Here is a 56,148-nt window from a genome sequence, read left to right as displayed (position 1 = left end):
GCTGCAACCAAAGCTGTGGTTTGCCCTTCATAATCCAGGATATAACCACAGCGGTCTAACGTCGGTCTCAGGAGCTTCCGTGTTGCATCAGGCGTGTACAACCTCACATTACCACCCCCGAGCTAATCATTAAAGGAGGAGTGTTTTTAATGAAGAGAAAGTCCCTAGCTATCACCATCCTTGTTCTGGTTTTGGTGTTTGCAAGTAGCCTAGCATACGCCGGGAGGGGCATCACCATTCTAGTCAATGGTGTGCCCCTCCAAAGCTCGGTACCACCTCAAGAAATTAACGGAACCGTCTTGGTGCCACTGCGTGCGGTCAGTGAAGCTTTGGGTTGTCAGGTCAATTGGAATGCTGTCACAAACACGGTGACAATCACCAAATCAATTATCCAAACCCCCCAACCACAACAAATACCCGCGTTTGCACAAGGGGCAGTCAACCGATGGAGCGAAAACATAAAAGAGCCATTGATAAACGGCCCCAAAGATTTTGTGGGGGTAATACAGCAGGCATTAACATTATTAGCAAAGAACGACTATCACACCTTTCTCAACGTCGAAGCTTTTGTTCCAACTATCATCATGGCAGACTTAAACAATGGTTCGGCTGCTTCTAGCGGTTTGGCCGGTGTCCAATTTGATCGAAAAACCTTCTATGAAGTGTGTAAGGGCTACACATCACAGGAAGTAACGGCACTCTATGCGGCATTGTTAGCACACGAAGCAGCACATATACAATTGCATAGCATAGGGCTTCATGACGTTGTTTCCGAAAACGACCGAGAGGCTATTTGTTACTTGGTGGAGCTACGAATTGCACGTAAGGTAGGAGCACCAAGGCAGCAAATAACGTTTATGCAACAACAAGTGAAGAAGTACATCAATCCATGAAGTAAAGGAAAGGAGGAGAAACCGTGCAAGTTTTCTTTACCATCTTGGCGGTGGTGGTCATAGGCTGGTTTTCTATTGGCTTTCTCACCAATCCTGAAGGATTGGAGGGACTTTCGGAAGACCAAAAGACCTCGGAAATGATGGTAAGACTGTTGCTTCTCGTCTGCACAGGGCTACTCATAGCTTTGCTTTTTCACATGAATAACTAACGTTGTCCTTGTGCCTTCTTTAGCTCGTTCCAATCAGGCACGGGCAGTCCCCGTGCCTTTTGCAGTTCTATCCACTGCCGTAGCAAATCACGGTACTCAAACGTCCTACCTTGCTGCATCCCTTGTGGGTTTACAGTGGTGATTAGGCTGCCCAAACCTGGGATTCGCTTGGTGGTTAGCGGTTTCTCTGGAGTTTCTTTTGCATACCGCCGTGCAGCCATAATTTCACGTGCTGGGCCAATTTGGCTAAGAGCAAAATTGATTGAATCCTTCAGCCGTTCCATTGGTACAGCCTCATAGCGGCTGATTGGTCCTCCGTAAAACATACTGCGGTTTGTAGCCAACTGTGGGATCATCGTAAGCACCGGGTTAATTAGGCCGCCAAGCTCACGCATTCCAGACCCAGGATCGCCAAAGTCAGGAATACGTGCAAGATCGGTGATTGGTAATGATGGGTTGAAGAAAATGTAGTTGCCCCTAGCGTCTTTGCCAATAGGCACAGCCATCAAGTCACGCAGCCACGTCGGCACGTCTTCGTCTTTAATCCCCTGCGCTTCTTTAGCGGTTTCCACGGTGTGTCGTGCTGCCATGTAGATGCCGGGCCGAGTAGCTAAGAGCTTCAACATAGCCGGGGTGTTGAACCGTACCCATGCGTAGAATGGGATGAGGTAGTGACTGAGCTTTTGTTCAAATGGGGTGAGTGCACCGTAATCATAGTGAATAGCCTTAACATGAGCGGCGGCGGCGTCTGGAGAAAGGCCCCGCTTCAACTGAGCTAGGAAGTTGGTGAAGCGCATGTAGGTATCGGTGGCTTCACCTACGGCACGGGGAACACCAGTAAAACGCTGCCACGCAGTAGGTGCCCCTTCCGCAGAGAGGCCAATCTTTGCAGCGGTTTGCGTAGCCTCCTCCAACAAAGAGCGGGTTGTAGCGGCCTGCCGGAAAGCTCCCTGCCCCGCCAAACCGTGACGGTTGAAGAGGTCAAGGAGGGTTTGACGGGAGATACGCTTACCTTGAATGACAGCTTCTTTGGCCGTTCCTTGAAACAGGCGGCGGGCTTCGTCGTAGGTTTTTGGAGGAACGCCGTCAATGAAGTTAAAAAATGCGCCACCGATGCCGTTGACAATGTGAAAACGCGGATTCCAAGCAGTCATTAGGGCTTTGAGGTTCCGCATTGCACGGGAATAGGCGTCCTCAAATGCTTTGGAAGTCACATCGGGGGTACGCACCACATTGTATAACCTTTGCAGGCTGGTAGCCACTTCCGGGTGGACGGCCATGTCTTTGAGGCTAGGCACAGTAGTGTCACGAATAACAAACCAGCCGGGAGGGGCTGCTTTAGCTGGACGGATTACATCCGGGCCGAGAGCGCGTAGCTCCCGACCCATTTTGTTTATGGTCAGAAGCTGGTCTGTAAGCGCCCGGTGAATTGCCGTCTGCACCGCCACATCTTTGACGGGATGCAGGCCAAGAGCTTCCAAGTCCTCAATAGTCAGGTTTTTGAAAGCGCGGTGTTTGAGGAAGAATGGGTGGGCAGCGCTAATACCCTTAGATGCGGCGTACTTTTCTAGCACCGCCTTAACCTTCTCCGGCGGGTCTTTGAAGATGTGTGAGGTATAGAACTGCACCACGTTGATAGGCACGTGCTCTTGTTGCAACAGCTCTAGATCGCGGCGGTAAAGCTGGTTGGCAATTCGCGATGCTGTCTTTGTATCCTTAGTAATTCCCAGTGCCCCGAAAAGCCGTTCGCGCTGGGCAGTTAACTCTGCTTGAGCGTTCTGAAGAGTTGTCCGCAGCTTATCTATCTGCTTCCATTTCTTAGCAAATTCTTTTTGTGGAATTACATCCTGCTGAGCAAGATGAACTATTTCATCCATCGTTCGGTTGATTTTGTCCTGTGTCACACGCAGCAGGCGCGCCGGCTTGGTCATGCCCTCCTCCAAAACGTAGGAGGCACTTTCGCGGGCTGTCTGAGGAAGGCCCTTACGCTGCCAATCGGCGAGTGTACGTTGCAAAGTCACACCTGCTGCGGCCGGAGCCTCTGTTTCAGCCTTGGCAATAGCTTTTTTGGCCTGAACAATTCCCGCACGTTCCACGCCTTTGAACGCCTGTGGAGTGTAGTCACGTATGAATGCTCGGCCAAGGAAGTCTGCCACCGCCTCCCCAGGTTTACCTGCAACACGTGCTGCCCCGCTGCGTAACGAATTAACCAAGCGGGTAATATCCACAGAAGCTACAGGTTTGGTGAAGCCCATAATGGAGCCAAACTCTGCGGTGTAGCGCGGCACCTCGCCGACCACCTTGTAGGCACTGCGCTCGGCACCTTCCTTGGTTAAGCGTTCAAGAATTCCTCGGGCGATGTCGGGAAGTTGTCCTTTCGCAATGCGGCTTTCAAGCGCACGGACGGCGGCCTTAGCGGACGGGTAAGTAATCCCAGTAAGAGCACCAGCCTCTCGTAGAGCCAGGGCCTGTTCCAAAGGACGCAGGCCAGCAGGAAGGGCCGTCTTTTCCACCGCGAAGCCGAGCGCCCGTTGGACGGCTGCACCCAGCTTACCGATAGGAATTTGCCCCTTGAGGGCGTTTTCAGCTAGAAGTTTGGCGCTGCTTTCACTAATAGTCTTGCCGGTTTCCTTAGCTATTTCAGGAATAATCCGCTTAGCGATTTGCTCTGCCGATTCCTGTCCGGCCTTCTTCGCCAAAGTCGTCGCACCAAGAGTGAGGTAAGTTGTTGGGTCTAGCACAATCTCTGTTGCTAAGGAAGTAAGCCAATTTAAGACCTTATTCTTAGGCTCAATACCGGCCTCCTTTAATACGTCTGCGCCGCTTACCTTGGCCTGCCCGGTAAGGCCCTTCCAAGCCTCTCCCAAAACAGACTCACTTTCTGGCGATAATATAGCCTTTACTGCCCCTCGCACAGCCGCACCAGGGCGGTCAAGAATGTCGAACACACGGGTTAGGAAGTTGGGGTGAGTAGGGGGATTAGGCACAGGGGCACCGACAGCCTGCAACCGAGCAATGTTGTGTCCAATCTCCGTTTGAGCAGCTTCGTAGGGAGTTTTCTTTGGTGCAGCTACTTTAGTCCTTCCTGCCATTTCCTGCGCCAGCTTGAAATAGTCAACCCCGCCTGAAGCCTGAGTCAAGTCCTGTGCCAGCTTGAAATAGTCAACCACAACAACTCACCCCTTAAGGAGCTTGACGGATTACTTGCCCTGGAATCAAACTAGACACCAACGGCCAAGGATACCATTTGTCTGCTTCCTGTATTACTTTGTTCCAATCAACAGAAGCTTTTGCAGGGTCTTTCATGTCGGCTTCAATTTGCCGACGTACTGCGACAGCGTTGTCTTTTAAGGCAGACAAATTAAGGATGTATCCTGCTGTGGTTAGGTCAGTCCCCGCCCGGGCGGCGGTGCTCTTCAAGGTCTTTTCCGCCTCTGCCTTAGCTTGCTGTTCTGCTTGCTTTTGTGCAATCTGGTACATCTGATAAGCGGTCAACCCACCGCCCCCACCGACAGGGCGGCGTTCCATAGCAATGTTATGCCGCTGGGTTTCCTGTAACTGCGCTTGCTGTAAGGCTAAGTTAGCCAAGAACTTCTGCTGCTCCCATTCCTGCTGTGCCCGTTGTGCTTCAAGCTCCGCTTGCGCCCTCTGAGCAGCAGCTTCCTGTTCAGCCAACCACTGCCGCAAACCAACAGCGGTGTTAAGACCTACCTGTGCTAGATTGCTTTCCATCGCCTGCTGCTGAGAAAGCAGGCCAGACCGCATTTGCCATTGCTGCTCTCCCAAAGCACTCTGTCTGTTTAGTAATTCCTGAGCCAAGCCCATACCCATTTCTATAGGCTTGGCCGTCACCTGCCCGTACAGGTTGGCGTAGTTTTGGGCAAAGTCGGCCTGCGCCGCCGCATATCGGAGCGTGGCGTCAGTCATTTGTTTGTGTTGTTGGTCAATCCACTGCGCCAAAATCTGCTGCTGGTCAGTCGTGAGATCACTGTACAATTCTCGCCGTTTGTCCATAGCATAGGAGGATTGGTACCTACCCCGGCGGTTCATCTCCTCATCGAGAAGTCGGGCGTTCTCTTCTGTGCGCTTTTCCAGCATATCAAGAGCTACTTTAACCGTTTCCGGTACAGTGGGGTCGGGCTGCATCAACTGCTTGAGGGTGGCCAGGGACTGCCCATACTGCTCCTGGTACTGCTTTAGCATTTGAATTCCAGCATCACTATACTGTTGAATAAGCTGGTTCATTTGCCCCATGTAATCACTGATCCGTTGTTGCTGCTCCGCATAATACCGGTTCCAGACATCTTCTTGCTGCTGTCGGAAGCGTTCAAAATTGGCCCTTTCCTGCTCTTGATACTTTTGCACATCACTTTGGATTTGTCCCGGCACTTGCTTGTATAGCGGCTCAGTAGGGGCAGTTTGTGTTGGCGAAGCGGTCTCCTTGGCCGAAAACCTGCCTAAAACGTCAGGAGAAACGAAAGCTGTCCCGCTGCGAACTTGATATTCCGATGGCGCGATCTCAAACGTCTGGCTTCCTTTGCTTACTTTGATCGGTTTGCCTTTCCCTTGCCAGTAGACGCTGTATCCCTGGCTTTCCAACGTCTGGCGTAAAGGCTTTTCATTAGCCACCAAGACCACCTCCTAACTCACGTAAATCAACCTAGCCGCCCACAGGGAGGCCGTGTAGCTTGAACTGCTGCTCTTGAGTGTCACAGTCAAAGCCGTTTGAGATTGTGGCATGGTCAGCGCCGCACTACGCAACACCGTCCACGTAGTATTGGTTGTCGACACCGAACCGACCACAGTAACGCCTGCCTTCAAGTCAATGGTCGCCGTACCGCCAGAAGTAACCTGCATGGCTGCTTCTAAGTACCAAGTGCCACCGGGAAACTTGGCGGGATCGTAAAGGAAAAACCCGCCACAATCGAGGCTGCTGGTCGTTGTGGCGGGTTGCACAGGGATAACCAAGGGAATCGGCCACTCCTGCCAGGCCAACTTTTTAAGTGGGGTAGAGTAGTTTATCAGCAGGTTGCTCCCTGTGGCGCTGTTTGCTTTGAGTACAGCGTCGGCATTTACTTTGTTGGGAAAGTTGGTCTCATCCAGGAAGTTAACGGCAAATTGAAGCTGCTGGATGATTTGTATCATCTCGGGAGACTTGAGCAGGAATAGGGGTGTGTCTGCGTAAGCCATTAAATCACCCTCTGCGGACGTGCTGTCCTTGGGAAGTACACAAAGGTCATGCCCTCAAGCTCAGCAGGCCCTGTCCACGCGATGTCCATGCCGACGGTGCGCCCAAACGCCTGTGGGTAGAACCGGAACGGCAGACTACCAGGGTTGGAAGATAGGGGTACCTTAAACGTGCGTGTGGGGCCAGTAGCGCCATCCACCAGCGAGCTTGCAGTTACGTCTGAGTCACTTGTTGAGGAGGTTTGGAAGTAGACATCCACCCACTTTAGGCGGGTTGTCACTTCTTCAGACACCAACGGGAAGTGTTTTGTGACAATTCGACCTTGAATAGGTGTACCGGCATCAGTTTCATAAGAACCGAACTCAAACACGTTGCCTGATTTAGAAGAACCAAACAGCGTCACCCATTGCCCAAACTCCCAAAAGACACTGAAGCAGCCGGGAGTAAGCCCAGTCCACACAGCCCAGGCTTTATGGGACAGGTCGTAAACAAGGAGCGTGTCGTTGTAGTTGCTAATGCCGTTGGGAACAGCCACCAGGAGCTTATTACGGTAGAAGTAGAGCGCCGCTTTATCAAGCTGGCGCTGGTTTAGGCCATCCCACACCTTTTGAATTTTCTCTGTAAGCAGTATCTGTTTACGGAAGTCTGTGGCCCAAACCCCGTCACGGTCAAGGCGAAAGATGCCGTATGGCGTCCAGATCACTCCCCATGGAGATATCGTACCACCCTCGCCGGCAGGGGTAATTTGGAAGGTCTCGGGCGAATAGCCTTGCAGGTAATAGGCGCTGTGCTGTTTTACAATAAGAAGCGTCATGGAGGTCGGCAGGAGCGCCATTATCTCATCGCCGTCATTAGGATTAACCTCTTCGTATCCAGGCCACTGGGTAAGGTCCAAAATCCCCGAGTACCACAGGCGGGATGGGTTCGTGGCGTCCTTAGCTAAGAAAACCCTGTTTTTGAACGTGCAGGCCACTGCTGCTTTCGGCGCAGCAGCTATTTCATCGGCTGTAGTACCACCATCAAACTTCCTCGGGAAATTGACACCGTTGCAGACTATCAAACTATCCTGTAACTGTGCGAAGGAGTAATGACTTGCCGTGCCGAGACCGCCCACCAGAAGCGTAGCCGTCGGAGCACCTTCATAACTGGCCGTCACTTTGTGCAAACTGGGGGACTTAGCGTAATCCAACAGCTGTAAAATAAACCGCACCTGCGAATAAGCTCCGGCGGGGGCTGCTGAAAGTGCCCCGTTCACTTGGTCGTACCACGCAGACCAGCTCACACCATCCGAAGAAGTCCTAACTTGACAAGCTACAGCCGTGTTGGGAAGAACTGTATCCTGCCAAGTTATAGTTAAAGAAGACTTATCCTGTGCCGTCGTGGCGTTTTGCACCGGCGAAGTCCAAACCCCTAGACGGTCAGGAGGGAGCCGCAAATCACCGTCGAAGTCGAGCAGGTAGGTTGTATCGGCGTCCCAAGATAGGGGTAGTCCACTGCTGTACGCCGCGCTGATCTCCGCGTCCGTCCGGGCGCGGGAGGAGATGCGGAGGTCGTCGATGAGACCGTCAAGTTGGAATTGACCATAAGCATTACACCCAATATATGCCTTGGCTGGCAGAACCCAGTTAGGAGGTGTAGTGCTGGATGCTTCTACAGTACCATTCACTAGCAAAGCCGTACCCGAGGCGCTCCAGCGAAAAGCCACGAAATACCAGGTTCCCTTTGTCAGCACCGTTGCGCCAACTAATTCGTAGTAAGAACTGCCAGTACCCACGCGAAAGTGAACCTTACCATCTTCGTGAATAAACATGTGTGGCCCGGTATAATCTGGGACGCTTGCTGCTGTATCCCTAGCATCAAAAATAGCATGTACGAGCTTGCCTATATCATCATCAAACCTGATCCAGCACTCCAAAGTGCCTTGGGTCGCCGACAGCACCCCCGCCGTGGGGATGGTCAGGGTCTCGAGGGAGCGGGTGCCGTCGATGAAGGAGGTGGCGTAGGGCTTTTGTTCGAGTTGGATAGCGTCATATAAAGCATAGGTTCCCGGATTCGTTCCACTGCGCCATGAGAAATACAACGTCATCTTCGCCGCATTGGTAGGAAGTACAATCTGTGCGCTGTCCCTTAGCCAGTAATTTTGTAAGGTTATTATCTTGTAATATCCAAAACCGGAATCGTAAGTCCACCCACTGATAGGCGTGGTAATCTCAACGCCAGAGGAATTGTACAGCCTAAAGTGCACAAATCCATTACCAGCAGGACTTCCTGGTGTATCAGACTTTCCATACCAACTAAGTGTATGCGTAGTTCCTCCGGTCACGGCAATATTGGTCTGTTGAATGTCTTCGCTTAAGTTACTTGTGCTTTTAGCGCAGTAGCCTCCGTGCCAATGGTCAGTGCTGATCCTGCTGCCGCCGGCGCCAAAAGTCCAACCCGTACCAGTTTCAAAAGAGGGATCGGCGACAACGTTCGTCGTCCCCTCCTCACCCCACCATGCCTGCGCGAACTTGCCCGTCTCGTACCGGGGCACATTGGCGGCGACCTGCGCGCCGTCCTGCTTGTAGGCGACGGAGGAGCGGGAAAGCACCGCCGCTATCGGGTTTATCTCCACATCATCAATCCACATCGTGCCTGCTGTAGCCCCGGCATTCTGCACTTGGAGCTTTGCTACTTGACTTTGGGCACTGTTAGCAGAATCTTTCAACGATAGACCACTAGGAGTTAAGCTCTGCCCGTCAATACTCACCCAAAACGTACCGCCACGCGTCCATACCTCTACCACATACCATGTGTCTACAGCATACGTTTTGTCTGTTGGGAAATTTGCCAGTGCTGTACCGTTCCAGTACTTGAAGTGACCGTCAGCACCGGCTACCACAGCCTGAATTTCAGTATTAGTAGGGGAAATGAGCTTGACCGGGTAGTGTTCCACAGTCGCCTCAGCAAATCGGCAGGCCAGTTTGACATAAACCGCATCTCTATTACCGCCAAAGGTGCGAACAAGTTTCTGGTTCGTTCCAGTCCCCTTGGCGGAACGTGTACCGGTTTTGAAAACGGCGGTGTCAATTGTCCATCCGGTGTCGCGTGAAGTCCACCAGTCAAATGTGCCATCCTCGAAGCCGTCAAGGACTATCTCCGTCATCCTCACGTCGCCGGGGGAGCTATCCATATCGAGGTTGGTATAAACCCCGCTCTGCTTGAAGTCGGTCTGGCTGTCGTAGTCAAAGGCTACATGAGGATTGTCTACATAAAGGGACGTTCCCGACGCCATCACCAAGCGAGTAGTGCCATCAGCCTTGTAATACGGTGCTATACCGATAACCGGGTTGGACGCGAAGTCCGCACTGAACCGTTTCTTCACACCACCACGTACCTTGACGCGCCCTTCGGTGGTGTATTCAATGTTGGTGGCTTTAGCTAAATCAGTATCAGCTATAGTTACTGGATTAGAAGTATTCAACCCACCAGCAAAGCTAGAGAGTTTCTTAGCCATGTAACCTTGAGGACTGCGCGCCATCTCTTACCACCACCAATTGCGCTCAATTCTATCCGGCATGGGGTGCTTCTGAGCGTCGAGAATAGCCCATTCCAACTTTCTCTGCCGATACCAGGATTCTTTAGTGGACGCTATTGGATCACCGTCAGACAAAAAACACATCCAAGCCGCATAGGTAATAAGCAAACTGTCAGCGTCCTGAATACTGGGCACATCTGTATTAAGTGCCATTGGAGTGGGTCGCATAGTGCCGGAAATGTAAAGCGTTCCCGGTTGTTGCACTACCGGGTAAAAGTACATATAATCGCCGACCAAATGCACTGCTTCCGGGTCGCCCTGCACCACTTGGTTTTCGGGTGGAAGGCCGTACTTCATTTCCAAGGGATACCGCCAAGTACCGATCTCAAACCAGAACGCCTTAGGAATCAGCAGGTCGGGCGGCCTCGGAGCATACACCGCACCGGCCTGAACCTGAGTAGTCCACGAAGTAAGCTGCTTGGACACCTGTGCCAAGTCCAGCTGGGCGTCATTCAAATAGCGAATTATGGTAGCATCGCTCCACCGCTGCGCCGCCTGATCTTGCACCTCGTCCCGAACCGCCTGGATAAGTTCAGAAAGCTGCACCCTGAATCACCGGCCTTCCCATAAATCTCAAATCATCCTGAAGGCCATACTCAATCTCTCGTAGCTTTTGGTAACGAGCCTGCTCCGCACGGTAGTCAATGTCTGCCTGCTTTTGGAGCAGATGTTTGTAAGGCCACCCTGTGTTCCGCGCCACCCAATAACCATAGCGCACAGCCGTCAAAGCCCGCTGGTCAAGCTCCTTGAAAGCAACCAACATATAAGGGCCGTACAGATCACGGCCCCAAACCTCGTACTGCTGTCTGTCCGTGTTGAACAACACACGCAGTTGCGGGTCAACCTCCTTCAAGCGTTCCGGTATGTCAAAAACATGAGAAGACACCTCTAGAAGCATCCAGATACCACCTTTCTCGAAATATGTAAGAGAGGCCAGCTTGTGCTGGCCTCTTGTGGTTACGCCTCGGTAATGTTCGTAATGCCCGCCAGACGGTTCCGGTGAATCGTAATCAAGTTGCCATCCCAGTAGTACACTGCCTCAAACGCGAACGAGCGCGGAATGTAGTGGAGGATACCGCCCTCAGTACCGCCCGTATCCAGCCAACCGGGTTCGCCGATCTGACCGATCTGAAGCGCGTCGTAATCAATAAGGTAGAGCGTGCCCGCCGGGCAGTCCTGATCCTTGTACACCTCCACACCGTTCCAAGTCATACCGCTCATACCGCCGGCCAGCTTCACCGTGCCGTCCACCGGAATGCGCTTGGCGCTTTCCATAAAGTTAGCCATCGCCCGGTAAACGCCGTAAGAAGCTACTGCCAAATCCACCTTGCCGCCGTTGAGTTCAATGGCGTCAAAGCCCTTCTGAATAAGAGGCATCCCGACGGCACCGCCGGTAGTATCGAGGTAAGCAGCCCAGTTCTGGTACCCCGCCGTGGCCGGGTCAATGCCGCCGACAGCGCCGGTAGGAGCGACAATCTTCGCCAGACCGTCCCATTCCTTGTTGTAAGAACCAGAACGCACTACACCGTGATTCGCAGTAGTAGTAACAGCCGCACCGTCAATGGTCATAGTCGGAGAAGCGCCGCGGTTGACTGCGACCACTTTGCGGTTGGTCGCCAGGGCAGCACCGTTGGTGGTGTCAATAATATCCACGTACATGTTCTCAAAGATGTACTTCGGAGTCGTGATAGGGACGACGTTAACACTAGTGGCTGCACCACACTTGGTCAAAATACCGACACTGTCGCCGTAAAGTTGCCGGTTGGTGTTTTGGCGAATGTTCTCAATGATGTTGGCAAACTCGAAGTTTTTCAGGTTTTCCCAAGCTGCGTCAGCGTTAACCGATGCTTCGAGCGCCCGTTTGGACAGGCTGCACACACCCCACTGGATAAAGCTGTAGTACTTAGCACCGGCGGTCACGGTCTGCGTCGGAGCCGTAATGGTGTCGAGTTCGCCCGCAGTACCAACGCCCTGGTTCGCCAATAGGGCGACCGGAACGTAGAAGTACCGCCCACCGATCTCGGCGTGCTCCGCAGACTTCTCCAACTTCTCCAGGAGAGGCTTGTTCTTGATGAATTCTTTAGAAATCGCAGGGGCATAGACTTCCTTCAAGATGCTTTCATAAACCGCGACATTGGTTGCCATTTAATCCACCTCCAATTTTGGTTTGTCCAAACTACTTACCAGGGGTAGAACTAAACATGGCCCGGAGACGGTCTTTTGCCATCGCCTGGGCCTGCTTTAAGCTGGTCGCCTGTGGAGCTTCACCGCTGGGGATTGTACCACCCTTGCCTTCCACCGGTGGGAGACCGCGAGCTTTGGACTTGCTCATCACCGCCGCCGCGATTCGGTCTGCGATGGGACCCTCACCGGACTTCATCTTCTGCATCGCCCAAATGTACAACGCCTCTTTGAGGGGCAGTCCGTCACGTTCCAATGCAATTTGCAGAAGCTCCTGGTCGTTCAAATCAGGAAGAATGGGCAACTGTTCTTTGAGGGTAGCGTACTCTTGCTTGGCTTCCCCCAGCTCGCGCTCAAGCATCATGTCAGCCTGAGCAGATTCCACTCTGCCCAACCGGTCAATCAGTTCCGGTGGAATCGCAGCACCGGCACTTGGGGCTATCCCCTGTGCCGCCTGCGCCGCCGGTGGTGTTGGCGTTGCCGGGGGATTAGCAGGAGCCATCGGGGAGGCCGGGGGCATTCCGGGTGCACCATTATCAAACATGGAACCACCTCCATAATGTTGTTCAATCACATCGGCAATCTTCAAAGCTAACTCGGGGTCGTTTTGAAGCAGAACAGCCAGCATCGCAACCGGGTTATCCTCCGGTGCTGCTGGCTCTTCGGCTGCCGGAACCATATCCGCAGGGGTTTCTGGTTCCTTAGGTTTTTCCGGTTCTTTAGGCTGCGAAGCCTGCGAGGCCGCCTGCTCCCCCAAGGATGCCTCCTCCGGGGCCGCCGGGGCCGCCGCTGGCTTGTCCTTCTTGTCCTGCGCCATTCAATGCACCTCCTCCTTGTTGTGCCTCAGCCAAGAATTGCTTGTGTTTGTCTACATGTTGCTTAAATAGTTCCCTCCTCTCTGGTGCTAAACGCTCAAAATCAACTGTCTTGCGGAAGCGGTTATGCTCCGCAATATGCACAGCGTGGTTGTGAAAGTCCTCAACTTCGGCGTAAACCCCAGCCGCCATGCGGTCATTCTCGCGCAGCGCCTGAGAAGAATCCAATTCTATTTCGTTGAAGACCTCTTCAGTTGAACCATACTGAGTAAGCCGCAGCACCAATCTAGGATCATTGATGATTCGACGATCCCACAGGTCCAACAGAAATTGTTGCTGCTGTACCATTGACTTAGGCAAAGTGGAACCGGCCTCAACACGGACGTCAGCATCGGGCGGGATGTCCTCAGCCTTAAACAACGCAACCTCCCGCTGATTGTTAGTGCCTAAAATACGAATGACACGGGGTATATCATAAAACTCCCGTGCCATCCGAAGCACCATCCCCATAGCATCACCGATCATAGCCTCATAGTTACGCGCCGTAACCGCCAAACGGGTTTCATCCTGCTCCAGTAAGTAGGACAACCCCTCACCAGACCGGATGCCACGAGGAACAATCCCACGAGACACATCGTTAATGCCGGAAATGTCATCTCGTTCCTGTAGTAGTCGCATCAAAGTATTGACGACCTGTGGTGGGTAGGGGTCAAACTTTGCCTGATCTATCTTCCCTGGTACGGTAGGGTTAAAGTAAATAACCTCACCAGGGCTGAACTCAGGCGGCTTAAGCAACGCACCGACCGGGGCAAACATTGGCGGGTTAGAAAGCTTTGAAGTGTTCTCTATGATGTCACTTTTCAACTTGTTGTAGATCGTGTTGACCTGTCGAAGTGACGTTATGACAGATTCACCAAAGAGCCTACCAGGAACCGGGATATGCACCATCATGGCAAATGGAATGGGAGCGATGTCTATATACGGATTTGGGCCTTCGTAGAGAAGCTTGTTGCTCGCCATAACTACGTAACGGCCTTGAGGCACCAAAGGAGAAGGCCGCTCCCAGTACTCTTTAACTATCGTGGCCGGGATTGTACCTTCTGTAGTCATGCGCTGACTTTCACCGGTAAGACCAATGACGGCCAAGCTCTCTACCTGCTCCGGCGGAACTTTGACACCGTATTTAGCCGCCACATACTCTGTCGAGCGCACCCGGGCGTGAATAACCCAAGAAGCTTCATCCAAAGTGCGGGCAAAGGGATCGACGAACATTTCAAGGGGCGAACAGTAGTCAAGTACAACATCCCCCAAGGCTTCCCCATTAAGGGTAGGACCAGCACCAGGGTCGAAATACACCTTCACAAAGCTGGTGCCAGACACCAACGCCCATAGCAACGCCCGTTTGAAAGTATTCGCATATCGATCAGTTTCCCACTTGTAGTCAAGGAACTGCTTACACGCCTTCGCCTTAGACACGTCGTCGAGGTCGGCGGTGGTTGAAGTAACCTTAAAGCTCGGATCGTTGCGGGTCAACTTTGCGTATTCAATACGCACAACAGGCATAATCAAGTTGGTGGTTGCCCGGGGTTTGCCCTTAGCAGCCATCCAAGGCACAACCCGACCGGAAGTTGCATCATAAGTCGTCCACTGGTCGCCCTGGAAAAAAGCAATGTTGAGCTTGATGTTTTTGTCAACAAGTCTTCGAGCGGTCTTCGCCGCTTGGTAACGTCGGTTTATCAGCTCCTCCAACTGAGGCATTTACTGCTCACCTGCCAACCGCCTACGAATGGCCTCCTGTCTTGACCGCTTCAACGTGTCTGCGCTGCCTGTCAGGTCGTAGCCAAGCCGGGTAAGGTACAAGCGCCACACCGGGTCATTCCGCATCCACAGAGGGATGGCACCGCCCAGCACCCCCTGGAACTGTTGTGAACCGAGGTACTGTTTGACGGCTTCGCTTTCCTGCCCGGTCACGTCCTTGTACAAGTTGTACAGCTCTTCCACACTAGGCACATTGGCAAGGGGCGTAATTCGCTCCACAAACCCCCCGGGGCCTTTGCTCAGGCGGTCTTTTTCCTCAACCGGCGGGGGAGCCTGGGTTTCGGGGGTTGTGCCGGCAGGCACCTCCACTTGTGGAGGCTGAGTAATGACAGCAGGCGGAACGGAAGGCAATTCAGGAAGCTTAGGCAGCTCAATAGTAATAGGAGGAGGCGAAGAAGGTTGTTCCACTGTGCGTGTTGGCGAAGGTGCTGCTTGTGCACTGCCAGGTCCGGGGGCATAAATATTAGCACTACCTAAATTACCAAAACCCGCAACACCACCAGCAACGCCTGTACCAACAAGTTGGCCGGTATCAATACCTGGGTAATCACGCTCGAACTCTGTCACTGCTTCCGGGTCGTCAAAGGGCAGCCCAGCAGCGCGCTTTCGTTTGATCTCAGCACCAAATGCCTCTGCGCTGCCATAAGCCTTAATGTACTTGTCATAAGCCTTCCCAGTAGTAGGCGTGCCTGCTGCAACTTCGGATTTGACGGTGCCTACCGTGGCTGGTTGTGCAGTCGTGCGGGCACCACTTGTAGTACCGGAACCACCACTGCTTGAACTACGGCCGCTGCCGGAGTAACTTTGATTTATCCTCGCCCAATCGCTGGCACTAGGTGTGGCGGTGCCATACACCTGCTGGTTGGCTGCGGCCTCATCTGCACCCTGGCTGCGATAGACGTCAGCAGCGCGCTTGGCGGTCTCCATCGTCGCGGTGTCGCCCCGTGCCAGTGCTTCATGGTAGGTACGTTTAGCCTGCGCCAGGGCGTCAGTCAAAGCCTTAGTGCTGCTGCCACTACTAGAAGACTTTTCACTACGGCTACTGGAAGAAGACTTGCTGGTAGAAGTGACTTTCCGCTCAATGGCGGATTTGCGCGCCACGCGGTCGCCGCCACCGCCGGTCGAACGGTCACTGCCACCACCCCAGTTACTGCCGTAGGTTTCACGCATGAAAGCTTTGTAACCGGGATCATCCCAATAAGCCACGTCCGACACCTCCCCTAATTACCAACCTCACTGAAGTCATAAGTATCTTCCGGCATCTCCGGTAACTGCACAGGAATTCTCTCAGCGAATTCCGCTTGTTTGTACTGCGTGAAGTCTCGTGCCATTAAACGATCAAGGAGCGTTTGCCGCTCCTTGAAGTACCTGTCTTCCAGTTTTTCAAGCTCTTTGGAATGGTACCATTCACGGTAACACAAGAACGCAACCAAAGCCATCACCGCTACAACCAAGCCCATTACACCGCACCTCGCTTATGCGCCCGACAGTGCGCTAGGAATTTGCCCCTGCTGGTAAACGTTTCACCGCACTCGGAGCAGGTGAAAACATGCTCCGCCTCTTCGGCTTCCTTTGAATCATCGTCTTTCGACGCTTCCGGCTTAGGCAAGGCATCCGCGATGCTGTTGGCGCAGTCTAGGCACACCACATTGAATTGGTCAACGGCAATGCCTGTCCCAACCCATTTGCGGCACACAATACAACTAGCGTACACACCCGTTACCAACGAAGCCATTAACTCTTCCTCCCCAATTTGCGTAGTATTGACGCCCGTCGTTTGGGGTCTTTGATCTTCTTGGCCGCCTCCCGTGCCTTAGAAAACGCAATGGCGACCGCCTGTTTTTGATCCCGACCGGCTTTCACTTCACGACGGATGTTTTCAGAGATTGCTTTCTTAGAATATCCTGAAATAAGCGGCATTCATAGCGCCCCCTAAACGTATTGGATGTACACATCGCCACCTGTGGCGCTGCTCAATACAATAGACGTGGAACATCTCAGTGGGGCAGATGAGAAGTCACCTGCGCCCGCCCAAATATCTGTAGAGCCGTCCTTGACAATAAGGTCGGTTAAAGCTGTTCCAATTCTGTAAACACTTCCTGGGGACGCCTTTACTGTAACTGGCGTGGAGGCAGCAAGGGTGTACTTTACGGCGGCAATGCTAGGAGCATCCACCACAACATTTTCAGCAAAGCCAACAGCATACACCGTCCCTGTGCGATAATTTGCTACTACGGGCCGCAGGTAAGCAATGCCTTCAACATCAAACCGCACATAACTTGGACTGGACACCATACCGGTGTCTAAAGAACCGTTGGCTTTTCCCATAAAAGGAAACCAATTAGAACCATCCAAACTGGCCTCAAACTTGACATCCGCAGTAAAAGAACTGCCAAGCAGCACAGTTGCCTTGTGATACCCTCGACAGTCTAAAGACGTTCCAGGGCCGTTGGCCTGAACATTATCGAGGAGCACTGTGAAAGCCATCTAAGCATACCTCCCCAAAATCGGATGCTCCTGTCGTTGAGCGTACTGTTGCCGTATCAGCGCCGCTAAGGGTATCGGCTGTCCAACCTCTTCCGGCGTGTTTTGTAGTGCCTGTTGCTGCTGTTGCTGCTGCTGTGCTTGTGCAGCAGCCACTGCTGATACTTCACGCCGTATCTGGTTGGCGATAGCCAAGCTCATGACTCGGTCATCTTTTGCCCCACTAACAGCACCGATCTCGTCACTTTTATCTGACAGGCGAACGAACGTGGACATTTCCTGCAAGGTTTCCTTGTTGTTAATAATCACCAAGGAGTTGTAAAAATCGGACCGCAGGTTGTCTACAATAAACTTCTTGGTCTTTTTCGTGGTTGACCAACCCAACTTACCTACCCACTGGTTGGTGAGTTTGTCGTACACACGGCGCTGGTAAAGCGAATAATAACCATTGTCGCGAAGCCAGTTAACTGCCGATAGGCCGTGCCCATCAGTGACCTCGACGGCAATCATGGCATTGTTGTACCAAGTACCAAGCAAAAACAAATCTTGCGCGTATGAGGTAGGCTCCGCAAGCATGTGTAGGTGTGCTACCTGCTCCCCTGTGACTGCATCCAGCACATCTGCGCTGGAAAAGTCTCCTACACGGTTTACCACCACCCCTGAACCAGTATCGGCCCCAATGACGTACATACGACCCGCTTCCGGCGGCTTGAACACCCTAAACCGTTCACCACTTTGTGGTACAAACTCAATAGGAGAATCCATCGTTTTACGGGTTAGGAAACCATCCTGATAAGGGATGTTCTCAACCTCTTGCAAACGTTTAAGAACCGCTTCCGGTCTGAAGAGGTTGGAATCCTTACGCAAAAAGGCTTCCTCTACGGTCGCCGGATATTCCAGTTTGAAGGCGTCGTCATCGCCCTCAAACTCATTCTCAATTACCCACTGCCGCCAGTACAGCCGTTCTTTAGACAGGTGCAGGTGCTCCAACTCCGGCGGGCACTCAACAACCACACCGTCAGGAACTGGCATCTGGTACTCATCGTGGACATACCAGGGGTAAAACAAAGCCTTGTAAGCCAGCTCCCTTCCGGCCTGTTGAGCCTTCCAAGAGCGTGTGAACATGTTATAAAAAAGGCCCGCCGGGCCGTTGCCGGTGGACTCGATAAAAATAACCGTGTTCGGCGTCTTCGGTATGGCAGCGAACAACGCACGAGAAATCTTTTCAGCATCCTCATAGAACGCACACTCCGATAAGTGCGCCACGTGGATCGTCCGGGAACGTCCAGGCTCTTTTCCTTCTGATGATGTGACGGTCAACGACGACCCAATACCGGCCAAGCTGATCTCGTACTTAGTGAAATATTCTTCCTTGACCTGCTTTACCGCCCGAAACCACCCCGGCAGGTTGCGAATGGCGAAGCGGTTGATGTCCAAGATAGCACGGGCGGCCTCTTTTTCGTGGGCCAACTCCACCGCGTTGACGTTATTGCCTCTGAGCATACGCCACAGGATATATGCTTGAATTACGGTAGACACACCCATCTGCCGAGCTTTGAGGATGATGATACGAACCGGCTTACCAGCCCGTTCCTGTGCTGCAACTTCCTTAATGATGCTGCGCTGGACGTTGTTCAATTTCAGCGGAACCACTTCGCCCAGTTTGTTTCGGATAAAAACACAACGCTCTGCAAAATACTCAAAGTCTTGCAAAGCGCGCTGGGTTGCAGCGATGTATAAATCAGTCTTGTTCTTCACCCTCGACATTTATAAAATCACGCTCCAACTGAGCCTGTTCCTGTGCGGTGATGTTAACCTGAATGGCGTTGTTCTGTACGTTCTTGCCGCCTTTTCCAGTCACACCAGCCACATCCAAAAGAAGTCTGGCCGCCTGCACGTCTCCCTGAAGGGCCATCTTATTCAAAGTCTCTACAACATCCTGAAGGTGTAGCGTAGCCTGCACCGCCAGACGATCATGGTACAGCCGCAAGAACTCTTCTCCAGTCATGGCAGCGAGAAAGCAGTCACGAACACTTACTCCGTTAACTGTGCATTTAGAAAATAGGCCATCAACGAACTTAACGATGTCTTTATTGATCTCGGTCTCTTCCTGCGCTGGCTTTTCTGGAAGCATTATCAGGCACACCACCTCTCCAAGCCAAAAGCAAATGCACGTTTTTGGCTGTGACCTCATTTGTCGCCAGTAACTTAGCAAACCCAGCTACTACAGCGGCGTCCCGCTCTGAAAGGGCAGGCAGCCAGTAGCTCAACTCACCAAAAACGCTTTCACGGCTTAACCGACGATAAGGGGTAAACAAATAAGCCATCGGCATTTCTGCCAGACGGCACATCTTCTCAATAACCCAAAACCGCACATCACGAATCGAATAAAGACGCCCTCTCAAAAGCTCAAACAAACTCGATTTCCCCGGAGCAAAGGCGTGGTCGGCCACCAAGTAGTTATAAAAGTCCTCCACATTGCTCCACTTACGCCCTATTTGGAATGTCAACCTGTATGGTGCCATTTGGCACCGGCTAAAATAAAACTCCTCGTCCACCAAGATTTCCGGTAGAACACCGTGCTCATCGGCGGCGTTAAGCAAAGTCCGATACCAAATATAAATACCGTCGTGACGCACAAAACCGTCCAGGGGAATTTTTAGTATCTTGCACATAGTTTGGTCAACGCGGTAGTGTATGCGATCTATATTTGGTGGCTTGCGTATACGTTTAGTCCTACCCATACTTAGACCACCGTATCTGCCTTATTTTTCGCCCTATCCGGCGGTAAGCATCATGCTGCATACAGTCCAATATTTCCTGCTTTGTCGGAACGTAGGGAGTCTTTTTGCTGGTTTTCATGCCGTTTGGTTCCTCCCCGCCGGGAGTCTTCATGGTACTAGTATACACCCGTTTAGAACACTTGTTGGCGTCTCCAATAACAATTACCACTAACCATTAGCAGCTGCTTGATTCATGGCATCCTTACACGCCTCCAAAAGGCCAAGGCGTTCCAAATAAGATAAATCATCGGTCCAAAGGCACTCAAAGTTGCCGTCCTTCGTCTTGCACAAAAGTATCAAACCAGCCAACTTAGAAGTGTTGTAAAGATTGAAAACATGCCCCAACATCTCTGGTATGGGGTGCATGAACACAACCTCACCCATTAAATAGCCCCCTTTTCGCTGCTTCCCGTGCGGTGTATTCTACGATCCGCTGCCACCACTTCTGGAATGTGTGCCTGTCCTCAATCCAAACATCTTCTACTGCTTTGCCTTCTAACTGTGCAACGGCCTCGGCGTATTTATGCTGGACGGGGGCAACCCATCCGTAGCGCCCCCGCCTGTATCGGTACTCCCGGCGCAGTCTAAGAAAAATCCGCATCTTTGGAGACAACCGACGCTCGATTTCTTCTACAAGATGCAACCATTTCTCAGTGCGATCTAACCGCTCCAGAAAAGTGACTTTTCTACCTGTAGGGTCGGATATACCATGTTCACCGCTTGTGGCTCGTACAGGACCGGTCAGGCCCAAGAGAAGAATGTTGTTGTGGGACTGTATAAACTCCCGCTTCCGTTCCTCGTAGAAGAGCAACCAGTCCGAGGTCTCTTTGTTCTCATCTTTAACTTGTTGCTCAATAGTAGTCTCCTGAAGGGCTGTAGAAGCACAATCCATAGCATCACCACCCATCATCCGGTGCTTCCCGATTCCGGCTTCGCTCAACGTCGAAGCCTTCAGGGTAACGCCTTTTTAGCTTCTCGATGTTGAATGCCATTGTCCCCTCCAGGTCAATATCGAATTCCCGGAGGATGCCTGTAAGGTACCACAGTACATCACCGGCTTCCTCACGGATTTTCTCTTTATTCACCGGATGGTCGTGGTAAAGAACCTTTTTGATAATGTCCACAAGCTCACCAGTTTCTCCAATCAACCCCAAAGCATAATTCTTAAGCCGCTCGGCCATACAATCCTTCGGCGCTGTCCGTGCCGTCAACTGTTGGTATTCATTTGGCGTCAATTTAGGCAACCCTCCTATTCACACCGAACGTACCGTGTCACGATAAACGTACTGATTAGGAGTATTAGAACATCATGCAGGTAAACGGTAATCTCTTTGAATGTAGGAAAGAGGTTGACTATCTCTTCTTGAACCAAGCAAAGCACAACGAAAACAAAAGTGTATCCAACAGCCTTCCGGAGTGCCTTGATGATTGTAGGTCTACTGGTTTCTGTTTTTTCTTGGCTAAGTTCGTCAAATATTTCTTCTGCCCTTTGCATAAGTCGTTTTCTTTCTTCACAACCGTCCTTGTACTTCATAATAGCCTCCTCAATGTACTCAGCGGGCGAAATTTCTCCTCGAAAGAACCGATCACGCAGTTCGTCAAGGCTACGTTCAGTATCTGGATTCATTACTAACAGCTTCACCCCCTCATACTATGTACCGCTCCAGGTGGGGTCGCTTGCCCCACCTGGAGCGTTAAAGCAAAAACGGTTGACCGGCGACTAATGCCGGGCCGCTTCTGCCAGATACTGCATGGCTGCCTCTACCGTAATCTTGGTATCTCTTCTTAGGGCAGTAAAGGCTTCGCGTGACCTTCTTCCTCGTTCAGAAGGAGATAGTGAGAAGTACCCTTTTTCTTCTAGGCGAATACGTAGTTCGGAAGGAAAACGGTCTTCTTGTGCCATTTGCTCCACTCCTTGAAGTCACGGGTGACACCGAAATTCTTAACTTAATCAGCAAGCCGATTGCTAGCCAAGCGTTACACTTCGGGGAATCTCAACTTCAGAAGTCCAGTCCTGCAAGATGTCGCGCACCATCCCAGCAGCATCCCGACCAAGGGTGTCAAATATATACCCAACTACCCTTTTAGCACCCTGAAGACGTGGCCCTGGCTCAAGCAAAGCTTCTAACACACTGAAAACCTGTGACTTTCCTTGGTCACGAACAAGGCTTCCAACCTGCTCCCCTAGCCAGGAAGCATCAATATTGGTCTTAACCGTAATCTCTTTGTCCATTTTGTCTTTCCTCCTTTTTGTTTTACACTACACCCACCGTCAATCTTCCGATATGACTTCCCCCCTTACTTTGTAAGTCATAAAGTTAAAGTCAAACAGAGCATCTTTAAGAAACTCAAGGTCCTCTTCAAGCATCTTCTTTGGATCATCACGAATGTCTTCAGAGTAAGCTTCTGGTTGAGGCTCGTACTCAGCAATTAAATTCAACCTAAATCTCACCTTTCACACCCCTTTAGGAAGGTATGTATGGGCGGTGAATCCTCAGCCCAATGGGCCTACCCAACCAAATCGGTCAGCGTTACGGATTGACCGCCCAGTTGTACTGCCTACACGCAGGCCGTCTTCTTTCCTGTTGCACCTGCCCTCACCGCACCTCAGCCTCGGCAGTACAGGGAGGAGCACCGGGGCCTTATAGGCCAGCGGAACACAAGGGTGTCCAACCGGTGTCTGTAAGGTATCTGTCAGGGCGTCCCGGATTTGAACCGGGTTTGCCTTTGGTTAGGCGCATTCCCTGGAGGTAAGTCCAGGGCCGCTACAGAGAATTACTCCCATGCTGGGCATATCCCGCGTATTCTGGCAGCGCCCGCGGAAGGCGCATCTCATACCAAGCTATTGCGCACGTCCCCACCGTGCTGCCGCCCTGATATATGTCTGCCCCGCCGTTCATCACGACCGCATAAGTGCGATCCCCAACAGAGGCGTCCTACCATCGCTACTCCGTAGCCAAGGCGCGCCGCTACGTTTCGATCCAGGTAAGCTGGTCCGCATGTTAGCTAGCAGCCACCAATCGCGGACGGGGCAGGTTAGCCTAGTTAGGCTTTAAACTCGTCCAAACCTAGGCAATGGCTAAGGTCGTCTGTTAAATTAGAGACTAATTCCGCCACAGTCATATTAGGACCGCCTTCGTTCACTTGACGTTCCAAAATATCCAGTGCTTCTCTAGGACTCTGAACAAGTGCCAATCCCCTTACAACCTTTTTGAACTGTGTTCCCAACTTCATCATTAAACCCCTCCTTTGGTTAATCACTGTCCTCCCCGCCGTGCATACCGGCGCGCAAAGTCCACTCGCGAACGGGGCAGGACATAACTAAACTAAATCAAGAAGGAAACGATGTAATCTCCTGCATATCTCAATCAATTCCTCTAGTTTCTCGTCGTTCTTTTCGTCTGTTAAATTCGCGCACAATTTATGCCCACCGATATCCATTTCGCGGTACACTTCGTCCAGCAAAGCCAAGGCCACTTTCAATTTTTCAAGATTCGTTGCAAACGGAGCTAACATTCTAGCCGCTTCCTTATGCAACAACCTCAACCTCCTTATTGGTTATGTACAGGGCCACGCTAAAGCGCCTTTTGCTAGCTGGTTAGGCTAGCCCGGATTGGCGCACCACCGCCGGGGTCGTGGCCCTATGTACCACCCAGCCCAACCTTAACCCAAGTTCCGCCGAATGCTTTCCTCGGGTAACTAGTAGTTCCGCTGAACGCTTTCCTACCGTCTTCAGTGGGCCGGGTTTCGCTATGGGGGCAAGGACTCGAACCCTGCACGTGTGGTATATTCAAGTTCCCACACAGCCGCCCGGGTAGCTTGCGTCTCACCCTTCCGCCACCCCATAGCCGCTATGGGATGCTATCGTCGCTACGCATGGCTTACGGCATGCATACCGCCACAGTTTGACCCCCATAGCATCACGCCAAAGTCAATATGACGCTTCGTATGCTGCAATTGCCTCACGCAATTGACGCATTTGCTCAGCAGTGGTTATCTTTGCGGGACATTCGCCGGCATCATTCAACCATGCCCCTGGCTTAGTGAATACATTGCATTCCTTCCTACCTCGCTTCTGCAGGCACCCCATACATATTTTTTCTAAACCATTCATGTTCCCGATGAGCACTCTCCTTCGCCTCTTTACACATAGCCAACGCGATCAGGTTATACACCACCCTATCCTCCAAACGGTCTTCAACTTCAGGGTCTGCTAGGCCGTTCTTACATAAAGACACTGTGTGCTTGTCTTCCAGTGTTAACAATACTCGGAACATAGCCTCAGAGCCTTCCGACGAGTAAATACGTCGCGCCGTTTCCCGGAAGTTGTGAAACACGTCATCCCTCACACCGTAAGAATCATTCTTACGATTGAACTTATCTCTAATTTCCTGGAGCTTGGCATCTAAAAACGTGAGGAATTCGTCTCTAGTCATGCTCCAAACACCCCTTAAACCTTAGAATTAAGTTCAGCTAATAAGGTGTCGAGCAGATTAATACTACCCTCAATGAAATTAACATAATCTTCCACCGATGGCTCTGAACTGCCCACCATACCACCCAACGGCATCGACGGGGATTCAGAAAGCAGTTTGCTTCGCAGCTCGCAAAACCGATCATAAAGCGTAAATAACAAAGTCGCGCTGGAAGCCAGTTTCTCTCGCAAATTACGCTCCTGTGCTAACATGCACCCGCCATTACCAGCTCTATTTTGCATCCTCAACAACCTCCTCAAGCACTAAGGTCCCTTTCTTTGCCTCTCCAATCAGATGTTGTACAACCAAACGGTTGGCAATGTACGTTGCCTCCAACAAATCACAATCTTTCTGACTAAAAGACCGGTAAAAATACGCAAACGCAGCCACAAACGCCGTGAGGAACTTCGTCGCGTCGAACGTCTTCAAGTCAAGATGCTGAGAAGTACCTTCTTTTTGCTCCTCCTCGGGAAGAAACAACTCCCTAACTTGGTCAATGATCGCATCCGCATAATCAAACACCTTGTCTTCCACCACACAACCTCCTTGTTGTTTCCTATCTGCGGCAATTATATCACTCACAACACCGTTAGTCAACAAGAAGTTTCAAAAACAGTGTTGACTATCCCGTGTTAAGGCCATATAATGGTTACGACAGCACAGTTGAGAAAGGATGTTGGCTGACATGAAGTACGAACGTAAGTTCATGCCCGTATCAGAATTTGCAGGCATAACCGGGATATCGCGTTGCTATGCCTACAAACTAATCAAAGAAGGGAGAATACCGCACAAGAAGATAGGGAACAAAATACTAATCCCTAAGAGCTACCTCGATTACCTGCTGACAGAAACAGACAAGTAAGGGCGTGGCAACATGGGAAAGGAGAAACCAAAGCGAGCGGCGCTCCACTATGGAAAATTAGGGTGGAGCGTCCTACCGCTTTGCTGGCCGGATAAAGCCGGAAAATGCGCCTGCGGCTGGAACCATCCAGATAAAAGTGTCGGCAAAGCCCCCCGCGTAAAGGGGGGCGTAACCGCCGCCACCAATGACAAGGAGCAAATCGCCTCCTGGTGGAAGCAAATGCCGGAGGCCAACATCGGCATTGCCGTCGCGCCGTCCAACCTGCTTGTCCTCGATGCCGACGGCGAAGAAGCCATAAAAGAAATAGAAGCCGCCGGTGTTCCTGAAGGAACGCCGGTAGCTTCTTCATCTCGGGGCAGGCACTACTACTTCACGCGGCCACAGGACGTACCGCTTATCCCCCGAACCCATTTAGGACTTTCGGGCGGCATCGACATTCCCCAATACGTTATCGCTCCGCCCAGCCGCCATCACAGCGGGCACGAATATCAATGGCTCACCGCGCCAACAGGTACGCCTCCACCAGCGCCGGACTGGGTCATAGCCTTAATGCAAAGCGCCGCCGACTCCACCAACACAGAAGAGAACCTACCGCCGGAACCATCCCAAGACGCTGCCACAGCCGTTGCCAAAGCCCTCTTTTTTCTTCTCCCCACCAACGCCCGGCAACTGTGGCGTGGCAACATCACCTCTAACGACCGCAGTGGCCTTTCCTACGCCCTGGCCTGCGCCGCTGTAGACGCCAAAATCACCGACCCCTGGGCCATAGCTTGCCTCGTGTTTTCCTCCGCGCCGCACAGGAATAAGTTCGATTCCCGTAAGGACGGTTGGCTGGACGCCTACCGCCTAACCGAACGCGCGTTGGCCGAAAAAGGCCAAGCCCCCCAAAACCAAGATTCCTGGGAACTTGTGTCACTGGAAGACATACCCGAAGAGGACGTAACCTTCCTCATCACACCGTATTTACCGCGCGGTGAAATAACCATGCTGGAGGGCGACCCCGGCGAAGGGAAAAGTTTTGTTTGGATGGCCTGGGCCGCAGGTCTCACCGGCTCCAAGCTGTGCCCCATTCCTTACGACACTACCGCCCCCACAAATTGCAGAGTGGTCATTATCACCACAGAGGACTCCATCGGCAAGACCGTCAAAAAGCGCCTGCGGGAGCTGGGGGCCGTTTTGAAAAACATCTTCATCTTCCGTTCCAAAGGCGGCGATGAGGGCCAAGTCACCGCTGCCGATTTCGCCGAAGTTCAAGAGCAGGTAATCTCACTAGCCCCCGATCTAATCGTCGTAGACCCCATCACCCTCTACGCCACAGGTGATTCCAAGTTCGACATGGACAAAAACACCCACGTCCGCAACCTCTTGAAGCCCCTCCTCGCCACCGCCCGCCAGCTGAACGCCGCCTGCCTCGTCGTCCGTCACTACCGCAAGGGCGCTGGCAAGGCCATTTACCGCGGCCTGGGCAGCATTGACGTAACCGCCACCGCCCGCTCCCAGCTCTCCATCGGCAAGGACAAGACCGGCCAACGTTACGCCGCCCACGCCAAGTCAAACCTAGCTCCTAAAGGCCCGACGCTGAAGTTCTCCCTGGGCGGTGGGGTACCCCCCTTCAAATGGGAGGGCATCGTCGAAGACATCACAGCCGACGACCTCACCGACGAGACCAACGCCGCCAACCGTGAGGGCAAATCCGCCGTCAACGACGCCGAAGATTGGCTCTTCAACTTCCTTTCAGAAGGTCCTTGCGAGGGAAAAACCTGCATCGCCGAAGCCAAAAAGAACGGCATCTCCCTACGTACTCTAGAACGCGCCAAATCCTCCCTCAACGTCGAAGTAAAATGGCAGGGCCGCAAAACACTGTGGAGCCTGCCTGAAAACAAACAGGAGGCCGGCTAAATGGAAAGCCTAAAAGTAAAATTCAGCGATACCTGCATGTGTCCGCCCCTACTTTTTGACAGCCGGTGCGCCGACTGCCCCTTCAACGAACCGTGCCAATGCACAAAGAAGGGCAAAGCGCCCCGTCGCAAACGCTAAAAATCGCCGTTTTTAGCCCCGCCATGCAGCGAAAACCACCCCGGCAAGGTTCTTATACCTGTCGGGGTGCTTTCGTTTAACCACGGGCTTCCTATGGCCAAACAGGCCATATTGCCATGTGCAACCGCTGCTGGTATAATGAAATCGCACCCACGACCTGGGGGCACATTGGTTTTGGACTATCCCGCTCACGTAGTACGCGTGCAGCGGGAATTTTTTGTTCCAGGGCAGGGAAAACCACCCGAAAAACGCTTATTAGGAGTTATTTTTGTTATGCCCTGAACACCTTGGCGCTACTGGCTTAGAACGATTGTACCATACGCGCTGTATACAAGGCGAAATTGCCGTTTTCCTCGATAACCAATTGGTTGTCGGCCTATTTTTGAAAGCCGATGAAGCCATGTGGCTGCTGGGCTTGGCAAGAAACAACGATCGTTGCGTTGCATACGCCGTGTTACCTTCCGCCAATCATAAGTACTTTGGCGGAATTGGCGGAAGTTCCTCAAACCCTTGATACTACTGGGCTGGAGCAACTTCCGCCATTGGCGGAAGTTCCCTTTTAGGAGGTTAAGTTGGCGGAAGTTAACTTCCGCCAGAACTTCCGCCAAAATGCCACTTCCGCCAGTAAATATAAGGGTTTGGCGGAAGTCTGAAACCCTTGGGGCTGTAAGGCTAGAGGGGTACTTCCGCCAAAAATATAATACCGCCATATATTTGCTTATAGGTAGTTAAGAGTAACAACTCATATAGTACGAATACGTTCCAGCCCTAGAGGCTACTGGGGTTGGGACTATTTTTTAACCTGCATTATGCACTCAGTTGCATAATTACACAGAGGCTGAAAAAGTGGGCCGCGTATGGGCGGGAGAGGTATGTGTTTGGGGGCTCCGGGCCTGTCTCGCCGCCGACCGGGGTACCCACACGATATTGGTAATCGTTACTACAAGAGGCACCGGCGTGTAGCCGGCTGGGCGGCAGGAAGTGTGTGGCCGTAATAATAACGAATATCACCACGCCCACATGGCCACATTGGCCAACCAGGCCGATATGGCCGCGAACCCCTACCTGTGCCCACACATGCAAGCTCAGTAAAAACCTTAAAAAACCGTGAAAAACCTTGAAAAACTATGGAACGGCTAGCTTTGGGGAGCTAAGCGACCATAATCGCCTTAAATGCGGTATAAACGCTGTTGCACAACATAACGCGTGGCCGTATAATGGAACCAGAAACAGGGCGATAACAACACCGACAACAACGCAAACAGCCGCCCAAGCCCTTAGGCTCGTTGCCGAGCCGCGATCCTTGAAAAGTCGAATACAGACCGAGGCCGATGCCGGAAACGGCGGCATTTCAAACGGTGAAAGGTATTTCACCATATGAAATGTGCGTGACAGTCGGCGAAATGGGAAGTATCTCCGTCCAGTTATGCGGGACGCCGAATGCCCAAGCTGGAAGGAGATTCCAGCGCCCCGAGCTAGTACGTGCGACCGTCCTAGCCCCGAGAGGGCGGGCACGCGCGACGCACGGGAAGCAGTCTGGCAGGGATGCTGGTTAACTGGTAACAGTTTCCAGCTACGCCGAGAGGTTTGCCTCCTGCGAACCCCGGCCATATCACCGAAACAATCGTACCCATACATACCCTTCCACAGCGGAAGGGAAATTTTGCAGGGAGGGTTTTGGGCATGGCAAAGAAAGTGTACCAAGAATTGGCGTTGTGTTTCGGCGCATGGAAGCGCGCCAAAGAATGTGAAGACGAGGATTGGAAGGACCGCTGGGCGCAGAGAATCAATGAGATTGTGCGCCAGAACCTTCCATCCGGCGGCGGGTTTGATATCCCGATTAGGTTTGACTTTGAGACGTCCAGCGAAGATAGGCTCATTCTTCACGGCTCTTTCCACGAAATGGAAGACGGGTTTTATGCTGATTGGTACGATTTCGCGGTTGTTGTTACTCCTTCCCTGGCATTCGGGTTTAACGTCACAATTCGCGGAAGGTTCGGGAAGAAACAAGACCTGAAAGACTTTATTGGGGACGTTTTGTGTGGATGCCTCTCCAATGAGTTTTACGAGTATGACCTTCGGGAACAGCCAGCAGCAACAGGGAATGGAGCCTAGCTGGCTCCCTTCTCATACATACCCTGTGCTAATAGCGCAGGGAAATTTTGCTAATAGGAGGTTGTCATAAGTGTTAACTAAAAAAGATTTCCAAGCATTGGCAAACATGCTAAATATGGCAACAAGTGTCGACAATCCAGACATAATTGGGAAGACATCCTTAGTAGACCAGTTGTGCGTCTACCTAAAGCACAAGAACCCGCGTTTTGACGCCGCGCGTTTTCGCGCTGCCTGTGAAGGGAAGGATTAGCTCCTTCCTGTACATAGCCGCTCTCTCTGAGAGCGGCAAATTTTGTAAATGGGAGGTTGTCGAAATGAGAACCGCTTGGACGGAGTATTTACAGCCGGGGGACGAAGCAAACAATCTTCTGAAAGAGGGAGTTTGTGACGAGTGCTTTCGCCCAGCTAAGGAATGGGCGCAGAAAGACCAGCATGGAGGGATTGAGGTTTTCGGAAAGTACGATTCTCATGGAAACCTGATTGGGTTTGTGTGTCCTGATTGTATGTTTCCGGCTTGTTCGATTCCCGGCATGTATCCTCTCTACTACTTCGACGAAGAAGGAAACGTCCTTTGCCCGAATGCGCGAAGGAGTACGCTCACCAAGTGCAAACGGATGAAAGGGGAAAGCCGTTGGCCGGCATAAATTGGGAGAATCCAGACTTGTACTGCGACGAATGCGGGAAACGCATTGAAAGCGCCTACGCTGAAGCGGAGGAGGAGGAGGAGGAGGAGGAGGAGGAGGAGGAGGAGGAGGAGGAGGAGAAATAATGCGCTGGTTTTCAGTCCGTGTGTATTTCCCTGCAACACCTTTTTACGAAGCTTTCACTCACGAAGACGAAATACTAGGAGTTGACCCCGAAGACGCGCTTAAACGTGCGTATTGGAATTGGCCAGAAGCAGAAAAAGTGGAGGTGTTGTAATGACTAAGGCTTCTATAAAGAAAATCTTTGCGATAATGGACAATCCAAAGCTATCCAATCAGCAAAAGGTTAACAAGATAATGTGTATTTTCCTAAAGCAGAAGAATCCTGATTGGGCACTTTTGCGCGGAATCTTTCGTGAGCTAGGTATGCCAGAGTTAGCTGACAAATTAAGCTGAAGGAGGAAATTAGGCTTATGTATCTCTGTAACGCGTTCAGTGGTTCTATGCTTTCTGCCATTCCGACCGGGGAGGTTCGTTTTTGCTGGATTTCCGAAGAGGAGGCTAGGCAACTAGTCAGACATGGTTTCGTTTCCGCGGTCGGCCACCCAGGAACGGCGCAAGTCTTTACGTCCAGGTTTGTGAGGGAGATAGTTGAGCCAAACAGGAAATTCGTCCAGCTAAAGCCCGGCGATTCCGCCCTGATTGGGCAGGTTATGACCCGGCTCCCTGAAGGAAAAGTGTTAAGCGCTGAAGAACTTCAGGGAGTGGAAATTAGGTGGTTGTATATTGAAGTATATGAATGAAGAGCATTGGAAAGGAGAACAAACAAATGTTTTACGACATCGACGGGAAAGAAGGAAAGTACAAGCACCCACGGTTTCCTATGCGCGGAACATGGGATATTCCTGCGCTGCCATCACCAGAGGCGCAGAAAGCGGCCAAGGCGCAGGAAACGCCCCATATCAGTAAGGAAGAATCTCACCAGCTTTGTCAGAATCTTTTCAAGCGGTGGGGGTTTTAGGGAGGGATTATTCCTCCCATACATACCCGCGGGCGCGAAAAAGCGCCGGGGCTAGAAAGGAGAAACGAAAATGAGATTAGCAAATTGCACCATGCACAATCAGTCCGAGTATTTAGCCGCTTATGCCGCTTTGGGGTATGAGGTTCTTCCTGAACCTCTACTTCGGGAAGTAGCGGGGCCAGAAGACGCATTGTCCGCCGCAAGGGAGGCCGTTGACATTGCAAAAGCGGTAGGGGCACAAGGCATCTTGCTTGGCGGAAGAACCGACCTGTGTATCTATGTAGCTATTGAAGCTGTGTGTCAAGGCCTCAAGGTTTTCGTGGCTGAGACCAAACGAGAAAGATATACGGAGGGAGGTAAAGACTTCTTTAGGTTTAACTTAGTAGGAGTAACCCCTGTCAAGTTGGGCTTTGTATACGATGGTTATAATGGGATGGGGGTTGCTATCCCTTCGTAGCCTTTCGCCCGATGACGGCTTGTGCCCGAGGGCGTACATACCCGACAGGCCCGAAGGGTTAAAGAAGAAAGGAGATGGCGCATGTGAAAGAAGTAAGTGTCCTCTTGGTGGACCACATCGGCGGAGAGGTTTGGCAGGCGGTTATGGAGGGACGTACTTGGTACGATGCAGCCGCGAAAGCGTACGCGGCCGCAAAGAAAGCAGGAATGGAAATATACGTCAGAGTGGGAGCTAAATACCACCCACTCGTTCGGACAAGCGACCTAGCCCGCTAGGGAGGCGACAGAGTAGCTGGTGCCTGCCCGATGACGGCTTGTGCCTGAGGGTATATACATATCAGAAAGGGAGGTTTTCACATTATGAAAGTAGAAGTGCTGAAGAGGTATACTGTCGATGGTGGAGACGGTCGTGACATCGTGGCCATTGTTGTGGTATCTTGGGAGGACGGCGAATCTTTACAGTTTGCCTGTCGGAATATCTTTGATTTCGGTTATGTAATTAACCCAAAATACAAAGTTGCTCCCGGCTTAGAGGAGGGTGGTATGTGCCGGGAGCACAATGAAGAGAAGTGGTGGTGGTACTTTGACTGTGAGCGTGGTTGGTATCCTGTGCGGCCTTTGACCGAGCACGAGAAGGAAGCGTTGCAGTACCTGTACGAGCACCCGCCCGTCTACGCGGGAATAAGAATGTGAGGAGGTGTTATTATGTACCAACTCAAAGTGGGGGAGCCGTTTTCCGTTCGGCTTCCGTCAGGCGAGGAGAAGGTTTATTTTGAGTTAGCAGAAGGGGGCGGGTTCTACTGGATTGTTGGTCTGCCCAAAATGACAGAATCTGAAATTGAGGTGCTCAAAAGAAAGCCAATCAAGTTTTACACCATACAAGAACAAGGTTTCGTCTACTTGTTGGCAAGAATTGGATACATGGAATTTGAGCTTCATTTCAATCCTGCTTTGTACGCGTACGCTCCTGATAGGTTGGCTTTCCTCACCAAGAGCAACATGGTTACTTTGGTTGGCGTCGATAGCGAAACGAACATCGTTCGTGTTTTGCGGTATTTTAACCTGCCATTGAGGCTGTGGGATAAGTTGCAGGCTTCGTGGCAGGTTGTTTTGAGGGAAGGAGGAAAAGTCTACGACGATTGGGTAGAGACTCTACGCTCTTTTTCCTTGGACGATTTATACCGCCGTGCTGAATACGTAGGGCGCGGCGGCGAGGATTAACAAGGAGGCAATGAAAATGGACGCAAAGCTTTGCAAGGAGTTGGACGGGGCGAAGTTTGTTAGGTTCGTGGAGGAGTTGGGGTTGCTGTTTGTTTGGAACGGTGGTCACGGCGTGCATGTTTACGACATGCAAGGGAAGGAGGTGGATTACTACACAGTAGGTGACTGTGCTAACAATGAGGCTACCTACGAAGAGGTAGCCGAGGGAGTGCAAAACATTCTAAACGACTGGTGGGAAGAGGAAAAGGAGTAGGCCAAGTTGCCTACTCCTTTAACGTAAAGGGGGAATCATTATGGGATGGGATTACCTACACCTGGAAAAAGGGAGGAGCATCAAAGACTTCTTGAGGGAAGAGTTTACACATTCTGGAGAGAACTACAGCTACAAAGTATTAGATTGCGCTATTGTGAATTTGAGGGAAGCTTACTTAGCCGTTGAGCACGTCGACGAAACCGGGAACCGCGAAGTGTACGCGGTTGTATGCTTGTTGAACTACACAGATGACTATTACAACTTCGGGTTTAAGAGCATTGATGAGACCATGGGGCCGTACCAGTATAACTGTCCAAAGCGGATATTGGAATTGCTTACACCAACTGAAAACAAATACGCGCAGGAATGGCGGGCAAAGTGCTGGGAACGCTTGAAAGAAAAGGCGGCGCGGCCAAAATTACAGAAAGGGATGGTGATTTGTTTTACAAAGCCAATAAGGTTCACTAATGGCCGCGTTGAAAGTGTTTTCCGGGTGGAGGACGTTCGGCGATTACTTCTCAGTGACCGTTCGGGGAATCGGTACAAAATTCGCAGGTATTGTTTGGATGAGCCGTTTGAAGTGTTAGCAGATTTCCCAGCTTAAAGGAGGCGCTCAGTTGTTAAGATGGAAATCCCAAGCCAACTTAAGGTTGGACCTTTTGTTTATCAAGTGAAACAGGTTGAACTGGTTAACAAAGGCAAGCCCGAGTTAATCGGCGAGGTAAAACACGATGTGCAGAAGGCTATTCTTGTTGACAATTCACTGGATCTTGATACAAAGCAATCGGTGTTTCTTCATGAGCTTATCCACTGCGTAGACATGTTTATGCGTATTGGCCTGGAAGAAAAGCAGGTTGAGCAGTTGGAGCATGGGCTATACATGGTTTTGAAGGATAACAGTTTGCTAAAGGATTGGTGAGCATGGCTTTTAGCGACCGCGCAGGGGAAGCCACTGCCCGCGGCCTGACTAAGCAGGCGGGGCGAAAGGAAAGGAGGGAGTCTAGTTGTTAAGAGTGAGTATTGAGAAAGCGTCGAACTGGGACTTTTTCGAGTTGAAGGAGTTTCAAAACGTTGAAGAGTTATTCCGCTACATGCGGGATACTTACCCTTTCTGGATTGTCATGTTTGACACGACCCGTTATACCCCCGGTGGGCTTTACGAAGGGGGGCGTCATTTTCTTTCTGAGGAGGTGTCTGTAGACATAGCTCTCAAGGTATATGATGACTACGTGGAGTAAATAAAGAGCGGGAGGTGTAAGAATGCCCAGTAACTTACCTCCGGGTGCAAACGTGTACCGGTTCGACCCAGCCGTTCCACACCGGTGCCCACAATGCGGCGCAAAGTGGGTGGTTCCAATGTTCTTTGAGTTGGGAGGGTGGTTTTACCCGCCGGAACTTGAAAACGTTCCCGGCGGCTCTGACTGCCCTAATGGGTGTGATCCTGAAAAGGCCGAGCCAATCGTAGGTTGACCCAAAATGGCTTTGGTAGAAAAGCGGGCAAAGAGGCCCACTTTTCTAGTTTTACAGGGAGGGAAAGGATAAATGGAGGAATTTAACAAACTATTGGAAAGCCTTGCTGATTTATGTACGGCTAAGGCGACACTGGATTGGGTGACGGTGGCTGTTATGGTCGGCTCGGCGGTGCTGTTCTTCGGATGTGCGCTACGGCTGCTGTGGCAACTACAACAATTAGGGGGCATGTAACGTGAGCGAAAAGGTTTGTCCGTTACGGCGGGTAAAGACCACAGACGTATGCTATAGCAGAGTGGAAGTGGACGCAGTTTTCAGACCCTGCTACCGGGAGAAGTGCGCGTGGTGGATGGGCAATTTAGAAGGGTGTGCACTTGTGGACATGGCAAACTCCATTGCAGTCATGTTGGATGCGCTCTGTACCAGAGGGGTAAAGGTGAGAAAAGATGAGTAGCTGGTACTACGACAAAAGAGCTGGGCTAATTCGGGAGGAGGGAAAAGAAGGCTACGTGTGCCGTGGAATCCGCAAGGGGTTTGGTCATCTACTGGCAGCCGCGCCGGACATGTTTGAAGCCTTGATGGAAATTACACCTTATATGGAATGGTATTTCCCCGACGTGAAAGAGTTTAAGCTTGTGAAAAAGGCCATCGCGAAAGCAGAAGGGAGGAACGCTTAGCATGTATCAGTGCTGGATGTGCGGCCTTTGGTACGGCGAGCCGGGCACGCCGGTAGAACCAACTCATCTCTGCCCGACATGTATAACAACGGTTAAAACCTTCTTTGCGCCGGAAGCAGAGAGGAGTGAAGACGAGTGATCGAAACAAACGAAAAGACCGCTTTGGCACAGGAGATTGACATCAAGCGGGCTTCGGAGGCCCTGGCGGCAGCAAATGAGGCGGTGCGGCGGTTAGTGCGTCCATTAGGTATTTGGCTTGGCTGGTTGGAAAAGGAGCCATTCGCCGTGCTGACCAACTTGGAAGACCTGCGCCACCTGCCAGGCCCAGCGGAAGTGGAGTATGTGCCAGATCCCGTGAATGGTTGGTGTGCCCGCAAGGTTGTGGGCGGAATAGTATTCCGAGCCTGGGCATCTACTGAGGAGGAGGTAACACGCTGTGCGTAATCTAGATAGGTTTGCTGACCGTATGCCTTGGGAGGGAAAGGCGCGTTGCGAAGATTGCGGCGCGCCTGTTCCTTTTGGTCGGCGGTTGTGTCGGGCATGCACAGCCGCCCGTTACTTTGATAGGCATGAAGATGACTACTTACTAGAGGAGGGATATTAGGTGCCGATTGACTATGGTATTTGTGGGGAGTGCATATATTTCAATGACCGCTTGTCCTTGTGTACAGCTACCGATGTAGTGGTCAGTCCAGGCAACGATAGTTGCATTCCATTCTTCAAACGGAAGGAGACTGCGACATGAAGCACGTTTTCTGCGACCAGGACAGCTGTTGTTACTGCGTGCGTACCGCCTGTACTGCAAACATGATTGATCTGTGGGCGTTGACATTCAAGGATGAACGCCCCCAGTTGGTGTGCAACACTTATAGAGCTAAGGAGCAGCGGGAGGCAGTATAATGACTTTGGAGGAAGCACGAAAGGAGTTTAAGGCGGCGGTGTTGGCGTACCGTACTGCCAAGACCCCCAAAGAAATATGGGAGGCTGCCGACCAAGTAATGCAGGCTGTTAACGAAATCGATAGGGCTTGGTGGCAGCGGAAGCTTGCTAAATAACTTGTCCTCAGTATATAATAATATTGTTCCTTGGAAGGAGGTGCCACCTAATTGCCACGGTTTTTCACGGTTGCACAGGTAGCTGAGATGTATCAGCTTAAGGAGTCTCATGTATACAAACTTATAAATGCTGGGCAGTTGCCTTGTGTTCGGTTGGGACGGTTTATTCGTATCCCGGAAGATAAATTGCCGGGGTTGGAGAACATTCTGCAAACTGCGAAAGAGGAGAAGTAATTTGATAAAGGCAACGTTAACCCCTCTGGCATAAGATTTTCTTGCGGTGGTGCATAAACATTTTATGCAACATGTTTATTGGAGGCCGATGGTTGTACTGCAACCTGTACTGCAATCCGGTTGTGAAATACCGTGCAACACCTGTTAATTAACAATCTATAACAGGGCCGAAGACCCACGAGAATAAAGACTCAAACAGGGTGTTGTTAACAGGTGTTGGGTAGGGACATGTAATTTGTAATCAGCAGGTTGCGGGTTCGAGTCCCATCGTCGGCTCCAGAATTGGACTAGACAACAGGCCTCCTTTGTGATATAATATATGCGTTGTCGCACAGGTGGAGAGGTTCCCGAGCTGGCCAAAGGGGGCAGACTGTAAATCTGCTGGCGATGCCTTCGGTGGTTCAAATCCACCCCTCTCCACCAGAACTGAATAACGCGGGGTGGAGCAGTCCGGTAGCTCGTCGGGCTCATAACCCGGAGGTCGCTGGTTCAAATCCAGCCCCCGCAACCAAATGCCCATGTAGCTCAGTCGGTAGAGCGTCGCCTTGGTAAGGCGGAGGTCACCGGTTCAATCCCGGTCATGGGCTCCAGTATTTCGCTCATATGAACATCCCGGGAAGGCGGGATGTTTTTTATTTGTCCCGGGTGGCCTCTGAGGGCGTCGGCACTACTGGGGCACCACCATGTTTTCCTGAGGTTATGGTAAGTAGATCCGGCGGGAGCATTGCCCTTACCCTAAGGCAGGGAAGTGGCAATGCCGTTTTTTTATCAGTTTCACAGGAGAAGTTTCTTTACAAGGAGGAGTTTCTCGTTTTGTGTCGAATACCAATGTGTTGGTTAGCTGGTCAGACCACTGAACCAACAAGCCAGCGGACCAAATAACCAGTAACCCGCGGTTCACAGGCGCTGTTGATGAAAAGAGGGGGGAGAGGCGGCGTAGAAACTGCTTCCTTTAATTCTAGTTCCACTCTGGGAAAAAGGGGGACAACGTAGTCATGCGTGCAGGTTTTAAGAAAACCCTAGTCGGTATTCTCGGTGTGAGTCTGGCCTTGGCTTTGGCTGGTTGCGGTGGTGGCCAGAAAGGGACTGCTGCCCAGAATTCGGGAGGTCAGATAGTACTTAAAGTAGGACATCCTCTCACCGAAACCAGTCACTTTCAAAAGGGACTGGAAAAGTTTGCAGATCTGGTGAAGGAGAAGAGTGGCGGGAAGGTTCAGGTAGAAATCTATGCCAACGGCCTGCTGGGCCAGGATCGCGATATGATCGAAGGCATGCAGCTCGGCACGCTGGACATGGGCCTTGTTGCCTCCGCGCCCATTGCTCAGTTTGAACCCAGTTTCGGCTTGTTCGACCTTCCTTTCCTGTTCCGCGATTACAACCACGCTTATGCCGTTGCGGACGGGCCCATAGGTCAAGACCTGATAAAGAAGCTTGAGGCCAAGGGAATCGTGGGCCTGGGCATTTGGGACAACGGGTTCCGCCATGTCTACACCACGAAAAAAGAAATTAAGACGCCGGACGACCTTAAAGGGCTAAAGATTCGCGTGATGCAGAACCCCATCCACATGGAGACTTTTAAGGCCCTGGGCGCCATTCCTACCGTAATGGCCTACGGCGAGGTTTACACGGCGCTGCAGCAGGGGACTATCGATGGGGCCGAAAACTCGATTCCGGTTATCTATTCCGGCCGTTTCCAAGAAGTATCTAAGTTCGTTTCTAAGACCGGACATTTCTGGGGTGCTACGCCGCTCCTTGTGAGCAAGAAGGTTTGGGACGGTTTGCCTCCGGAGGCGCAAAAGGCCGTCATGGATGCGGCAAAGGAAGCAGGTGTCTATGAACGCCAGGTCACGCAGCAGATGGAAACCGACTTTACTGAAAAACTGAAGTCAGAGGGTGTAACAGTTAACGACGTGGACAGGACTGCTTTTCAAACGGCTGCCAAGTCTGTCTACGACAAGTTCAACGCCCAAATTCCTGCCGACCTCATTCAGAAGGTGCTTGACACGAAGTAGTGCCGGTTGGAAGGTGGGTGCTCCGGGTGAGCACCCGCCCCGCCTTGTCCAGCCTAAGTCCTTTGGATAAAGGCAGAGAGGGGATGAAATGCGTGCAGCCGCGAGCGAAAACGTGGGGCGATAAACTCCGCCAGCTGGAAGTCTACATCAACGTAATTGCCTTTACCATCATGGTTGGGGCCATCTTTCTCTCCGTCGTCAACCGCGTTGCCTTTAAGATAAGTATGGCCTGGCCGGAGGAAGTGGCTCGCTATGCCATGATTTGGATGACGTTTCTCAGCATGAGCATCGGTTTTCGTAAGGGCAGTCACGTCGGTGTGGAAGCTGTGGTCCTGCACCTGCCGGGACCCTTGAAAAAAGCGGCGCTTTGCCTTGCAAGCCTCCTTACCGTGCTGTTTTGTGCAGGCGGCGCTTACTTCGCCCTCCAAATCGTCCTTACGCAGATGGCCACCAATCAGTTGACCCCCGCTCTTGGAATACCCATGGCCGTTCCCTACCTGGCCATTCCTGTAGGTCTTGCCATCAGCGTTTTAGAGGAAGGACTTCACTTATACGAGAAGCTTGCTGCGCAGTAAGAAAGGGGGGGAATCCTATGACGGCGCTGATTCTCTTCGGGGTTTTCTTTGTGTGCCTCATTCTTGGTGTGCCTATCGCGGTCGGACTGGGGATTGCAACTCTACTGGCCCTCTTTCAGGCGGGGGTGCCCGCATCGGTGTTACCACAGCGAATGTTCCTGGCCGTGGATTCATTCCCTTTCATGGCGATTCCTTTCTTTATGCTGGCCGGCAGCATCATGGAGAAGGGCGGTATCTCACGACGCCTGGTGGATTTTGCCAATGAGCTCCTCGGTCCTATCCGAGGCGGCTTGGCGATGGCCACAAGTCTGGCCTGCGCCTTCTTTGCCGCTCTCTCCGGATCCGGTCCCGGCACTGTGGCCGCCATCGGTTCGGTGATGTACCCGCAGATGGTGAAGCAGGAGTACGACCCCGGCTTCGCAGCGGGTCTCATAGCGGCTGCCGGCGGCCTCGGCCCGATCATTCCACCCAGCATCCTTATGGTGACATTCGGAGTGGTGACGGAGAGCTCCATCGGCGATCTCTTTCTCGGCGGCGTCGGGGTAGGGGTGGTGCTGCTCATCTGCCTGCTGGGCATCACGTACCTTCTTTCCGTAAAAGCCGGCTACCGCGGGGCGCGTGATTCCTGGTCCGGCCAGCGCATTGTGCAGTCCTTCTGGTCGGCACTGCCGGCTCTCGGAATGCCTGCCCTTATCTTGGGAGGTATTTACGGAGGGTTTTTCACGCCTACGGAGGCTGCCGCGGTATCGGTGGTTTACGCCCTGGTTGTAAGTCTTTGCGTGTACCGCGAAGTCAAACTGCAGGACCTGGTGGAAGGGATCAATAATGCGGCGGTGGCGGCCAGCGTAGTGCTCTTCATCATGGGGACCTCGGCCGGTTTCAGCTGGCTCTTTGCCTGGTCCGGCAGCTCGCGTGAGCTGGCTCGGTTCATCATTACAACGTTTCCCAGCCCGCTCGTGTATGTTATAGCCACAACCATCGTCATGCTCATCTTCGGGACCTTCATGGAAGGGAATGCCATTCTTCTTCTCCTGATGCCCATCCTCTATCCACCGGCAAAGGCCATGGGGATAGACCCCATCTACTATGGCTTGGTTGCGACTTTGGCGATGGTGATCGGCCTCATCACACCGCCTGTGGCTGTGAACATTTACACGGCACAGGGCGTCACCGGTTTACCCATGGAACGTGTGGTCAAGGGAATGATGCCCTTTTTCATCGCCATGTTGGTCGGGCTGGTAATCCTCATCTTCGTGCCGCAGACAGCCACCTTTATCCCGAGCATGCTTAAAGCGCGCTGAAGGTTGTTCTAAGGAGGGCTTATCATGGTCGGCAACGTGCATTATCAGTGGGAAAATCTCAAGATACCCGCCACCGAGCGAGTGCTCCGCCTCAAAGAACGGGTAGTGGCGGCCAAACCCAGCGTGTGCAGCGAACGTGCCCTAATCGTGACCAAGTCTTACCAGGAGACAGAGGGCGAACCCTATGTTTTGCGCCGGGCCAAGGCGCTGGCGGCGATTTTCTCCGGGATCACGGTAAAGATCAATCCCGAGGAACTCATTGTCGGCATGCTCGCCAGCACCCAGCGCGGCGGACCGATCTTTCCAGAAATGGGGATTTTCTGGCTAGAACGGGAGCTGGATCACATTCTGGAGACACGGAAACAAGACCCGTTTGTGGTCTCCGAGAAAGTAAAAGCCGATCTTCGTGGCATCTTTGACTACTGGCGCGGCCGGAACCTTTACGAGCACGTTTGGGGTGCACTGCCCGAAGACGTACGGGAAGCCCGGCGGAACTACGTCTTTACCGTTGATCTACACGAGCGCGGCGGGCTGGGGCACATACTTCCCGATGTCCCTAAAGTGCTGCGCGTTGGTTTCAGAGGGATAAAAGCCGAAGCCGAAGCGAAGATGGCCCAAGCGAACCGGGGCATACTCGAGGAGTACCAAAAGTACCTGTTCTGGCAGGCGATTTGCATCGTCTGTGATGGTATCATCACCTTCGCCGAGCGGTACGCCGCCGAGGCAGAGCGGTTGGCTGAGTGCGAGACGGATGCCCAGAGGAGAGCCGAGCTCCTGCAAATCGCCGAGGTGTGCAGGCGAGTGCCCGCCGGACCGGCCACGACTTTCTGGGAGGCCCTGCAGGCGCAGTGGTTCGTGCAGCTGGCGATCCAGCTTGAGGCGAACGGCAACGCCGTCTCGCCGGGGCGGGCGGATCAGTACTGGTACCCTTACCTGCAGGCCGATTTGGATGCCGGGCGCCTCACCATGGTACAGGCGCAGGAGTTGCTTGATTGCCTCTGGGTTAAGTACAACGAGATCGTTAAGGTGTGGGACGAAGAGGCGACTTTCGTGCACGCCGGGTTCCCGATGACACAAAACCTCACCATCGGGGGGATCACGCGCAAAGGCGACGACGCCACCAACCTGCTCACTTTCATGTGCCTGAATGCGCAGGAGCATATCCACCTCACCCAGCCCCACCTGAGCCTCAGGGTGCATGAGGGCACACCGGAGAGCCTCTTGACGCGGGCGGCGGAAGTCATCCGGACGGGCGGCGGGATTCCACAGCTCGTGAGCGACAACGTTTACATTCCGTCCCTCCTCATTCGAGGAGTGGAGCTCGAAGATGCCCGCGATTACGCCTGCATCGGTTGTGTGGAGGTCGGCACCATCGGTCTGTGGGGGCGGAACAACGGTGGGTACTTTAACCTGGCGAAGGTGCTGGAGCTGGCCCTCAACAACGGCGTTGACCGTATTACAGGCAAGCAGGTCGGGCTTAAGACGGGGGATCCACGGGAGTTCAAGTCGATAGATGATGTCTTCGCCGCTTATAAGAAACAGCTGGACCATTTTGTGGACCTGCTCGCCATCGAAGACAACGTACTCGATATGGTCCATGGTCAGATAATGCCGCATATCTTTATCGACTCAGTGGAACCCGGTTGCATCGAGAGCGGCAAGGACGTGTCGCTGGGTGGCGCCAAGTACAATTGGTGCGGCCCGCTCGGCGTGGGCGTGGCCAATGTGGGTGATTCGCTGGCCGCCATTAAGAAGGTTGTCTTTGACGATAAGAAGGTGAGCATGGATGAGTTGATTGCCTGCCTGGACAGCGACTTCAAGGGCGAACGGGGTACGGAAGTCCGGGAGCTCTTGCTCCATGCCCCCAAGTACGGCAACGATGACGACTACGTGGACTACTGGGTGCGCGAGGCCACCAATGCGTTCTTTGCAGCGGTGGAACGCCAGAAGACATCGCGCGGCGGCAACTTCGTACCCGGGCTGTTCTCGCTATCCGTAAGCCTACCCTTTGGTTGGCATACGGGAGCACTTCCGGACGGGCGCCCGGCGAACCGCCCGCTGGCGGACGGCATCTCGCCCAGTCATGGGATGGACGTGAAAGGCCCGACCGCCGTGATGAAGTCGGTGGCCAAGCTGGATCACGTGCATCTTACCCAGGGTGCGATTTTGAACGTGAAGTTCACTCCCAGTGCCCTGGAGGGCGAGAACAACCTGCGGAAATTCGTGCAGCTTTGCCGTACCTACCTCAACAAGCTCTGCGGCCTGCACGTGCAGTTCAACGTAGTGTCGGCTGAAACCCTGCGCAGAGCCCAGGCGCATCCGGAACGGTATCAGGATCTGGTGATCCGGGTTACGGGTTACAGCGCCAAGTTTATTGAGCTGAGCCGGGAGATGCAGGACGATATCATCGACCGCACGGAGCATGCGGCCGTTTAAAAGGGGAGTAACAAGGTGGATCCTGGCAAGGTAGAGGGCGTTGTCTTCAATATTCAGCGCTACAGCACCCAAGATGGCCCTGGGATCCGTACGGTGGTATTTCTGAAAGGTTGTCCCCTCCGCTGCGCCTGGTGCAGCAACCCGGAATCTCAGGAAGCTCGTCCGCAGCTCCTCTACTTCCGCAGCAATTGCCGGCTCTGCCGGCGCTGTGTGACTGTGTGCCCCGCGCAGGCCCTCACCGGAGAGGCGGATGGCATCGTGCTCGACCGGGAACGGTGCCGGGCGTGCGGGCGCTGCGCAAGCCAGTGCGTCAGCGGCGGCCTGCGGTTTACAGGGTATTACACCACGGTCGAAGAGGTTATGGCCGAAGTCGCTCAAGACCTCGCCTTCTACCGCGAGTCCGGTGGCGGGCTCACCCTCTCCGGGGGTGAACCCACCCGCCAACCGGAGTTTGCGTGCGAGCTTCTCAAGTGGGCGCATCGCCGCTTGGGAGTGGATACCGTGATAGAGACGTGCGGCCTCCAGGAGACAGAGGCGTTCCTTTCTGTCCTTGAGCACACCGACCTGGTCTACTTTGACCTTAAGCACATGCGGGACGACATGCACCGCCGATTTACCGGCGCCGGTAATGCCCTTATTCTGCACAACGCGCAAGTGGCGCTGGGCAGTGGGAAAAAGGTGGTGTTCCATCTCCCCATCATCCCCGGCTGGAACGACGACGAAGCTAACATTCTGGCCACGGCGCGCTTCATCAGGGAGAATGGTGGATCTGAACTGGAGCTTCTCCCCTATCACGCGCTGGGGGCGGCGAAACACCGGGCGCTGGGGCGCACCTACGAATTGGAGGCGGTGAAACCACCTTCAGCGGAGCGCATGCGTGAACTGGCCGACCTGGCCGCCGGCGCGGGGATCAACGTGAGTGTCGGCGGGTGAGAGGGAGGAGGGAGCGGAGTGAGGTTCAACATTCTCGTCATAGACCCGGCGGACAATGTCGGTGTAGCCCTCACCGACCTTAAGGCCGGCGACCAGGCGCTGCTGCGGTCGCATGACCGCTTGGTTCCCATAGGGATTAGGGAAGCCATTCCCTTCGGACACAAAGTGGCGGTGCGGGACCTGGCTGCCGGGGAAAACGTGGTGAAGTACGGCCAGGTAATGGGCCGCACCACCGCCCCAATAGCCGTCGGCCAGCATGTACACGTGCACAACATCGAGGGCCTGCGGGGGCGCGGTGACATCAGCACGGGAAAGAGGGAAGAGAGATGAAGTTCTCTGGTTATCGGCGCCCCGACGGCAGTGTAGGCATCCGTAACCATCTGCTGGTGATACCCAGTGTTGTCTGCGCCAACAACACGGCCGCGGCCATTGCCAATCAGGTGCCGGGGGCGGTGGCCATAACCCACCAGCACGGTTGCGCACAGCTGGGGGCCGATGCCGAGCAGACGCGCCGCACGCTCGTTGGGATGGGTCTCAATCCCAACGTGGCGGCGGTGGTAGTGGTGGGCCTAGGGTGCGAGACCAACGAAGCTGAGAAGCTGGCGGCGGCAATCGGCAAGAGCGGCAAGCCGGTAGGCCTGGTGGCCATTCAGGCGAGCGGAGGTGCCATCAAGGCCATCGCCCGGGGGGTGGAACTGGCTCGCGCCATGAGCGAAGAAATCTCACAGCTGAAGCCCGAGGAGTGCGATCTGAGCGAAGTAACGGTGGCGCTGGAGTGCGGGGGGTCCGACACCACGTCCGGGGTGGCGGCAAACCCGGCGGTGGGGCTGGTGAGTGACCGGCTGGTGGATGCGGGTGCCACGGTGATTTTATCGGAGACCTCGGAGCTCATTGGCGCCGAGCACCTTTTGGCGGCACGCGCCGCCGCGCCGGAGGTGGCCGCCCGACTCTTGGAGTTTGTGCAGGGCATGGAGGAAGGGACGGCCCGCATGGGTGTTGATATTCGCGGGGCAAACCCCACCCCCGGCAACATTGCGGGAGGCCTGTCCACTATTGAAGAGAAGTCGCTGGGCTGCGTGCACAAGGCAGGGAGTAGGGAAGTGGTGGAGGCGGTAGCCTATGCCGAACGCCCTTCCAGGCACGGCCTGGTGGTGATGGATACGCCCGGCCACGACATTGAGTCCATCACCGGGATGGTGGCCGGCGGCGCACAGCTGGTGATTTTCACCACCGGCCGCGGTACGCCGACCGGCTGCCCGGTGGCGCCGGTGATTAAGGTCACGGGCAATCCCGCCACCTACGCGAACATGGCCGACAACATCGACATCAATGCCGGGACGGTTATAACGGGCGAACAAACGCTGGAAGAAGTAGCGGAGACGATTTGGCGGGTAATGCTCGCCTGCCTGGCCGGCAGGCGGACAAAGGCGGAAACCCTTGGGTTTTGGGACTTCGCCATCAATCGAATCGGACCCACGATGTAAGACGGAGCGAAGAGGTGAAGGAAGTGGCGGATTTCGATCTCCTGTACGGGCTAACTACAGTGAAAGTCAGCCTGCCTTTGCACCAGGTGGCCTGGGTGGTATCGCCGCGCCGGCTGGAGCCTGTACAGGATGTGATGGCGGAGGTACGCCGTGCGCTGGCGCAGCCGATCGGGAGTCCTGATTTGGCGACGCTGGTGCGGCAAAGGGGTAAGAAAACGGTGATCCTGGTGGACGACTACACCCGAGCTACGCCGGCAGCGGCGGTTCTCCGCCCCCTGCTGGCGGAATTGAATGCAGCCGGCGTGGCGGATGAGGACATCACCCTGCTTACCGCCTTGGGTACACACAGGGCTATGACCGAAACCGAGTGCGCCGAGCGTTACGGGGCGGATGTAGTCCGGCGGGTACGGGTGGTAAACCACGATTGGCAAGACCAGGCGAACCTTGTAGAGCTGGGCCGAACCAAAAGCGGGATCCCCATCGTTCTCAACCGGCGTTTTCTCGAAGCCGAGCTTAAAATCGCCACCGGGAATATCATTCCGCACATCTACGCCGGCTGGAGCGGCGGTGCCAAGGCGGTACAGCCCGGTATTTCGGGCGGGGCCACCACTGCCATGACGCATGTGATCGCCGCATTGAACTGCACAGAAATCCTAGGGGCTGCCGAAAACCCTGTTCGACGCGAAATGGAAGACATCGCCCGGCAGGCCGGGCTGGATTTTATCGTCAACACCGTCCTCAACACGGACGGCAGTATCGTGCGCGTGGTGGCCGGTGACGTGGTCGCCGCCCATCGCGAGGGAGTGGAATGGAGCAAGAAAGTCTACGCGGCGCGTGTCGACCGACGGCCGGATATTGTGCTGGTGAGCGCGAACCCTTCGTACTTTGATTTCTGGCAGGCGACCAAGCCCATTACTGTGGCGACGTGCTTCGTGAAACCGGGGGGAACCATAGTAGCCGTTACTCCATGTACCGAGGGAGTGGTGCCGGACCACGAGGAGATGCTGACTTGGGGTGCCATGGGTGTCAAAGAGGTTCACGAGCTTCTCCGGAGCGGCCGGATTAAGGATGGAGTGGCTGCGGCCGTGCACATGACACTCTCCGCCTGCCGGGAACGGGCACACGTAATTGTGGTGAGCGAACCGTGTTGGGAGCCCGGCATCCGTAGGCTGGGCTTCGACTTCGCGGGCAGTGTGGAAAATGCGCTGCTTATGGCTTTTGAGCGTGAAGGAGGTGACGCTTCGGTAGGTGTTCTGACCCATGGGGCGGATTCTACGCCGGAACGGTAGAGAGGGCAGGAATCTCTGGAAGGAAAGTCTAATTAGGTATGTTAAAAGGGTAGTTGGTGAAGGTGAGAACGATGCTACGGCCGGTACAGAAGCGAACGGTGGCGGAAGAGATAATCGACCAAATAAAGGGCTTGGTGCGCGAAGGCACGCTTAAGCCGGGCGACCGGTTACCTGCGGAACGCGAACTGGCCGAGCAACTGTCGGTGAGCCGTGCGAGCGTCCGTGAAGCTGTGCGTGCGCTCAGTTTGATGGGCCTGGTGGCGGTGCGCCCTGGAGAAGGCACTTTTCTTAACGAGGACGTTGGGACTGTGTTCCGCGGATCAGTCAGCGCTAAGCTGCTGATGAAAAAGAGTCAGATCATTGAACTGTGCGAGGCGCGCCGTTTGCTGGAAGTGGCGCTTGTACGGCTGGCGGCTAAACGGGCCACCTCCGATGATCTGACGGACCTGCGGCACTGCCTGTTCCGCATGGAGCAATCACTGGGCACGCATCAGGTGTTCATCCGCGAAGACTATGCCTTCCACCTCATGGTAGCTAAGGCCGCCAAGAATGACATCATGGCCGACGTGCTCGAAACCGTGCGCGATCTGCTTATGGAAGTGCAAAGAAAGGTAGTGGCCGTAGCGGGGGCTCCCCAGCGCTCTTTCCAATTTCACAAGGCGGTCTACGAGGCCCTGGTCCGTCAGGACGGCGAGGGCGCTGCTGCTGCAATGGAGAAGCACCTACAGGACGTGCAAGAAGTGGTGCTGGCTGTGTATGAACGTTCAGAGACCGGTAGGACCGACTGAGACTGCTAGGGAGGTTGCTATACATGAGTGAACCCTGGAAGACCGACCGCTGGTTTGTCAGCCCGTGGAACTATCTTCCCGAAGTGACCGCCGGCCTTAACTTTAAAAAGCAGATTAAGATTCACGACGTCACCCTGCGCGATGGGGAACAGCAGGCGGGCCTGGTTTTCTCTAAAGATCAGAAAGTAGCTCTGGCTGAAAAGCTGGCGGAGATGGGTGTGCACCGGATTGAAGCGGGTATGCCGGCTGTGTCCGCATCGGACGCCGCCGCCGTCACCGAGATTGTCAAGCGCAACCTGCCGGCGGAGATCTTCGCCTTCTGCCGCTGCATGAAGGACGATGTGGCCCGCGCGGTGGACTGTGGTGTCAAGAACATCGTCATTGAGATTCCGTCCAGCGAGCATCTTATCAGGGAGGCTTATCGTTGGCCGCTGGAGAAGGCCGTAGAGCTCTCCATTGAAGCTACGCAGTTTGCCAAAGAGAACGGCCTTTACACGGTTTACTTCCCCATTGATGCCAGCCGCGCCGATATCAACTGGTTCCTTGATCTGATCGAGAAGATTTCCACCGAAGGGCACATGGACGCGCTTGTGTTGGTGGACACCTTCGGCGGTATTTCGCCGCACGCTGTGCCCTGGCTGGTGAGGAAGGTCAAAGAGCGGATTGCCAAGCCGATAGAGGTGCACTTCCACGACGATTTCGGGATGGGGGCGGCGAACACCCTGATGGCCCTGGCGGCGGGGGCGGATGTGGCCCATACCACCGTTGCCGGTACAGGTGAGCGGGCGGGCAATGCTCCTTACGAGCCGCTGGTTCTGTCGCTCCTCACCATGTACGGCGTGGACCTGGGGATTAAGACAGAAAAAATGTACCCGTTGGCCAAGTACCTGCGCGAAATTGCGCACATGCCGCTGAGGCCCAACCATCCTATCATCGGTGATACCATCGGACAGATTGAATCCGGGATTGTAGCCGGTTGGTATGAGAACTGTGGTTTGGAGTTACCGACGGAGATTGCCCCTTTCAGAGCGGATCTGGTCGGCCAGAACCGAACCGAGGTTGTGCTGGGGAAGAATTCCGGCGTTCCGAATATCAACCTTGCCCTGGCAGCGCTCGGCAGGACAGCCACGGAAGAGGAAAAACGCGGACTGGTGGAGCGTGTCAAGGCCAAGTCGTTTGAGAAGGGTGGGCTCCTCAGCCTGGAGGAGTTTGCCGACCTGCTTTAAGAAGCGTACAAAGAAAGCCGGCGCGACGGGAGCAGTACCCGGCTCACGTTCGCCGGCTTTTTTGTTAACCGGGCCAGGAAAACATTGCTATTATTTTTTGCAATTTGCGGGTATACTTAAGAGGAAATCGGACGAACTCTGTAGAATGCTACTTCCAGACTAAGACTGGCCGGCCGGGAGACCGGGCCAGAGGTTTTCCTTTGTAAGGAGGCAAGAACATGGCAAAGAAGAAGTTTGAGCGGACCAAACCCCACGTGAACATCGGCACCATCGGCCACGTCGACCACGGCAAGACCACCCTCACCGCGGCCATCACCAAAGTGCTGGCCAACGCCGGCCTGTCGGACTTCGTTCCCTTCGACCAGATCGACAAGGCGCCGGAAGAGCGGGCGCGGGGCATCACCATCGCCACCGCCCACGTGGAGTACCAAACCGAAAAGCGGCACTACGCCCACGTCGACTGCCCCGGCCACGCCGACTACGTCAAGAACATGATCACCGGCGCAGCCCAGATGGACGGCGCCATCCTGGTGGTCTCCGCCGCCGACGGCCCCATGCCGCAGACCCGTGAGCACATTCTGCTGGCGCGGCAGGTGGGCGTGCCCTACATCGTAGTCTTTCTCAACAAAGCCGACATGGTGGACGACCCCGAGCTCATGGAGCTCGTCGAGATGGAAGTCAGAGAGCTTCTCTCCCAGTACGAGTTTCCCGGCGACGAGATCCCCATCATCCCCGGCTCCGCCCTCAAGGCCCTCGAGTGCGGCTGCGGCAAGCGCGACTGCCCGAACTGCGGCCCCATCTGGAAACTCATGGACGCCGTGGACGAATACGTGCCCACCCCGGACCGCGACACCGACAAGCCCTTCCTCATGCCCATAGAAGACGTGTTCACCATCACCGGCCGCGGCACCGTGGTCACCGGCCGTGTCGAGCGCGGCAAAGTGAAGGTGGGCGACGAAGTCGAGCTGGTGGGGCTGGCCCCCGAGAAGAAAAAGAGCGTCGTCACCGGCGTCGAGATGTTTAGAAAGACCCTGGACGAAGGCGTCGCCGGCGACAACATCGGCGTGCTGCTCCGGGGCATCGACCGCAAGGAAGTCGAGCGCGGCATGGTGCTTTCCAAGCCCGGCAGCATTCACCCGCACACCAAGTTCAAAGGGCAGGTGTACGTTCTCACCAAAGAAGAAGGCGGGCGGCACACCCCGTTCTTCAACGGCTACCGGCCGCAGTTCTACTTCCGCACCACCGACGTCACCGGCAACATCAAGCTGCCTGAGGGCGTCGAGATGGTCATGCCCGGCGATAACGTGGTGATGGACATCGAGCTTATCACCCCCATCGCCATCGAGAACGGGCTGCGCTTCGCCATCCGCGAGGGCGGCCGCACCGTGGGCGCCGGCGTGGTGGCCGAGATCTTCGAATAAACCTGGGGAGCTTCCCCATCCCCGGGAGGCGCGGGCCGTTCGCTTGACTCCGCTTAAGCGGTACATGCAGCGCGAAACGCCCAGGCTGGTTGACAAATAGCGTACATCTGTGATAGATTGGATTAGTGACGGTTAAGGGGCAAGAGTCCCGGGGAGGTGTTGAAGCGTGCGCGTGACAGTAACCCTGGCTTGCACCGACTGCAAGCAGCGTAACTATACCACCACGAAGAACAAAAAGACCATGTCCGGCCGCATGGAGCTTAAGAAGTACTGCCCTACCTGCAAGCACCACACACTGCATCGAGAAACCAAGTAGCTTCGGGCCGCGTGGCCCCGGAAGGTGTGAGACTATGGCTGAAGCCGCAACAGGAAAGGTAACTGCCTGGGGCCAGCGCATGGCCCGTTTCTTTCGTGAGGTGCGTGCCGAGCTGGGCAAGGTAATCTGGCCCAACCGCTCGGAAATCGTTACCTACACCGGCGTGGTGATTGTCTCTGTGCTTCTCGTTTCTGCTCTCATCTGGGTGGTGGATTCGGCCATCTCCCAGTTGCTCCTCTTGATAATCAAGTAGCGGGCTCCGGGGGTGGGATATATTGGCTGTCAATGCCCAGAGCGTTGAGCGCAAGTGGTACGTGGTGCACACGTACTCCGGTTATGAGAACAAAGTAAAGACCAACCTCGAAAAGCGCGTCGAGTCCATGGGGATGCAGGACAAAATCTTCCGCGTCCTGGTGCCTATGGAAGACGAAATCGAGGTAAAAGACGGCAAGAAAAAGCTCACCAAGAAAAAAGTTTTCCCGGGCTACGTCCTGGTGGAAATGATCATGGGCGACGACTCCTGGTACGTGGTGCGCAACACGCCGGGGGTAACCGGCTTCGTCGGGCCGGGGTCCAAGCCCGTGCCGCTCAGGGACTACGAGGCCCACACCATCCTCCGGCAGATGGGGATCGAAGAAGCCCGGCCCCGTGTGGAGCTGAGGCCGGGCGAAAGCGTGCGCGTCACGAGCGGCCCCTTCGAGAGCTTTGTCGGCACGGTGGAAGAGGTCTACCCGGACAAGGGTAAGGCCAAGGTGCGTATTTCCCTTTTTGGGCGCGACACCCCCCTCGAGCTGGACTTTGTGCAGCTGAAGAAGATGTGACCGAACAGGGTTAGGAGGTGTTACCGTTGGCAAAAAAAGTTATGGCTATAGTTAAGCTGCAAATCCCCGCCGGCAAGGCCACCCCGGCGCCGCCGGTCGGCCCGGCCCTCGGCCAGCACGGCGTGAACATTATGGCCTTCGTGAAGGAGTTCAACGCCCGGACGGCCAACCAGGTAGGGATGATCATCCCGGCCGAGATCACCATTTACGAGGACCGCTCCTTCACCTTCGTCTGCAAGACCCCGCCGGCGGCGGTGCTCCTTAAGAAGGCGGCCGGTCTGGAGAGCGGCTCCGGCGAGCCGAACCGTAAGAAGGTTGGCAAGGTGAGCGAGGCCAAGGTCCGCGAGATCGCCGAACTCAAGATGCAGGATCTCAATGCTGCCAGCGTCGAGGCGGCCATGCGCATGATCGCCGGCACCGCGCGCAGCATGGGTATCGAAGTTGTAAAGTAGAGGCGCGCTTCAGCGCCCAGTGGGAGGAGCAATCCGCTAACACCACAAGGAGGAATGCCCAATGAAACACGGCAAGCGCTACCGCGCCGCCGCCGCCCTTATTGAAAAGGGACGTCAGTACGAGGCCGCTGAAGCCTTTGACATCCTCAAACAGTTCCAACCCGCCAAGTTTGACGAGACAGTGGAAGTCGCCGTCCGCCTGGGTGTCGATCCCCGCCACGCGGACCAGCAAGTCCGCGGCGCTGTGGTTCTACCCAACGGTACGGGCAAAAAGGTACGTGTCCTCGTCTTCGCCAAGGGCGAAAAGGCCAAGGAAGCTGAGGAGGCCGGCGCCTACATGGTGGGGGCCGAGGAGATCGCCGAGAAAATCCAGGGCGGCTGGACGGATTTCGACGTGGCCGTTGCCACCCCGGACATGATGGGTGTGGTGGGCAAACTGGGCCGCATTCTGGGCCCCAAGGGCCTGATGCCGAACCCCAAAGCCGGCACTGTTACCATGGACGTCGGCCAGGCGGTAAAGGACATCCAGCGCGGTAAGGTGGAGTACCGCGTGGACAAAACCAGTATCGTGCACGTGCCCATCGGGAAGCTTTCCTTCACCAAGGAGCAGCTCGTCGAAAACTACAACGCCCTTATGGATGCCATCATCCGCGCCAAGCCCGCGGCGGCGAAGGGCCAGTACGTCAGGAGCGTCTCGCTCTCGACCAGCATGGGCCCCGGCATCCGCATCAACCCGCTGCGGCCGCTGGCCCCGGTAAAGGAGTAGCGGCCCGGCCAACCGAATAATCCTGTTGAGCCGTAGACAGCAGGTGCTTAAGCTTAATGGCGCATGCCGCCTGCCGAGGTGAAGACGGACCCCTTGGTGAGTAGAAGGGGCCTTCCGGTCTATGGCGGAAGGCCCCTTCTTCCATTACCCCGGGGAGGGAGGTGAATTCATGGCGCGACCGGAAAAAGAGGCAACCGTGGCCGAGCTTAAGGAAAAGTTCAGCCGCGCCCAGGCTGTGGTGCTCACCAATTACCGCGGCCTCACCGTTGCCGAGATGACCGAGCTGAGGAAGAAGCTGCGCGAAGCCGGGCTGGAGTACAAGGTGGCCAAGAACACCCTTACCCGCCTGGCGGTCCAGGACTTTGTGGGCGGCGGGCTCGATGCGTATCTCCCCGGACCCACCGGCCTGGCCTTTTCCTACAACGACCCGGTGGCTCCGGCAAAAATCCTGAGCGACTTCGCGAAGACGCACAAGGCCTTGGAGATAAAGGCCGGTGTACTTGAGAACAAGGTGATCGACGCCGCCGGCGTTAAAGCCCTGGCGGAACTCCCGCCGCGCGAGGTGCTCATTGCCCAGCTCCTGGGTGTGCTGCAGGGCCCCATCCGTGGTTTGGTCACGGTGCTCAGCGGCCCGCAGCGTAACCTGGTTTACGCGCTGGATGCCGTTCGCAGGCAAAAAGAAGCCGCGGCCGGCTAGCAGCCGCCCGGCGCCGTGCTGCAGCGCGCCCGCTTACCCCGCAAATTCGCTTGAAAAACAAGGAGGGTACCGACGTGACGAAAGAAGAACTCATTGAGGCCATCAAAGGCATGACCGTGCTCGAGCTTTCCGAACTCGTCAAGGCCCTGGAAGAGGAATTCGGCGTTTCCGCTGCCGCTCCCGTAGCCGTCGCCGCCGCTCCGGCAGCCGGCGGTGCTGCCGCTGCTGCGCCGGCGGAAGAGGAGAAGACCGAGTTTGATGTCATCCTTAAGGCCGCCGGCGACAAGAAGATCCAGGTGATCAAGGTCGTGCGCGAGATCACCGGCCTCGGCCTCAAAGAGGCCAAGGACCTCGTAGACGGTGCACCCAAACCGGTTAAAGAGAAGGTCAGCAAGGAAGACGCCGAGGCCATCAAGGCCAAGCTCGCCGAAGCCGGCGCCGAAGTCGAAGTAAAGTAACCATTCTCCGTAAAGAGAAGCCCGGGAAGCCCGGGCTTTTTTCTTCGACCAGACAGTGGCAGTTTATGGTATACTGTAGCCAGCCGTCAGAGATTGGTGCTGCTTCTTCCTCACGAAGAAGCCGGCAGAGGAGGCTTTGCGCTGTGGACCTGCGTGATCTTAGGGTTGACCTTGTAAGATTGCTCCTCAGCTTATCGCACGGCCTGGATTTCACGCATGGCGGCCTTTTGAACCACCACCAGCATGTGGCCCTTATGGCCCTCGAGGTCGGTCGGGCTGCCGGCCTCACCCCGGAGGATCTGCTCCAGCTCTTTAAGGCTGCCATTATCCACGACGCCGGGGCCGTCACCTTCCGCGAAAAGCTGGCCCTGGCCCAGTTCGATGTGGAGAACCCCGCCGGTCACTGTCACCGCGGGGCCGAATTCGCCGCCGGCGTGCACAGCCTGGGCACTGCGCCGGCCATCATCCTTTCCCACCACGACCGCTGGCTGGGTGGCAACCCCTCCGGTTGCGCACAGGACCGCATCCCCCTGGCGGCCCGCATCATTCACCTGGTGGACCGGGTGGACGTGCTTCTCCGCCCCGGCGTTCCGGTGCTCGAGCAGCGCAGCGCTGTTTTAGAGCAGGTTCGCGCCGGCGCCGGCACCATCTTCGATCCGGACCTGGTCGCTCTTTTGGACGATCTGGCCGCGCGCGAGAGCTTTTGGCTGGACCTCGCTTCTCCCTGGCTGAGTGAGCACCTCTTACGACTTCTTCCTTCCCCGGCGTCCACCGCCGGCGGTACCGACCTCCTCGAGCTGGCCGGGCTTTTCGCCCGCGTGGTGGATGCCAAAAGCCACTTTACCTACACCCACTCGCGCGCTGTGGCTGCCGCCGCCTGCCGGCTCGGCCGGCAGGCGGGCCTTCCCCCGGAGCAGTGCGACCTACTTCAGGCGGCCGGGCTGCTGCACGACCTGGGCAAGGTTACCGTACCCGAGGACATCCTCGAGAAGCCGGGGAGACTTACCGCTGCCGAGTTCAACACCATCAAGCAGCACGCCTACTACACCTACTGGCTTCTCAAGCCCGTCCTCGCGGGTTGGCCCCTGGTTGAATGGGCGGCCTACCACCACGAACGCTTGGACGGCCAGGGCTACCCCTTTCGTAAGGCCGCGCCCGAGCTCGACCTGGGCGCCCGCATCGTTGCCGTGGCGGACGTTTTCACCGCCCTCAGTGAGGACCGTCCCTACCGCCCCGGCCTTCCCTGGACCGAAACGAAGCGCATCCTGGAGCACCAGGCCCGTTCGGGTGCCCTGGATCCGGATGTTGTTGGGATCCTGGCTGCCGACCCGGACCTTCCGGCTTCCTTCCTTGCCCGGTAAGCGCCGCCCGTGGAAAGGTGCGCGTGGCCCTTCCTACGCCGGCCGGCGTTTTCCACCCGTCCAATCAGCATTGCTCAGGTTTTCTCCGCGCTGAGGGGTCCCGTAACATCTGGTTCCACTGCCTGCAAATCCAGCTCCACGCCAGCGTTCCTCCCGGGTGCAACCCGCGTACCACCGGCAGATAGGGGTGGTGCGGGTTGCCCTTTATCACTTGCACCGCCCGCCCATCCGTCAGTTCTAGCAGCGCCCCCGGCCGCTGGTCATGGCGCATTTTCGCTGCTGCTGAACGAGGGTACACGGGCTGGCCTTGCTCGCACAAGTTAATCCTGAGTTGCACAATATGCAATACCAGGGTGCAAATCCCCGAAAAAGAAAAGGTGCAGGGAAAGAAAAAAGTAAAAAATCTATCGTGAGTGTGCAGGATTTTCATTATCGACGCCGAATAACTTATCTGTGCAAAGTGAGCAAACAAATTGCACAATATGCAAGGAGCGGATGAACTTGATCATCAAGGCCGTAGAGAAAGCCATTGACATACTGGATTGCTTTTCTACCGAAAAGCCCCTGCTCAGCGTTCAAGAGGTCAGCGAGCTTACAGGTCTTACACCCAGCACAGCGTCACGCATTCTAGCCACCCTGCGTAAGAAGAACTGCGTGGAAAAGGACGGCCTTAGCGGACGCTACCACCTGGGGGCCAGGGTCTACCGCTGGGGGCAGATGGCTGTCAGCCAGCTTAACCTGAACCAGGCAGCGCTGCCGGTTATGGAAGAACTCCGGGATGCCTGCGGCGAAGAAGTGGCGCTGTACGTTCTTCAAGGGGACGCACGGTTTTGCGTGGCCAAGGTGGAGAGCAAATTCAGCGTGGCCAAGACCAGCGTTACCGGCGTAGCTTTACCGCTGCACTGCGGGGCGGCCGGCAAGGTCCTCCTGGCTTACCTTCCCGAGTCCTTGCGCAAGCGTTTGCTGGAAAAACCGCTTGAGAAGTACACCCCGTTTACCATCACCGACCCCGAGCTACTGGAACGCAACCTGGCGGAAATCCGGCATGAGGGCTGCGCCTACAGCGTGAGCGAGCGCGAAGTAGGAGCTTATTCCATTGTCGCCCCGGTCCGGGATGCCCTCGGGCAGGTCGTCGCCAGTCTGGCCATCTCCGGGCCCCAATTCCGGTTGTCGGAAGAGAAGGTGGAAGTTTATAAAAAATTGGTCAAGGACGCCGCCCGGGCAATCTCCCGCAACTTAGGCTACCAGAAAGATTAACAGGCCAAGCGATTACTTTAGAGAGGGGCAATGGTTTTCAAAAAAACAGAATACCAGGATTGGTGCTGAAACAGGGAAGTTAAAGTA

At 54.4% G+C, this 56,148-nt stretch carries 71 protein-coding genes, 3 tRNA genes and 1 other annotated feature (1 of these 75 only partly in view); of the genes, 45 read left to right on the top strand and 29 right to left on the bottom strand.

Annotated features, from left to right (window positions below; genetic code table 11):
• Nucleotides 1-107: the beginning of a glucosaminidase domain-containing protein gene (locus K5554_RS00370; protein ID WP_221039204.1), read on the bottom strand. Its footprint begins 1,201 nt before the window's first position; only the first 107 of its 1,308 coding nucleotides appear in the window; its start codon is at nt 105-107; the stop codon falls past the left edge of the window.
• Between the two features lie 42 nt (nt 108-149).
• On the opposite strand from K5554_RS00370, the gene K5554_RS00365 reads away from it, so the two are divergent.
• Nucleotides 150-893, top strand: a complete 744-nt coding sequence (locus K5554_RS00365; RefSeq protein ID WP_221039203.1) for a copper amine oxidase N-terminal domain-containing protein — start codon at nt 150-152, stop codon at nt 891-893.
• A 23-nt stretch (nt 894-916) separates the two neighbouring features.
• On the top strand, nt 917-1,102 hold the full coding sequence (locus K5554_RS00360) for a hypothetical protein (protein ID WP_221039202.1): 186 nt from the start codon (nt 917-919) through the stop codon (nt 1,100-1,102).
• On the opposite strand, the gene K5554_RS00355 is transcribed toward K5554_RS00360, so the two are convergent.
• From K5554_RS00355 to K5554_RS00220, 28 genes are all read right to left on the bottom strand, one after another.
• Nucleotides 1,099-4,272, bottom strand: a complete 3,174-nt coding sequence (locus K5554_RS00355) for a hypothetical protein (protein ID WP_221039200.1) — start codon at nt 4,270-4,272, stop codon at nt 1,099-1,101. The genes K5554_RS00360 and K5554_RS00355 overlap by 4 nt on opposite strands.
• A 13-nt stretch (nt 4,273-4,285) precedes the next feature.
• Nucleotides 4,286-5,731 carry a hypothetical protein gene (locus tag K5554_RS00350; RefSeq protein WP_221039199.1) on the bottom strand — a complete coding sequence of 482 codons (1,446 nt, stop codon included), beginning with the start codon at nt 5,729-5,731 and terminating at the stop codon, nt 4,286-4,288.
• 12 nt (nt 5,732-5,743) lie between these two features.
• The gene (locus tag K5554_RS00345; protein WP_221039198.1) at nt 5,744-6,292 is read right to left on the bottom strand and encodes a hypothetical protein; all 549 of its coding nucleotides are present in this window, start codon (nt 6,290-6,292) and stop codon (nt 5,744-5,746) included.
• Entirely contained in the window at nt 6,292-9,810 is a 3,519-nt protein-coding gene (locus K5554_RS00340) for a LamG domain-containing protein (RefSeq protein WP_221039197.1), read from the bottom strand. The genes K5554_RS00345 and K5554_RS00340 overlap by 1 nt, the downstream gene beginning before the upstream one ends.
• Before the next feature lie 3 nt (nt 9,811-9,813).
• On the bottom strand, nt 9,814-10,413 hold the full coding sequence (locus K5554_RS00335) for a hypothetical protein (RefSeq protein ID WP_221039196.1): 600 nt from the start codon (nt 10,411-10,413) through the stop codon (nt 9,814-9,816).
• Nucleotides 10,400-10,765, bottom strand: coding sequence for a hypothetical protein (locus K5554_RS00330; RefSeq protein ID WP_221039195.1), 366 nt, complete (start codon nt 10,763-10,765; stop codon nt 10,400-10,402). The genes K5554_RS00335 and K5554_RS00330 overlap by 14 nt, the downstream gene beginning before the upstream one ends.
• A 59-nt stretch (nt 10,766-10,824) precedes the next feature.
• Complete coding sequence (locus tag K5554_RS00325) at nt 10,825-12,012, bottom strand: phage major capsid protein (RefSeq protein WP_221039194.1); 1,188 nt, start codon at nt 12,010-12,012, stop codon at nt 10,825-10,827.
• 31 nt (nt 12,013-12,043) lie between these two features.
• Complete coding sequence (locus tag K5554_RS00320; RefSeq protein ID WP_221039193.1) at nt 12,044-12,865, bottom strand: hypothetical protein; 822 nt, start codon at nt 12,863-12,865, stop codon at nt 12,044-12,046.
• On the bottom strand, nt 12,768-14,621 hold the full coding sequence (locus tag K5554_RS00315; protein WP_221039192.1) for a hypothetical protein: 1,854 nt from the start codon (nt 14,619-14,621) through the stop codon (nt 12,768-12,770). Before K5554_RS00315 ends, K5554_RS00320 begins: the two co-directional genes overlap by 98 nt.
• Nucleotides 14,622-15,887: a hypothetical protein gene (locus K5554_RS00310; protein WP_221039191.1), complete on the bottom strand. Its 1,266-nt coding sequence runs from the start codon at nt 15,885-15,887 to the stop codon at nt 14,622-14,624. It abuts the gene before it with no gap.
• A gap of 14 nt (nt 15,888-15,901) precedes the next feature.
• The gene (locus K5554_RS00305; protein WP_221039189.1) at nt 15,902-16,141 is read right to left on the bottom strand and encodes a hypothetical protein; all 240 of its coding nucleotides are present in this window, start codon (nt 16,139-16,141) and stop codon (nt 15,902-15,904) included.
• A gap of 274 nt (nt 16,142-16,415) precedes the next feature.
• Nucleotides 16,416-16,601, bottom strand: a complete 186-nt coding sequence (locus tag K5554_RS00300; protein WP_221039187.1) for a hypothetical protein — start codon at nt 16,599-16,601, stop codon at nt 16,416-16,418.
• Nucleotides 16,602-16,613: 12 nt separating this feature from the next.
• Nucleotides 16,614-17,168: a hypothetical protein gene (locus K5554_RS00295; protein WP_221039186.1), complete on the bottom strand. Its 555-nt coding sequence runs from the start codon at nt 17,166-17,168 to the stop codon at nt 16,614-16,616.
• Complete coding sequence (locus K5554_RS00290) at nt 17,169-18,923, bottom strand: hypothetical protein (RefSeq protein WP_221039185.1); 1,755 nt, start codon at nt 18,921-18,923, stop codon at nt 17,169-17,171.
• Nucleotides 18,907-19,299: a hypothetical protein gene (locus tag K5554_RS00285; RefSeq protein WP_221039184.1), complete on the bottom strand. Its 393-nt coding sequence runs from the start codon at nt 19,297-19,299 to the stop codon at nt 18,907-18,909. Before K5554_RS00285 ends, K5554_RS00290 begins: the two co-directional genes overlap by 17 nt.
• Complete coding sequence (locus K5554_RS00280; RefSeq protein ID WP_221039183.1) at nt 19,256-19,909, bottom strand: hypothetical protein; 654 nt, start codon at nt 19,907-19,909, stop codon at nt 19,256-19,258. Before K5554_RS00280 ends, K5554_RS00285 begins: the two co-directional genes overlap by 44 nt.
• 207 nt (nt 19,910-20,116) lie before the next feature.
• On the bottom strand, nt 20,117-20,332 hold the full coding sequence (locus tag K5554_RS00275) for a hypothetical protein (RefSeq protein WP_221039182.1): 216 nt from the start codon (nt 20,330-20,332) through the stop codon (nt 20,117-20,119).
• Complete coding sequence (locus K5554_RS00270) at nt 20,325-20,888, bottom strand: hypothetical protein (RefSeq protein ID WP_221039181.1); 564 nt, start codon at nt 20,886-20,888, stop codon at nt 20,325-20,327. The genes K5554_RS00275 and K5554_RS00270 overlap by 8 nt, the downstream gene beginning before the upstream one ends.
• A complete protein-coding gene (locus K5554_RS00265) occupies nt 20,845-21,129 on the bottom strand; it encodes a nucleoside triphosphate pyrophosphohydrolase family protein (protein WP_370636993.1) in 285 nt (94 codons plus the stop codon). Before K5554_RS00265 ends, K5554_RS00270 begins: the two co-directional genes overlap by 44 nt.
• 68 nt (nt 21,130-21,197) lie before the next feature.
• The gene (locus tag K5554_RS00260; protein ID WP_221039179.1) at nt 21,198-21,590 is read right to left on the bottom strand and encodes a hypothetical protein; all 393 of its coding nucleotides are present in this window, start codon (nt 21,588-21,590) and stop codon (nt 21,198-21,200) included.
• Between the two features lie 78 nt (nt 21,591-21,668).
• The gene (locus tag K5554_RS00255) at nt 21,669-21,851 is read right to left on the bottom strand and encodes a hypothetical protein (protein WP_221039177.1); all 183 of its coding nucleotides are present in this window, start codon (nt 21,849-21,851) and stop codon (nt 21,669-21,671) included.
• A 63-nt stretch (nt 21,852-21,914) separates the two neighbouring features.
• Nucleotides 21,915-22,181, bottom strand: a complete 267-nt coding sequence (locus K5554_RS00250; RefSeq protein WP_221039176.1) for a hypothetical protein — start codon at nt 22,179-22,181, stop codon at nt 21,915-21,917.
• A 39-nt stretch (nt 22,182-22,220) separates the two neighbouring features.
• Nucleotides 22,221-22,400, bottom strand: coding sequence for a hypothetical protein (locus K5554_RS00245; RefSeq protein WP_221039175.1), 180 nt, complete (start codon nt 22,398-22,400; stop codon nt 22,221-22,223).
• A gap of 593 nt (nt 22,401-22,993) precedes the next feature.
• A complete protein-coding gene (locus K5554_RS00240; protein ID WP_221039174.1) occupies nt 22,994-23,185 on the bottom strand; it encodes a hypothetical protein in 192 nt (63 codons plus the stop codon).
• Between the two features lie 84 nt (nt 23,186-23,269).
• Nucleotides 23,270-23,485 (bottom strand): hypothetical protein, encoded by a 216-nt coding sequence (locus K5554_RS00235; protein WP_221039173.1) that lies wholly within the window; start codon nt 23,483-23,485, stop codon nt 23,270-23,272.
• Between the two features lie 527 nt (nt 23,486-24,012).
• Nucleotides 24,013-24,384 carry a hypothetical protein gene (locus tag K5554_RS00230; protein WP_221039172.1) on the bottom strand — a complete coding sequence of 124 codons (372 nt, stop codon included), beginning with the start codon at nt 24,382-24,384 and terminating at the stop codon, nt 24,013-24,015.
• Between the two features lie 14 nt (nt 24,385-24,398).
• Nucleotides 24,399-24,665, bottom strand: coding sequence for a hypothetical protein (locus K5554_RS00225; protein WP_221039171.1), 267 nt, complete (start codon nt 24,663-24,665; stop codon nt 24,399-24,401).
• A complete protein-coding gene (locus K5554_RS00220) occupies nt 24,655-24,957 on the bottom strand; it encodes a hypothetical protein (RefSeq protein ID WP_221039170.1) in 303 nt (100 codons plus the stop codon). Before K5554_RS00220 ends, K5554_RS00225 begins: the two co-directional genes overlap by 11 nt.
• 151 nt (nt 24,958-25,108) lie before the next feature.
• Here K5554_RS00220 and K5554_RS00215 point away from each other — a divergent pair, with 151 nt between their 5' ends.
• From K5554_RS00215 to K5554_RS00005, 43 genes are all read left to right on the top strand, one after another.
• Nucleotides 25,109-25,285, top strand: coding sequence for a helix-turn-helix domain-containing protein (locus tag K5554_RS00215; protein ID WP_221039169.1), 177 nt, complete (start codon nt 25,109-25,111; stop codon nt 25,283-25,285).
• A 12-nt stretch (nt 25,286-25,297) separates the two neighbouring features.
• On the top strand, nt 25,298-27,184 hold the full coding sequence (locus tag K5554_RS00210) for a bifunctional DNA primase/polymerase (protein ID WP_221039168.1): 1,887 nt from the start codon (nt 25,298-25,300) through the stop codon (nt 27,182-27,184).
• 1,821 nt (nt 27,185-29,005) lie between these two features.
• Nucleotides 29,006-29,437, top strand: coding sequence for a hypothetical protein (locus K5554_RS00205; protein ID WP_221039167.1), 432 nt, complete (start codon nt 29,006-29,008; stop codon nt 29,435-29,437).
• 604 nt (nt 29,438-30,041) lie between these two features.
• Complete coding sequence (locus K5554_RS00200) at nt 30,042-30,206, top strand: hypothetical protein (protein ID WP_221039166.1); 165 nt, start codon at nt 30,042-30,044, stop codon at nt 30,204-30,206.
• Nucleotides 30,206-30,358 (top strand): hypothetical protein, encoded by a 153-nt coding sequence (locus K5554_RS00195; protein ID WP_221039165.1) that lies wholly within the window; start codon nt 30,206-30,208, stop codon nt 30,356-30,358. The genes K5554_RS00200 and K5554_RS00195 overlap by 1 nt, the downstream gene beginning before the upstream one ends.
• The gene (locus tag K5554_RS00190) at nt 30,358-30,537 is read left to right on the top strand and encodes a hypothetical protein (protein WP_221039164.1); all 180 of its coding nucleotides are present in this window, start codon (nt 30,358-30,360) and stop codon (nt 30,535-30,537) included. Before K5554_RS00195 ends, K5554_RS00190 begins: the two co-directional genes overlap by 1 nt.
• 17 nt (nt 30,538-30,554) lie before the next feature.
• Entirely contained in the window at nt 30,555-30,884 is a 330-nt protein-coding gene (locus K5554_RS00185; RefSeq protein WP_221039163.1) for an STIV orfB116 family protein, read from the top strand.
• Nucleotides 30,885-30,910: 26 nt separating this feature from the next.
• Nucleotides 30,911-31,102 (top strand): hypothetical protein, encoded by a 192-nt coding sequence (locus K5554_RS00180; protein WP_221039162.1) that lies wholly within the window; start codon nt 30,911-30,913, stop codon nt 31,100-31,102.
• Nucleotides 31,103-31,172: 70 nt separating this feature from the next.
• Nucleotides 31,173-31,559, top strand: a complete 387-nt coding sequence (locus tag K5554_RS00175) for a hypothetical protein (RefSeq protein ID WP_221039161.1) — start codon at nt 31,173-31,175, stop codon at nt 31,557-31,559.
• Nucleotides 31,560-31,918: 359 nt separating this feature from the next.
• Nucleotides 31,919-32,251, top strand: a complete 333-nt coding sequence (locus K5554_RS00170) for a hypothetical protein (protein ID WP_221039160.1) — start codon at nt 31,919-31,921, stop codon at nt 32,249-32,251.
• Nucleotides 32,252-32,263: 12 nt separating this feature from the next.
• Nucleotides 32,264-32,779 carry a hypothetical protein gene (locus tag K5554_RS00165; protein ID WP_221039159.1) on the top strand — a complete coding sequence of 172 codons (516 nt, stop codon included), beginning with the start codon at nt 32,264-32,266 and terminating at the stop codon, nt 32,777-32,779.
• Between the two features lie 16 nt (nt 32,780-32,795).
• Nucleotides 32,796-33,032, top strand: a complete 237-nt coding sequence (locus K5554_RS00160; protein WP_221039158.1) for a hypothetical protein — start codon at nt 32,796-32,798, stop codon at nt 33,030-33,032.
• A 40-nt stretch (nt 33,033-33,072) separates the two neighbouring features.
• Complete coding sequence (locus tag K5554_RS00155; protein WP_221039157.1) at nt 33,073-33,636, top strand: hypothetical protein; 564 nt, start codon at nt 33,073-33,075, stop codon at nt 33,634-33,636.
• Nucleotides 33,637-33,657: 21 nt separating this feature from the next.
• Nucleotides 33,658-33,951, top strand: coding sequence for a hypothetical protein (locus K5554_RS00150; protein ID WP_221039156.1), 294 nt, complete (start codon nt 33,658-33,660; stop codon nt 33,949-33,951).
• 85 nt (nt 33,952-34,036) lie between these two features.
• On the top strand, nt 34,037-34,270 hold the full coding sequence (locus K5554_RS00145) for a hypothetical protein (protein WP_221039155.1): 234 nt from the start codon (nt 34,037-34,039) through the stop codon (nt 34,268-34,270).
• Nucleotides 34,271-34,574: 304 nt separating this feature from the next.
• The gene (locus K5554_RS00140) at nt 34,575-34,736 is read left to right on the top strand and encodes a hypothetical protein (RefSeq protein ID WP_221039154.1); all 162 of its coding nucleotides are present in this window, start codon (nt 34,575-34,577) and stop codon (nt 34,734-34,736) included.
• 212 nt (nt 34,737-34,948) lie between these two features.
• Nucleotides 34,949-35,179 (top strand): hypothetical protein, encoded by a 231-nt coding sequence (locus tag K5554_RS00135; protein ID WP_221039153.1) that lies wholly within the window; start codon nt 34,949-34,951, stop codon nt 35,177-35,179.
• Nucleotides 35,180-35,314: 135 nt separating this feature from the next.
• Entirely contained in the window at nt 35,315-35,623 is a 309-nt protein-coding gene (locus K5554_RS00130) for a hypothetical protein (protein WP_221039152.1), read from the top strand.
• A gap of 455 nt (nt 35,624-36,078) precedes the next feature.
• Nucleotides 36,079-36,234: a hypothetical protein gene (locus tag K5554_RS00125; RefSeq protein ID WP_221039151.1), complete on the top strand. Its 156-nt coding sequence runs from the start codon at nt 36,079-36,081 to the stop codon at nt 36,232-36,234.
• Nucleotides 36,235-36,285: 51 nt separating this feature from the next.
• A complete protein-coding gene (locus K5554_RS14605; RefSeq protein ID WP_221039150.1) occupies nt 36,286-36,468 on the top strand; it encodes a helix-turn-helix domain-containing protein in 183 nt (60 codons plus the stop codon).
• 337 nt (nt 36,469-36,805) lie between these two features.
• Nucleotides 36,806-36,891 (top strand) — tRNA-Tyr (locus tag K5554_RS00115).
• 11 nt (nt 36,892-36,902) lie between these two features.
• Nucleotides 36,903-36,979 (top strand) — tRNA-Met (locus tag K5554_RS00110).
• Nucleotides 36,980-36,982: 3 nt separating this feature from the next.
• Nucleotides 36,983-37,058 (top strand) — tRNA-Thr (locus K5554_RS00105).
• 405 nt (nt 37,059-37,463) lie between these two features.
• A complete protein-coding gene (locus K5554_RS00100) occupies nt 37,464-38,480 on the top strand; it encodes a TRAP transporter substrate-binding protein (RefSeq protein WP_221039149.1) in 1,017 nt (338 codons plus the stop codon).
• Nucleotides 38,481-38,572: 92 nt separating this feature from the next.
• A complete protein-coding gene (locus K5554_RS00095; RefSeq protein ID WP_221039148.1) occupies nt 38,573-39,055 on the top strand; it encodes a TRAP transporter small permease in 483 nt (160 codons plus the stop codon).
• A 17-nt stretch (nt 39,056-39,072) separates the two neighbouring features.
• Nucleotides 39,073-40,356, top strand: a complete 1,284-nt coding sequence (locus K5554_RS00090) for a TRAP transporter large permease (protein ID WP_221039147.1) — start codon at nt 39,073-39,075, stop codon at nt 40,354-40,356.
• A 24-nt stretch (nt 40,357-40,380) separates the two neighbouring features.
• Nucleotides 40,381-42,792, top strand: coding sequence for a glycyl radical protein (locus K5554_RS00085; RefSeq protein WP_221039146.1), 2,412 nt, complete (start codon nt 40,381-40,383; stop codon nt 42,790-42,792).
• A gap of 15 nt (nt 42,793-42,807) precedes the next feature.
• A complete protein-coding gene (locus K5554_RS00080) occupies nt 42,808-43,725 on the top strand; it encodes a glycyl-radical enzyme activating protein (RefSeq protein WP_221039145.1) in 918 nt (305 codons plus the stop codon).
• A gap of 18 nt (nt 43,726-43,743) precedes the next feature.
• Nucleotides 43,744-44,055: a UxaA family hydrolase gene (locus K5554_RS00075; RefSeq protein ID WP_221039144.1), complete on the top strand. Its 312-nt coding sequence runs from the start codon at nt 43,744-43,746 to the stop codon at nt 44,053-44,055.
• A complete protein-coding gene (locus tag K5554_RS00070) occupies nt 44,052-45,209 on the top strand; it encodes a UxaA family hydrolase (protein WP_221039143.1) in 1,158 nt (385 codons plus the stop codon). Before K5554_RS00075 ends, K5554_RS00070 begins: the two co-directional genes overlap by 4 nt.
• Nucleotides 45,210-45,232: 23 nt before the next feature.
• Nucleotides 45,233-46,498 (top strand): nickel-dependent lactate racemase, encoded by a 1,266-nt coding sequence (gene larA / locus K5554_RS00065; protein ID WP_221039142.1) that lies wholly within the window; start codon nt 45,233-45,235, stop codon nt 46,496-46,498.
• Between the two features lie 71 nt (nt 46,499-46,569).
• Nucleotides 46,570-47,286, top strand: coding sequence for a FadR/GntR family transcriptional regulator (locus K5554_RS00060; RefSeq protein ID WP_221039141.1), 717 nt, complete (start codon nt 46,570-46,572; stop codon nt 47,284-47,286).
• Nucleotides 47,287-47,309: 23 nt separating this feature from the next.
• Entirely contained in the window at nt 47,310-48,512 is a 1,203-nt protein-coding gene (locus K5554_RS00055; RefSeq protein WP_221039140.1) for a LeuA family protein, read from the top strand.
• Nucleotides 48,513-48,730: 218 nt separating this feature from the next.
• Nucleotides 48,731-49,933: an elongation factor Tu gene (gene tuf, locus K5554_RS00050; RefSeq protein WP_221039139.1), complete on the top strand. Its 1,203-nt coding sequence runs from the start codon at nt 48,731-48,733 to the stop codon at nt 49,931-49,933.
• 166 nt (nt 49,934-50,099) lie between these two features.
• A complete protein-coding gene (gene rpmG / locus K5554_RS00045; RefSeq protein ID WP_221039138.1) occupies nt 50,100-50,249 on the top strand; it encodes a 50S ribosomal protein L33 in 150 nt (49 codons plus the stop codon).
• Between the two features lie 34 nt (nt 50,250-50,283).
• Nucleotides 50,284-50,502, top strand: coding sequence for a preprotein translocase subunit SecE (secE, locus tag K5554_RS00040; protein WP_221039137.1), 219 nt, complete (start codon nt 50,284-50,286; stop codon nt 50,500-50,502).
• Nucleotides 50,503-50,524: 22 nt separating this feature from the next.
• Entirely contained in the window at nt 50,525-51,070 is a 546-nt protein-coding gene (nusG, locus tag K5554_RS00035) for a transcription termination/antitermination protein NusG (protein WP_221039136.1), read from the top strand.
• A gap of 26 nt (nt 51,071-51,096) precedes the next feature.
• Nucleotides 51,097-51,522, top strand: coding sequence for a 50S ribosomal protein L11 (gene rplK / locus K5554_RS00030; protein WP_221039135.1), 426 nt, complete (start codon nt 51,097-51,099; stop codon nt 51,520-51,522).
• A gap of 61 nt (nt 51,523-51,583) precedes the next feature.
• On the top strand, nt 51,584-52,288 hold the full coding sequence (gene rplA / locus K5554_RS00025) for a 50S ribosomal protein L1 (protein ID WP_221039134.1): 705 nt from the start codon (nt 51,584-51,586) through the stop codon (nt 52,286-52,288).
• A gap of 12 nt (nt 52,289-52,300) precedes the next feature.
• Nucleotides 52,301-52,439: a sequence feature (ribosomal protein L10 leader region), on the top strand.
• A gap of 18 nt (nt 52,440-52,457) precedes the next feature.
• On the top strand, nt 52,458-52,985 hold the full coding sequence (gene rplJ, locus K5554_RS00020; RefSeq protein WP_221039133.1) for a 50S ribosomal protein L10: 528 nt from the start codon (nt 52,458-52,460) through the stop codon (nt 52,983-52,985).
• A gap of 74 nt (nt 52,986-53,059) precedes the next feature.
• Entirely contained in the window at nt 53,060-53,443 is a 384-nt protein-coding gene (rplL, locus tag K5554_RS00015; RefSeq protein WP_221039132.1) for a 50S ribosomal protein L7/L12, read from the top strand.
• A gap of 143 nt (nt 53,444-53,586) precedes the next feature.
• Nucleotides 53,587-54,804: an HD-GYP domain-containing protein gene (locus tag K5554_RS00010; protein ID WP_221039131.1), complete on the top strand. Its 1,218-nt coding sequence runs from the start codon at nt 53,587-53,589 to the stop codon at nt 54,802-54,804.
• Between the two features lie 501 nt (nt 54,805-55,305).
• Nucleotides 55,306-56,061 (top strand): IclR family transcriptional regulator, encoded by a 756-nt coding sequence (locus K5554_RS00005; protein WP_221039130.1) that lies wholly within the window; start codon nt 55,306-55,308, stop codon nt 56,059-56,061.
• Nucleotides 56,062-56,148: the final 87 nt, after the last annotated feature.

It is taken from the genome of Gelria sp. Kuro-4, assembly GCF_019668485.1.
GTDB lineage: Bacteria > Bacillota > DTU030 > DUMP01 > DUMP01 > DUMP01.
Note: the sequence above shows the minus strand (reverse complement) of the source record. Positions and strands in the feature narration are given on the sequence as shown.

Bases quoted from the DNA above. Each gene is read 5' to 3' on its own strand.
- K5554_RS00315 (WP_221039192.1), bottom strand. From the start codon at position 14,621: ATGCCTCAGTTGGAGGAGCTGATAAACCGACGTTACCAAGCGGCGAAG.
- K5554_RS00240 (WP_221039174.1), bottom strand. From the start codon at position 23,185: ATGATGAAGTTGGGAACACAGTTCAAAAAGGTTGTAAGGGGATTGGCA.
- K5554_RS00090 (WP_221039147.1), top strand. From the start codon at position 39,073: ATGACGGCGCTGATTCTCTTCGGGGTTTTCTTTGTGTGCCTCATTCTT.
- K5554_RS00295 (WP_221039186.1), bottom strand. From the start codon at position 17,168: ATGGCTTTCACAGTGCTCCTCGATAATGTTCAGGCCAACGGCCCTGGA.
- secE (WP_221039137.1), top strand. From the start codon at position 50,284: ATGGCTGAAGCCGCAACAGGAAAGGTAACTGCCTGGGGCCAGCGCATG.
- K5554_RS00125 (WP_221039151.1), top strand. From the start codon at position 36,079: ATGACTTTGGAGGAAGCACGAAAGGAGTTTAAGGCGGCGGTGTTGGCG.
- rplA (WP_221039134.1), top strand. From the start codon at position 51,584: ATGAAACACGGCAAGCGCTACCGCGCCGCCGCCGCCCTTATTGAAAAG.
- K5554_RS00320 (WP_221039193.1), bottom strand. From the start codon at position 12,865: ATGGCGCAGGACAAGAAGGACAAGCCAGCGGCGGCCCCGGCGGCCCCG.
- K5554_RS00100 (WP_221039149.1), top strand. From the start codon at position 37,464: ATGCGTGCAGGTTTTAAGAAAACCCTAGTCGGTATTCTCGGTGTGAGT.
- K5554_RS00205 (WP_221039167.1), top strand. From the start codon at position 29,006: ATGGCAAAGAAAGTGTACCAAGAATTGGCGTTGTGTTTCGGCGCATGG.
- tuf (WP_221039139.1), top strand. From the start codon at position 48,731: ATGGCAAAGAAGAAGTTTGAGCGGACCAAACCCCACGTGAACATCGGC.
- K5554_RS00055 (WP_221039140.1), top strand. From the start codon at position 47,310: ATGAGTGAACCCTGGAAGACCGACCGCTGGTTTGTCAGCCCGTGGAAC.
- K5554_RS00330 (WP_221039195.1), bottom strand. From the start codon at position 10,765: ATGCTTCTAGAGGTGTCTTCTCATGTTTTTGACATACCGGAACGCTTG.
- K5554_RS00165 (WP_221039159.1), top strand. From the start codon at position 32,264: ATGTACCAACTCAAAGTGGGGGAGCCGTTTTCCGTTCGGCTTCCGTCA.
- K5554_RS00365 (WP_221039203.1), top strand. From the start codon at position 150: ATGAAGAGAAAGTCCCTAGCTATCACCATCCTTGTTCTGGTTTTGGTG.
- K5554_RS00135 (WP_221039153.1), top strand. From the start codon at position 34,949: ATGAGTAGCTGGTACTACGACAAAAGAGCTGGGCTAATTCGGGAGGAG.
- K5554_RS00140 (WP_221039154.1), top strand. From the start codon at position 34,575: ATGGAGGAATTTAACAAACTATTGGAAAGCCTTGCTGATTTATGTACG.
- K5554_RS00170 (WP_221039160.1), top strand. From the start codon at position 31,919: ATGAAAGTAGAAGTGCTGAAGAGGTATACTGTCGATGGTGGAGACGGT.
- K5554_RS00225 (WP_221039171.1), bottom strand. From the start codon at position 24,665: ATGCAAAATAGAGCTGGTAATGGCGGGTGCATGTTAGCACAGGAGCGT.
- K5554_RS00275 (WP_221039182.1), bottom strand. From the start codon at position 20,332: ATGGGTGAGGTTGTGTTCATGCACCCCATACCAGAGATGTTGGGGCAT.
- K5554_RS00300 (WP_221039187.1), bottom strand. From the start codon at position 16,601: ATGCCGCTTATTTCAGGATATTCTAAGAAAGCAATCTCTGAAAACATC.
- K5554_RS00325 (WP_221039194.1), bottom strand. From the start codon at position 12,012: ATGGCAACCAATGTCGCGGTTTATGAAAGCATCTTGAAGGAAGTCTAT.
- K5554_RS00230 (WP_221039172.1), bottom strand. From the start codon at position 24,384: ATGACTAGAGACGAATTCCTCACGTTTTTAGATGCCAAGCTCCAGGAA.
- K5554_RS00255 (WP_221039177.1), bottom strand. From the start codon at position 21,851: ATGGCACAAGAAGACCGTTTTCCTTCCGAACTACGTATTCGCCTAGAA.
- K5554_RS00185 (WP_221039163.1), top strand. From the start codon at position 30,555: ATGTATCTCTGTAACGCGTTCAGTGGTTCTATGCTTTCTGCCATTCCG.
- K5554_RS00210 (WP_221039168.1), top strand. From the start codon at position 25,298: ATGGGAAAGGAGAAACCAAAGCGAGCGGCGCTCCACTATGGAAAATTA.
- K5554_RS00190 (WP_221039164.1), top strand. From the start codon at position 30,358: ATGACTAAGGCTTCTATAAAGAAAATCTTTGCGATAATGGACAATCCA.
- K5554_RS00060 (WP_221039141.1), top strand. From the start codon at position 46,570: ATGCTACGGCCGGTACAGAAGCGAACGGTGGCGGAAGAGATAATCGAC.
- K5554_RS00285 (WP_221039184.1), bottom strand. From the start codon at position 19,299: ATGCTTCCAGAAAAGCCAGCGCAGGAAGAGACCGAGATCAATAAAGAC.
- K5554_RS00160 (WP_221039158.1), top strand. From the start codon at position 32,796: ATGGACGCAAAGCTTTGCAAGGAGTTGGACGGGGCGAAGTTTGTTAGG.
- rplJ (WP_221039133.1), top strand. From the start codon at position 52,458: ATGGCGCGACCGGAAAAAGAGGCAACCGTGGCCGAGCTTAAGGAAAAG.
- K5554_RS00305 (WP_221039189.1), bottom strand. From the start codon at position 16,141: ATGGGCTTGGTTGTAGCGGTGATGGCTTTGGTTGCGTTCTTGTGTTAC.
- K5554_RS00280 (WP_221039183.1), bottom strand. From the start codon at position 19,909: ATGGGTAGGACTAAACGTATACGCAAGCCACCAAATATAGATCGCATA.
- K5554_RS00155 (WP_221039157.1), top strand. From the start codon at position 33,073: ATGGGATGGGATTACCTACACCTGGAAAAAGGGAGGAGCATCAAAGAC.
- K5554_RS00195 (WP_221039165.1), top strand. From the start codon at position 30,206: ATGCGCTGGTTTTCAGTCCGTGTGTATTTCCCTGCAACACCTTTTTAC.
- K5554_RS00150 (WP_221039156.1), top strand. From the start codon at position 33,658: ATGGAAATCCCAAGCCAACTTAAGGTTGGACCTTTTGTTTATCAAGTG.
- K5554_RS00215 (WP_221039169.1), top strand. From the start codon at position 25,109: ATGAAGTACGAACGTAAGTTCATGCCCGTATCAGAATTTGCAGGCATA.
- K5554_RS00070 (WP_221039143.1), top strand. From the start codon at position 44,052: ATGAAGTTCTCTGGTTATCGGCGCCCCGACGGCAGTGTAGGCATCCGT.
- K5554_RS00175 (WP_221039161.1), top strand. From the start codon at position 31,173: ATGAGATTAGCAAATTGCACCATGCACAATCAGTCCGAGTATTTAGCC.
- K5554_RS00265 (WP_370636993.1), bottom strand. From the start codon at position 21,129: ATGGCCGAGCGGCTTAAGAATTATGCTTTGGGGTTGATTGGAGAAACT.
- K5554_RS00085 (WP_221039146.1), top strand. From the start codon at position 40,381: ATGGTCGGCAACGTGCATTATCAGTGGGAAAATCTCAAGATACCCGCC.
- K5554_RS00180 (WP_221039162.1), top strand. From the start codon at position 30,911: ATGTTTTACGACATCGACGGGAAAGAAGGAAAGTACAAGCACCCACGG.
- K5554_RS00345 (WP_221039198.1), bottom strand. From the start codon at position 6,292: ATGGCTTACGCAGACACACCCCTATTCCTGCTCAAGTCTCCCGAGATG.
- K5554_RS00250 (WP_221039176.1), bottom strand. From the start codon at position 22,181: ATGGACAAAGAGATTACGGTTAAGACCAATATTGATGCTTCCTGGCTA.
- K5554_RS00340 (WP_221039197.1), bottom strand. From the start codon at position 9,810: ATGGCGCGCAGTCCTCAAGGTTACATGGCTAAGAAACTCTCTAGCTTT.